Origin of the sequence: Ligilactobacillus animalis, assembly GCF_009933595.1 — a bacterium.
GTDB lineage: Bacteria > Bacillota > Bacilli > Lactobacillales > Lactobacillaceae > Ligilactobacillus > Ligilactobacillus animalis.
Window position 1 is genome coordinate 1,806,029 of record NZ_CP047141.1, and the last position, 57,671, is coordinate 1,863,699.

Genomic DNA, 57,671 nt, shown 5'->3' on the forward strand with positions numbered 1-57,671 from the left:
ATCGTCTTTACGCCAGCTTGATGAGCTACTTCAAAGGCTTTGATCGTACTTGCCAAATCGCTTTCAAATTGGGCGATCACAAAATCACTTTCTTTGATCAAGTCCGCATGTTCAACTACATGTTCTGGTGTGATCTTGCCATTTGCCCCAGCATGGATCATAATACTGTTTTCGCCTTTTTCATCCACAACGATATAGGCTTGTCCAGTTGCGACCTTATCCAATTCAGCGATCCCATCTAATTGGATCTCTTCGTAACCCAAAAGTTCACGCATCGTCTTACCAGCATCATCATTACCAACAGCCCCGATAAAAGCCGTCTTGGCACCAGAACGTTTAGCCGCTACAGCTTGATTTGCACCTTTACCGCCACCAGCTGAAAATACTTCGGAGGCATGGATCGTCTCACCTGGTTTAGCCATCTCTTTCACTCTGATCGTTCGGTCTAAATTGATACTTCCAATCACTGTTACTTTATTCATTGTACCCACCTCGTGTCTTTCTAGCAAATTAATTTTGGTAACTTGTAGTACTTATTAAAACGTTTTAATTACTGCACCTAGAATATAACACACTTTTGAAAGCGTTTCAAATTTTAACTTTGACTGAGCCCCGGATCGCTAATTCAACCGGCAAGATCCGCTTAACATACGGGCTAGTCGGATCCGCTAGCCGTTTTACCATTAAATCAGCTGCTTGTTTGCCCAATTCATAGATCGGCTGGGCAACAGTCGTCAAAGCGGGCGTAACATAGCGACACATCTCAACATCATCGTAGCCGATCACACTGAGGTCATCTGGAACACTTTTATCATTTTGTCTCATACCTAAATAGATCCCAAACGCCAATTCATCACTAAGCGCAAAAACCGCCTCGATCTTTTGGTCTAATAACTCAGCGACAACTGCTTGGCCCCCGTTTTTGGAAAGCTCTGTCTTGAGCTGGAGTGCTTGAGGAAATTCAACTAGAAATCCCTGGAGCCGATGCATAATGTTGACCGTTGCTAAATCAGGTACAACTACAGCAACCTTTGTATGACCCATCTTTTTTAGATACTGTGCCGCCAATAAACCACCATTGAAATCATCGGTCGCGACCTCATCACTGCGTTCGACGGTCGTTTTTTGATCTAGCACAATGACTGGACGCTTTTTGATCTGTAAAATCTCTTTTAATACTTCATCTGAGATCGAAGGGCTAGCAATGATAAAGCCATCGACCCCTCTTTGGGCTAGTTCGAGCAAGGCTTTTTCTTCCTTAGCTCCATTAAAGCCCCCATTGCATAGCATTGAAATATAACCCGAGTGTAACAGCTCTTCTTCGATGCCTTTGACTAAAGTACTGAAAAATGAGTTAGTTATCTCCGGCACGAGGATCCCGATCGTTTTACTCTGTTTACCGACCATTTGGCGTGCCAAATGATCTGCTTCATAACCTAATTCATCTCGAGCTGCTTGAACTTTTTGAACTGTCAGTGGATCAAACTTCATCGCTTTACCATTTAAAATCTGTGAAACCGTTGCGATCGAGACACCAGCGCGTTTGGCAACTTCACGGATCGTCACTTTTTTAGCACACATCTATCCATCCCCCATAAATATAAGTGCGAATGTAGGACACAAAAAAACAGCCCGTACTCAGTAAATAATACTCGGAAACATCATCTTGGAGGTTCACCTGTTGCTCCTAAGATATCATCAAGAAACTGAGTACGTGGCTGTTAAATTACTATAAGGAGTAATCTTCCCCACATCCTTTATCTGTTTTTGATCCTGTTCGCTTTCCAGAAGCACTCAACAAGATCCTCTTTACTAATTGCAATTAGTGGCGTTTGCCTAAAGAGACTACAACATTTTTTGGTTTTAAACTCAACTTGTTGGTTCCATCACCCTCCAACCTAATTATAGGAACAGTGACTAACATTTGGACGCCCTAATTGTGGGAATCTTTAGACCCCTCACTTATTTTATAACATAAAGCCAAACTTTTAGCAAGCGCTAATATTTATAATCAAATTAAAAATTTCGAATATAATTGACAATCTACCAAAACCATGTTATTCTAAAGTTTCTATTATACGGTGCGATATTTACTGTGGAAGGTAAATATCATTAAAAGAGCTGGGAGATATCTCCCAGCTCTTTTTTTGCATCCTGTGATCGTAGTCGTGCTTCTCAAACTTGCGATGCCGTTATTTCTACGGAGCTACCCGCATTTTTCCGCACTGTGATATAAAAAAGACAAGTGCGCTATCACTCGCACTTGCCTGGGTTGAGGATATACATCGTAATATAAAGAGCGAATCTCTACATCACACAATGCATTTTTGAAACTTACTACGTGTAGCATACTTAAAGGAGTTCTACTCCTCACTGCACATTATACCCTAGTTTAAACCATGATTAAAAACGATTTGCCTTTTCTAATTTCGATACATTTTTAGCTCCAAAAATAGGTCGTTATATTTTTCCAAATACTTAGGACCTAGGTCTTCGTAGATCTCCATCTGTTTGATCCGAGCAGCACTTGGATAAAATTCCTTATTGGAAGTGATCGCTTTTGGCAAATATTTCAATGCCGCTTTATTTGGAGTGGAATAACCGATGTATTCCGTGTTTTGCGCCGCATTTTTAGGATCTAACATGAAATTGATAAATTCATAGGCGCCCTGCTTATTTTTAGCTGTCTTGGGGATCACCAAATTATCAAACCACAGATTAGTCCCACCTTCTGGGATCACATAATGCAAATGACTATTTTTTTCCATCATGTCAGCCGCTTCCCCCGAAAAGGTCACCGCTACACTGCTCTCTTCATTTGCCATGTATGTCTTGATCTCATCGGAAACGATTGCTTTGGCATTAGGTGTCAAAGCCTTGAGCTTATTGTAGGCTCGATCAAGATCAGCATCATTTTTACTGTTGAGCGATCTTCCCATGCTAGCCAGACCGATCCCCATAAATTCACGCGCCCCATCAATGAACATGATCTTGTTTTTCAACTGTGGATCCCAGAGATCATTCCATGTCTTGAACTGTGAAGCTTGATAGAATTTATCATTATAAATGATCCCTAAAGTTCCCCAAAAATACGGTACTGAATACTCATTATGCTGATCAAAGGCGAGATCCATAAACTGAGGATCGATATTTTTTAAATTCGGTAACTTACTGTGATCGAGTTTCAACAAAAGATGCTCTTTTTTCATCTTCTGGATCATATAGTCACTTGGAACCGCGATATCATACGAAGTCCCGCCTTGTTTGATCTTCGTCAACATCGCTTCATTTGAATCAAACGTCTCATAATTGACCTTATAACCCGTCTGCTTTTCAAATTTGGTGATCAATTTAGGATCGATGTAGTCGCCCCAGTTATAAATGTTCAAAACTTTAGCATCTGACATACCGGTCGAGCGTTCGAGCCAAACCGTCCCTAAAAAGAGCAAGCCAATGATCAAGAGGATCCCGATCAAAAGTGAACGTAATTTTTTCATCGCAAGAGCCCCCGTTTCTTTTTCTTGGAGCGTGGTTGGTTATCCTTACTGATGTAGTAATAACCGACTACCAATACAAGTGCAAATAAGAAGACTAGCGTACTTAGGGCATTGATCTCTAAACTGACACCGCGCCGCGCCCGCGAATAGATCTCGACTGAAAGGGTGGTAAACCCATTTCCTGTCACAAAAAAAGTGACCGCAAAATCATCGAGCGAATAGGTAAATGCCATAAAATACCCGGCGATGATCCCTGGTGAAAGATACGGCAAGATGATATCTTTTAGGATCTGGCGGTTATTGGCCCCAAGATCATAGCCAGCCGTGATCATCGAGTCATTCATCTCTTGAAGTTTTGGCAAGATCATCAAGACTACGATCGGGATACTAAAGCTGACATGCGCCAAAAGTACCGTCCAAAAACCGAGCGAAAAGCCACTAAAGATCGAGCCTAACGTGATAAATAAGATCAAAAAGCTAGCCCCGATCGTTACGTCGGGCGAAACGATCAAGATATTGTTCAACGATAATAATGTATTGCGGTGACGTCGTTTTCTCAAATAATAGATAAATAACGCCCCAAAAGTCCCGATCACCGTAGCGATCAACGCCGACAAAAACGCCAATAAGAAGGTATTTAGCAAGATGATCACCAGCCGTGTATCGGAAAACAACTCACTAAAATGGCGCAACGAAAAGCCGGTAAAATCATTCATCGTATCGCCTGCGTTAAAAGAATACCAGACCAAATAAAAGATCGGCAAATATAAAAAGATAAAGACTAAGACCAAATACAGATCTGCCCATTTAGATCTAGTTTGTTGCATCATTTGCCACCTGCTTTCTTTTCACCAGTAAAGAGCATCACGATCACCATTGCAATGATCAAAACGACCCCGATCGTTGCCCCTTTGCCCCAGTTTTGTGTCACCATGAAATGCTCTTCGATCGCCGTCCCCAGGGTGATCACGCGATTTCCCCCGATCAAACGCGTCAACATGAAGAGCGAAAGTGACGGGATAAAGACCGCTTGGACCCCACTTTTGACCCCATTTAACGATAATGGAAAGACCACTTTAAAAAATGTCTGCGTCGAACTGGCCCCAAGATCTTTGCTAGCGGCAATAAATGACGGTGGCAATTCCTCCAGGGCGTTGAAAAGCGGGATGATCATAAAGGGCAACTGGATATAGACTGCCACGATCAAAAAGCTAAAATCGGTGAACAGTAATTGCTTGGGTAAGATCCCAAAAAAGCCTAAAAAGCTGTTCAAACCACCATGAACGCCGAAGATCCCGATGAAGGCATACGCTTTTAACAATAAATTGATCCATGTCGGTAAAATGATCAACAACAACCACAGATCTTTATGCTTTAATTTTGTCAAAAAATACGCCGTTGGATAACTGATCAAAAGTGTGATCAAGGTGATCAAAAAAGCATACCAGACCGAATTGAACGTCATCAATAGATACTTGCCCGAACCAAAATACTCTGCGTAATTAGCTAAAGTAAAATGTCCACTTTGATCAAAAAAAGAATATCCGATCACCAAAACAACTGGTGCTAGAACAAAAAAGAGCAACCAGAGAAAATATGGGACTGCTAATAAAGTATTATACTTTTTCATATTGTCCCCCTTAATCGTCGTAACTTTCTAAACGTGCATCAAATTCTGCTTCTGTTTCATTGAAACGCATAACATGGATATCTTCGGGATCAAAGTACAAGCCGATCTCACTGTCGACTTGAGCTTTTTTGGTCGAATGCACGATCCATTCATTGCCCATCTCATCATGACAGACGATCTCATAATGGACCCCGCGGAATAATTGGGTATCGACCTTGACCTTTAATTTACCCGCTTGGACCGTGGTCAACTCGAGATCTTCAGGTCGCAAAACGACTTCGACTGGTTCGTTTGGACGCATCCCCTCATCCACACATTCAAATTCTTTGCCGGCAAATTTTACAAGACAATCCTGGATCATCACCCCATCGACAATGTTACTTTCACCGATAAAATCAGCTACATAGTGATTGATCGGCTCATCGTAAATATCGACCGGACTACCACTTTGCACGATATTTCCGTTATTTAAAACAAAGATCTCGTCACTCATCGCCAAAGCTTCTTCTTGGTCATGGGTCACGAAAATAAAGGTGATCCCCAGACGTTGTTGTAACTCGCGCAATTCATATTGCATGTTTAGCCGCAATTTATGGTCTAAAGCTGATAAAGGTTCATCTAGCAATAAGATCTTAGGTTCATTGACGATCGCCCGGGCAATAGCAACACGTTGCCGTTGTCCCCCAGACATCTCGCTGATCCCACGCTTTTCATAACCGGCTAACTGTACTAAGCGCAAGGCTTCTTTGACTTTAGTTTCAATTTCTGCTTTCGGTGTCTTTTTGATCTTCAATCCAAAAGCGATATTATCAAAAACATTCATATGCGGAAAGAGCGCATAATCTTGAAAAACGGTATTAACTTGACGTTTATTCGCAGGAATATCGTTGATCCGCTTTCCCTCAAAGTAAATATCACCTGCAGTCGGCTCTGAAAAACCTGCGATCATCCGTAAGATCGTCGTTTTACCACAACCAGATGGCCCTAAAAGTGTATAGAATTTGCCCTCTTCGATATCAAAGCTGACTTTTTTCAACACTGGGACATCGTCATCGTAGCTTTTAACGACATTTTTAAAAGAAATAATTGGTTCTTTCATAATTTGCCACCCCTTTACCAAAATAGAAACTAATCTCCATTATACTAAACATTTCCCGCTTTTAAAAAGACCCATAGTCAAAACTATGAGTCTATGATTTATTTTTTAGCTGCGATCACATACGGTACGGCTAAAAAGCAGATCGCTCCTAGCATATTTCCTAACGAGACCCAAAACAGATTATACAGCCACGCTCCGACTGTGATCACTTGCCCAGCTGGTTCGATAAGTGCTGCCGTCAGTAAAGTCATATTGGCCACACTATGCTCAAAACCAGTCGTAAAAAAGGCCAATAAACACCAAAAGACCATGATCAATTTAGCAGCATCATTTTTTGTCTGAAAACTCGACCATAGCGCTAAACAGACGAGGATATTACACAAGATCCCCCGCATGAGCAAGGCTACTGGACCAGCCGTCATCTTGACCACAGCAGTCGCAGTAAGTGCTTTGGCCACCCCGTCAACTTGCAAACCGGTCGCATTATATAGAATTCCCAATAAGATCGCTCCACAAGCATTACCTAACCAGCAGATCACCCATAGATAGCTTGCCTGAAACCACGTATTTTGCTTAGCCAAAGCTCCAACTGCTAAAACAAAATTATTGCCAGTAAACAACTCGCCCCCAGCGATGATCACTAAGCTAAGTGCCACGCCAAAAACTGTCCCCATCAACAACTTAGCGCTTGGAGCACCTTGCAACTGTCCACTGACGGTAAAGGCTAATAAGATCCCAAAACCGATATACATTCCCGCTAACATGGATAATAAAAAATACCCCAGCGGATTTTGACGCAAAAAAGCTAACTTCTTACTCGCAGCCCCTTGAACTGCTTTGATCTGTTCTGTATACATATGCGTTCTCTCCTTTTTGGTATTCACGGGCCCCGCGCCCAATTTTAATTATATCGGAATCAGCCACAAAATACGTACTCAAAACTACGGCAAGTGCTAAAATAAGAGATAGTTAATTTTTTATCTGGAAGTGGTCTTATCAATAATTATGAAATCATCAAACAAAAATACGCCCAATCGCTTTTGATCGGGCTGACTTTAGCATTTTGTGGTGGCTATATCGATGCCTATACCTATGTCTTGCGGGAACATTCGCTGGTCGCGGGGCAGACCGGTAACATCGTCTTCTTAGCCGTCGATATTGCCAGCAAGGGACTTGCGATCACGGAAACGCGCTTTTTTACCTTTATCTTCTTTATTTTAGGGATCTTTGTCATCAGCTTCCTCGCTAAAAAACTAGACTCTCCCTACGTCAAACCTTTATCATTGCTCCCCTGTATCTTGGCTTGTCTATTGATTGGTTTCTTGCCCGTCAGTACCCCCGACTATCTAGTCGTGCCACCACTGGCCTTTGGGATCGGGATCCAAACGACTTCATTTAGCAAGATCGAGGGCATCCCCTACAACAACTCCTTTTCCACGGGAAATATCAAAAAAGGCATGATCGCTTGGAACGGATTTTTCTTCTCTCACAGTTTAGCTGATAAGCATGCAGCTAAATTATATTTAGCGATCACCCTTGCTTTTGCACTCGGTGCTCTGTGTTCAGCTGAGTTGGAAAAACTTTGGGGGATCCATACGATCTGGGCGATCACTGTGATTTTGAGTGCAGTGATGCTGCGGTACCTTTATTTATTGCGACATGAAAAATAACCCGGGACAACTCTACAGATTTCCGCGCCAAAAAATAAGATGATCCGTGTGCTACAGATCATCTTATTTTTTTGACTTTTTTTCAGTCTCATTCTTTAATTATAATTTACCAACTAGATCTAAGCCTGGTTCCAACACATCATCGCCTGGTTGCCAGCTAGCTGGGCAGACCTTATCGCCATGTGCGCGTACAAAGGAGGCTGCTTGAAGCGTTCTGAAGATCTCAGAGGCGTTCCGGCCGATCCCCATGTTGTTGATCGTATATGATTGGATCACACCATCTGGATCAACGATGAAGGCAGCACGGTATGTTTGACCGAGTTCCTCATTCAATACATCAAATGCTTTAGATAATTTACCAGCTGGATCAGCTAACATCGGATATTCGATCTTACCGATACCATCAGAAGCTTCAGCCCATGCTTTATGCACAAACTCAGTATCTTCGGAAACAGAGTAGATCTCTGCTCCAGCTGCCTTGAATTGGGAATATTTAGCTTGTAAATCTTCTAATTCAGTTGGGCAGACAAAGGAGAAGTCAGCTGGATAAAAGAAGAACACGCTCCATTTACCCAAAACGTCTTTTTTGGTGACATCCTTTAATTCGCCCTGCTGATATGCCTTAACTGAAAAATCTTGAATCTCTTGCCCAATGTAATTCATCTAAGAACGCCTCACTTTTTATTTTTCTTTGGTACAACTCTTAGTATAGTCTAGTAAATCTATTTGTCAATCTTTATATAATGGGGTTAATAAAGGTTTTTTAGAATTTTTTTAAACTAAATTTTTTACTGTAAACTAGCTGCTACTAGAACTAAAGTTTCTAAATTATCAGCCTTAAATTCGTAGACCACATTATCTTTATTCCAAGTAAGCGATTGGGTCAAAAAGCCTGCTTTGTTGGAAGCTTCCAAGCGACCACTCCCACGTTGTGATGGTGCTGGTAAACGATAGCGTTCCAAAAGGGTAACGGCCTTGCGGGCAGCTGTTGCTGGATCTTCACCGGCAAATGGGCTTCCATGCATGGTAAAGGACCAGTTTCCTTCATTCCAATGCAAGTAGCGTTGCCCGGCACCGCTATTGACGGTAGCTTGCAAGCCGTAACCTAAGCTGATCTTAGGTAAATTCCCTTGTGAAGCATCATTTTGATACTCGATCTGGCTAACTGCTTCATCGGTCGAAGCATAAGTTTTCTTTGTCAAAGTAGCGTATGGTGATTTATCTTTTAAGCTTTCATCGTTGACTGGTTTAGCATCATTTTCGAGATAATAGTTAGCAGTATAGTTATTTAGATCGCCACTATAAGAGACGCTAACTTTTTTATGACTATCTTCTTTGCCGGATAGTGTCGCTACAAGGGCAGTATCTCCCAAATTTTGGCGCATCGAGATCGCACCTTGTTGCATCAATTCGTTATTAGAAAGTTTATTAGCCGCTGCTTGACTTTCATCGGTCGCACTACTTTCGGTGTTTGAGCTCTGTTCTTGGCTACTGCTTTGTTCAGAACTTTGACTTTCTTTATCTTTATCCTGACTAGTCGAGTTTTGCTTTTGGCTACTGCTCTTTTTAGTCGTTTGAGAGGTGCTTTGTTCTTTAGCATTGGTTTTTGATTCATTATTACTGGAGCACCCCGCCAAAACGACCGTACAGAGTAACGCCAAGGTCACTTTTGAAAATTTATTCATGATCTCATCCTCCGTTATATTCAATTTGTTCAATTATTTCTACCTTAAGGATACATTATTTAGGAGAAAGATACCAAATTTTGAATACAGTGTGTAATACGACTATAACACAATGCGCAGCACGACCACGAACAGTACGCAAAAAAAGACCAGAAAATAACTTCTGGTCTTTCATCACTAACGGCTCAACATCAACATGTTGTAAAGCATACCATCTTTTAATTTATCCACGTCTGCGCCTAAAACTTTGGCGATCTCATAAGCATAAGCCCAAGCTGTGGCTGGTCCGCGACTGGTGATCAAATGATTCTTTTCATCTACGACAACTAAAGCTTCGTCAAAGTTACCGTTTTTGACTTCATCTGCGATCCCAGCTTCCATTCCTGGATATAACGTATATTGGCTATCATCCAACAAGCCATAGCGTGCAAAAGCGATCGGCGCAGCACACATCGCTGCATTCCACTTACCAGCTTTTTTACGTTCGACCATGAACTGACGCAATGTCTCGTTGTCCCGCAAGGCTTCTGAACCGGGCAAGCCACCTGGGAAGATCACGATATCATAGTCCAATAAACTTTCATCCATGACCTTATCACAAGTCAACACGATATTATGGTCACCATTGACGATCTTATCGAATAAACCGACCATATCACATTTGATCCCGGCACGCCGTAAAACGTCAACGCTTGACAGTGCTTCAACTTCTTCACAACCAGGTGCGATCATCACTGCTGCTGTTTTTGTCATTATAAAGCCCCCTAAAATATTTACTAACTCTATTCTAATCCAAAATTTCGTTAAGGGCTAATTTTTGGCCTAAAAACATGTTAAAATTGTAAACAACCTAAATTTATCAAGGAGGTCCATCTAGTGTTAGCTACAGCCTTCATTTTGATTTTTGCAGCTATTTTTAGTTTGATCGTATCAAAATATATTCCCAAAATTTCACCTAACTATGTGAGTATCTTTGTGGGGATCTTATGTGGCCTGATACCACCTGTCAGTCAACACGTTGCCACATTCAATGCCGAAGTTTTCATGATCTTATTAGTCGCACCCTTGCTCTTTTATGAAGGACAAGCTACTGCTTTTAGTTTTGTGCGTCACCATCTAAAAGTCATCGTGGGGATCACCGTTATCATGGTGGCCTTAAGTACCTTGCTTGCTGGGTTTTCGTTGCACTATTTCCTGGGTTTATCGTTGCCTTTGGCCTTTGTTATGGCAGCGATCAGCACTCCGACCGATGCGACCGCGACCGCTTCTGTTTCGGAAGGACTTGAATTACCCAAAAAGACCAACTCCCTTTTAAAACTCGAATCGCTATTTAACGATGCTTCTGGGCTAGTCTTACTGCAAGCAACTGCTGTCTGGCTCGTGTTAGATGAATTGAGTATCCAGCATATCATGACCGACTTTTTCGTTTCGGCTATTGGTGGTGTTCTGGTCGGCTTTATCATCTCAATGTTATTAATGTATTTTAGACAACACATTTTGCGTGTTTTCATCAATACCGTTTCGATCCAAACGCTGATCTATCTGGTCACCCCGTTTATGATCTATATCATCGCTGAGGAACTTCATCTCTCTGGGATCATCGCCGTTGTTGTCTCAGGTCTGTTGCATAACAGCGAGGAACGCGTCGCCTTATTTGCTGATGCGCGCCAAAACTTTACTGCCCGGGAATTCCAGCGAGTCTTCGCTGATCTATTGAATAGTTTGGTTTTTGTCGTCTTTGGGATCACCTCGACCAAGATCATGCTTGAACAATTCAGCTGGTTGAATATTTCGCTCTGGGGCTTGAGTGGTTTGATCTTGTATCTCGTCAATCTACTCGTCCGCTACTGTTATGCACGTTTCAAATTAAAGGAAAATAATTTAGATGCATGGCTGTTTGCGATCGGCGGTGTTCATGGGGCGGTTACACTAGCCTTAGTTTTCACACTACCTGGTCTGGGAGTTGCCAGCGAACACTTTAATCTGATCTTGATGTCCGAATTGACTTTGATCATTTTAAGCATGCTAGTTCCAACGATCGTCTTACGCTTCATCTTACCTAAAGAACCCAATCGCGCTGAAACTTTAGCCAAACTTGACCAAGTTCGCTCAGAAATGGTCCAAGCCGGGATCACTGAAGTTCACAAAATGAAGTTACCGACACCGATAACAAAACTCGTGATCGCCTATTTAAAAGACCAATCCCGCGAATCGACCTTGAAAGAATTTACCAAGCGTTGGCATCGGATCACTCGATTACCAAAGATCCGTAATTCACGTTTTCAACATATGCAGGTCAGGATCTTCCAGCGCTGTTTCTTTGCCGAACGCGCCTATATTCGCCAAGCGATCCACGAAGGCAAGCTCACCTTTGAAGAAGCCTACTTTATCTATGAAGAACTTCTCTTAGCTGAAGCCTTACTGATCGATCCATATAACGAAGAAGAATAGAATAAATGCCACCTAGAGGATCAATTACTCTAGGTGGCTTTTTATACTCCCTTCACTTTGGCAGGTTGACATCCCCACTAAGTTGGCATATCATAAATTTTTATAGATAAAGAACTAGAGGTATTATTATGTCAACACTTTTAGTCATCCAAGCATACGCCAAAGATAAAAGTACGCATTTGGATCGGCTTAACCAACATTTTATTACAAGTTATTAGCAAGCTCACCCCAAAGATCGGATCATTTTTCACGATCTTATCAATGGTGGTACACCTACGCTAAACTCACAAATGTTAATGGCCTTGCGGAAAAAGGAACATCAAAAGCCACTATCAGCGTTTGAACAAAAATTGCTTTGCGAGCATGATGAATGGCTTAATAATTTTATGCTTGCTGATAAATATCTTTTCGTCGCTCCGATCCAACAACGGTTCTTACCCGCGGAGCTCAAACAATACTTAGATCTGATCGTAGCAACATTGAGCGAGCTGGCACCACACAAAAAAGCCTTGCATCTCCAAGCAACAGATCGGACCTATCATCCCAGAACACTCAAGTATTTTTGGGACACATATAAACACAAACATAACCTGGTAAATAAATATCTCCAAAAGCTTTTGGCCTTCCACGGGTTAAAGGATTTTACCACACTACATATTGAAGGTTTAACAAATTGTTGCACCAGCTGCGATCTTTCGTTAAAGCATTGCCAAAAACAACTAACTAAGATCGCGAACGTTTTTTGATCACAGTGCGGAAGAATGCGGGAAGCTCCGTAAAAATAACGGCACCCCAACTTTGAGGCGCTTTTTGCCTCGGAGTTGGGGTGCCGTTATTTTCTAGGAGTTGCATTCTGGAGCACGACTATATCACAGTGCGCAGAAAAGCGGGTCTCACCACGATACAAATACGTAGTGAGGCCCGCTTTATTTATTGTCGGTCTATTAAAATAATTGTTTGCCACCTTCGACAAATAAGAAAATACCGTAAGCAACAACAATGATCCCGCTGATCAAATTGATCCACAACAGCAGTTTATCTGGGATCTTGTGACGAAAGACATTAAATGCCGTTGTCATCCCCATATCCCAAATAAAGGAAGCACTGACGACTCCGATGATGAAAAAGATACTTTCAGCAAAGGTCAAAGTCCCGCGACTAGCCCCCAACATCATCGTCCCATCGATCAAAGCTTGCGGATTAGCCCAACTGACTACAAAAGCGGTCGTGATCGCTTGTTTTAAGCTGATCTTGTTATCATCACTCGTCAAAGCACGTTGGTTAGCGGCCCGGATGATCCCCCAGCCGATATAAGCCGTCAAGAGACCACCGGCTAACATGATAAATAATTTCAACGTATGATTATGGGTGATCAAAGCCCCGATACCATAGAAAGCCGCTAAACAAAAGAGCGCATCAAAGACCCAAACTAAAAAAGTATACAGCCAAGCTCGACTCAATTTATATGATAAGCCGTTGTTGAACACATACACATTTTGCATCCCTATCGGTGCCACGAAGGCAAAACCGATCAATAAACCTTGCCAATAAGCCAAATTACTCTCCCCATTCTCTAAAATACTCTTATTTGAATCATAACATAGATTTTAGTCGAGAGGACAAAAAAGAAGCCAGAGTTTCCCCCTGACCTCTAAAATTATTTACTTATTTAGCAGCTTCCCATGTCTTTTCAAAAAGGGCATAGGAGAAATCTGCTGTCGTTGGAACGACTACATCTGCTTGAGCTAATTCAGTCTCATCTCCTACGGCCACCGCTGTCATTTTCGCAGCTTTGATCGCAGCTACACCCGAAACAGCATCTTCAACTCCAACGCAATCCTTTGGTTCAAGCTCAACTGCTTTGGCACCAGCTAAGAAGATGTCGGGTGCTGGTTTGCCGTTAGCGACTTTACTTGGATCAGCGATCGCATCAAACTCGTCCAATAAGCCTAACTTTTCTAAGATCGCCGGCGCATTCTTGGAAGCTGAAGCAATTGATAATTTAACACCATGATCTTTTAATTCACCGATCAAACGGGTGATCCCTGGCAAAATATCTTCTTTTGTCAAAGTTTCGATCGCTTGCAAGTAATAGCCATTTTTCTTTTCGGCCATCGCCAAGATCTCTTCTTCAGTATAGTTATCACGTAAACCACCAAATTCCAAGATCTTGATCAAAGAATCAGTCCGACTGATCCCTTTTAATTCAGCTTCAAATTCAGCAGGCAAAACTAGTCCTAATTGTTCTTTTGCTAGTTGGCTCCAAGCTTCAAAGTGAAACTTCGCTGTATCGGTGATCACACCGTCTAAATCAAAAATTGCACCTTTCATTAGTTTCCTCCTATTTTACTGTTAATTCTGTTTCTTCGCCATTTAACTTGATCTTCAAAGGTTCACCCTTCAACAATTCGATCTTAGAACCTGTCTTATCGACTTCGATGCTCAATAAACGGCCGCGGAAGTTGATCCGGAACTTGTAGCCGTCCCATTCCTTAGGTAAGAATGGTGCAAATTCAAGTTCACCATCGATCACACGCATCCCTGCAAAGCCTTGAACGATCGCTAACCATGAACCAGTCATTGAAGTGATGTGCAAGCCATCTTCAGTATCGTTGTTATAGTTATCCAAGTCTAAGCGTGCTGTCCGTGAATACATTTCAAAAGCTTTATCTTCTTTGTGAAGGTCAGCAGCTAAAACAGAGTGGATCGATGGAGAAAGACTTGATTCATGCACGGTCAATGGTTCGTAGAAATCAAAGTTCTTTTCTTTTTGTTCTGGCGTGAAGTCTTCTACAAAGTAATAGATCCCTTGTAAAACATCAGCTTGTTTGATATATGGTGACCGCAAGATCTTATCCCATGACCAGTTTTGGTTCAATGGTAATTGTCCTTCTGGAAGATCTTTAACTGGTGTCAGATCTTTGTCTAAGAAGGTATCATGTTGAACGAAGATCCCGAGTTCTTGATCTTCAGGCAAGTACATGTTATCCGCAATTTCATGCCATTTTTGACGTTCTGCTTCGCCAAGATCGAGTTGAGCTAATTTTTCAGCTGAAACTTTATCAGCGATCTCATTTGCATAGTTCAAGCACCATTTAGCCAACATGTTGGTGTACCAGTTGTTATTGACATTGTTTTCGTATTCGTTTGGTCCCGTTACGCCGTGGATCATGTATTGACCCTTGCGCTTGGAGTAATGCACACGATCAGCCCAGAAGCGTGCGATCCCGACTAAGACATCAAAGCCGTTGTGGGTCGCATATTCTTCATCGCCGGTGTAACGAGTATAGTTGTAGATCGCATAGGCAATCGTTCCGTTACGGTGGATCTCTTCAAATGTGATCTCCCATTCGTTGTGGCATTCGATCCCATTGAAAGTCACCATTGGATACAATGCACCCTTCAAACCTTGTTGTTGTGCATTGTGGTAAGCCCCTGCTAATTGATCATAGCGATACTTGAGCAAGTTCTTTGTCACCGATTCGTCAGCTAAAGCTAAATACAATGGAACTGCGAAAGCTTCTGTATCCCAGTATGTGGCACCACCATATTTTTCACCGGTGAAACCTTTTGGCCCGATGTTTAAGCGGGCATCATCACCGTAGTAAGTTGAGAAGAGTTGGAACAAGTTGAAACGAATACCTTGTTGTGATTCAGCATTACCTGAGATCTCAACATCAGCTTTCTCCCAACGCTTAGCCCAACCAGCTGCTTGTTCTGTTTTCAATTCTTCAAATGATTTTTCAGCTTGTTTTTGGCTCAAAGTTTGCGTAGCTTGTGTTAAAGCTTCTTGTGTATCGTAATCACGTGAAGTTACCACGATCACGCGTTTTTCAAAGGCTACTGTTTGACCAGCCGCAACTTGGCCTGCAAAGATATTGACTACGCTCTTTTCAGTCGTTTCAGCTGCCATTGGTCGTAGATCTGTTACGTGGTCAGCTAACATTTCAGTTGTAAACTGTGGTGTACCAAAGTTATTTGGGATCGTTTGTGCCGTTAAAGACATATGTGTTTCAGCTACATTTTGTGCCAAAACATTCCAGAATTTTTCATCATAGTTTGCATCTTCATTAAAAACATCCGCATCAATGTATGATTTGATCTCAACGTTTGCTTCAGTATCGTTTAAGTTTTCAACCGTGATCTTGGAAGCGTATAGTTCTTTTTGTGCTACACTGACGAAACGTTCAAAGTTCAAACGGAATTTTTGACCGTCTTTTTCAACGATAAAGCTCCGGTTCAAGATCCCTTTCTCCATGTCGAGTGCAAGTTCAAAGTCTGAAAATTCATCCTTAGCCAAGTCAACAGAAGAGCCGTTCAACTTGATGTCAACTTTAGTGAAGTCGACCGCATTGATAACTTTACCAAAATATTCAGGATAACCGTTCTTCCACCAACCAACACGTGTCTTATCTGGATACCAAACGCCCCCAAGATAAATACCTTTATGTGTATCGCCGGAATATGTTTCTTCAAACATCCCACGCATACCCATGTATTCGTTTCCAATACTTGTCATACTTTCTTGGAGTCGTTTTTCTTCGGGTTTAAATTCATGTGTGACTACTTTCCATGGATCGATTTCAAAAATTCTTTTCATTACACTGACCACCTTTTAAAAATATAATTTAAACGTTTTCATTTTACATATTGATTATAAATGCAATCGGTTGCATTTGCAAGTAAAAAAAATCTCTTTTTCTGAGATTTTTAGATTTTGGTCGAAGCTCGTTCCACGATCTTATGTGGTACGACTACATGATCGGTCTCCAGCTTTAAATTGTCATTTTCCTTAGTGCTGATCGCTAACGCCGCAGCTTCGGAACCTAAAAAGCGTGGAAAGATCTCAACTGAAGTCAAGGCTGGGCGTGCCGTTTTAGCCAGCAATGAGTTATTAAAGCCCAACAAAGCAAGTTCAGATCGCTCGACCTCACAAATATCACAGAGGTGCTGGATCTCAAGCGCCAATATGTCATCACACGCTACGACCCCGACTTTACCACTACTTTTAGCCATTATCTTACTAAAAGCTTGGGCATTTTGCATTTCAGCAGCCGGAACTGTACTCAAACACAGCGGTGATTCAGCTAGACCAACTTCAGCTAAAGCTGCTAAATACCCCTTATACCGTGCATTTTGTACTTTTTCAGCTAAATTAGTGTGGGCATAGACGACTTGGGCAATTCCTTTGTCCAGCAAGAATTTAGTTGCATCATATCCCGCTTTGAAATTATCATTGTCTACATAACACGTTGTCTCTTTATCGGTATATGGTGAACCGATCACAACATAGTGGATCTTTGAATGTTGCTTGATACATTCCAGCACCGGATCATTGGCTTGGGAATAGACAAATACGAAGCGCGTAATATTTCCGCGCTTGATCATCGTTTCGATATTTTTGATCAGTTCTTCAGTCGTTTGACCAGACGCAACCGAGACTAACTGATCGTGCGCATTGCAGATCGAAGCTAAGCCTTGGATGATCTGGATAAAAAACGGATTGTCCCCCACAGCTTCTTCGCGGGCTGGCAAAATGACCCCGATCGTATTTGAGGTTTGATTAGCTAAATTTTGAGCAGCAAAATTAGGCGAATAATCCAGCTCTCTCATCGCCTGGCGCACCTTATCCTTGGTCTCTTCGCTGATCAACGGACTATCATGCATCGCGCGTGAAGCCGTTGACGGCGAAACACCAGCTCTTTTAGCGACATCTTTTATCGTTGCCATCTGAGCACCACCTTCCATAAAAACGTTTGCATAAATCTAAGTATATACCGTCAAAATATCTTTATGCAAGCATTCATCAAAAAATTATGCTATACTTTGAAAAAATTTAGTCGAGGTACTAGCCGATGAATGCAACTGAAATGTGGCACGCCTTTTGTGCCGGTGATCCAACGCTTGCCAATGCCCCTCATGAAGCTTGGGCTTTTGGCTGTGAACCTGATCTTTTAGCCAAACTTGTTTTGCGCGGGCAAAAAACAGCTACTACATCTTCTTATCCCTTATATGCGCTAGAAAATGAGCCCCTTCCTCAAGTCGGTGAATATAATATCATCTTAGATGGCAACGACAAGGCGATCTGCATCACCAAAACGACCAAAGTCTACCGCACATTATTTAAAAACGTTTCCGCACGCCATGCTTATTTAGAGGGCGAAGGCGATCGGAGCCTAGCCTATTGGCGTAAAGTCCATCAAGCTTTCTTCACTGATGAATTAGCCGAAGTAAAGCTGGACTTTACGCCTGAACTCGAAGTCGTCTGTGAAGAATTTGAAGTTGTTTTTAGCTAAATAAACCGACCTGACCAGCCAGATACTAGTCAGATCGGTTTATTTAGTATTGTGTGTTATTTACGCATGATCCGCAAAGCGTTCAAAACTGCGATCAAAGTGACCCCAACATCCGCAAACACAGCTTCCCACATCGTTACGTCACCAAAGGCACCTAAGATCAAAAAGACAAATTTAATTCCTAAAGCTAGGCAGATATTTTGCCAAACAATTTTTTTAGTCCAACGCGCAATATTTAAAACACGTAAGATCGCCGCTGGATCATCACGCATCAAAACAACATCCGCTGCTTCGATCGCCGCATCAGAGCCTAAAGCTCCCATAGCGATCCCAACATCAGCACTCGCCAAAACAGGGGTATCATTTAGCCCATCACCGACAAAGCCGACTTTGCTAGTTTGAGCTTGTTGTAACTTTTCAACTTCAGTCAACTTATCTTGCGGTAAAAGTTCTGCTTTGACCGTGTCGATCGCCAATTTAGACGCGATCGCATCCGCTGTTTTTTGCCGATCCCCCGTCAGCATCACCGTCTTGATCCCTTGTTTTTTGAGTTCTTTTAGCGTTGTTGCGGAAGTTTGTTTGAGCGTATCAGCGATCTCTAAGCAGCCCAAATATTTGCCAGCATAAGCAACATAGACTAGTGTACCCGTAGTTGTTGTTGGTAATTCTGCCAACGCGATCCCGTGTTCATTCAACAGAGCTTTTTTACCGACCAATAATTCTTGGTCAGCAAAAACAGCCTTGATCCCTTGACCGACCACTTCTTTTACAGTTGCTAATTTTTCGGTCGGTAATTTTCCTGGGAAATACTCCACGATCGAACGCGCGATCGGATGCGGTGAATGCATCTCGGCGATCGCTGCCAATTCAACTAATTCAGCTTCTTTGATACCTGCATTAGGATAGACATTTTCGACCCGGAATTTGCCTTCTGTTAAAGTCCCAGTCTTGTCAAACACTAAAGCCTGGATCTGCGTCAATAATTCTAAGTAGTTGCTCCCTTTGACCAAAACACCAACCTTAGATGAGGCACCGATCCCGGCAAAAAAGCCCAAAGGGATCGAAATGACTAACGCACATGGGCATGAGATCACTAAAAAGATCAATGCCCGATAGAACCATTCGTTAAATGGTTGGCCAAAAAATAGCGGTGGAATGATCGCCAATAATAACGCAGCTCCGACCACGATCGGTGTGTAGACTTGCGCAAATTTGGTGATGAATTTTTCCGTTGGCGCCTTCTTTTGACTTGCATTTTCAACTAATTCCAAGATCTTAGCGACCGTTGATTCACCATACGGCTTGGTCACTTGAACTTCGAGAACACTGTCTAACACGATCGCACCGCTCAAGATCTGGGTTCCAGCTTCGACCAAGCGCGGTTCAGATTCACCCGTCAACGCAGCCGTATCTAAATATGCACTTCCACTAATAACTTTACCATCCAAAGGTACACGTTCGCCTGGTTTGATCTTGATCACTTCACCAAGTTGGACTTGTGCGGGCGCGATCTTAGTTACACTGCCATCTTCGGCGACTAAATTAGCATATTCTGGACGAATATCTAACAATTGTGTGATCGAAGCGCGTGAACGCTCAACTGCAATATCTTCAAAGAGTTCACCTAAAGCATAAAATAACATCACGGCGACCGCTTCGGGATATTGTTTGACAGCAAAAGCTCCAACTGTTGCGATCATCATCAAAAAATTCTCATCGAACCATTTACCTTGAAAGATATGCTCGATCGCTTCTTTGATCACACCAAACCCGATGATCAGATAAGCCACTAGGTAAATAGCAAATTCCAGTCCAGTACTTAAATTTGGCAAATGTGCCACTAAAAATAGCAAAATTGTAATTACGATCTGAATAATTTTATTTTTGTTTGCGGAAATGATCTCCCTCATTATTCTCACCTCTAAATTTATGAATATATGTTCATATTTTCAATTAAAGTGTAGCATTTTTAATTTCACCATGCAACTATTTGAATTACTTTGACTTTTAAGCAAAAATAATGTAGCTTAAAAGTTAAATATTACTTGTGTCCTGTCTGGCCGCCTTGACCTGAGAGGACTTTTTTTATAAATAGTATAGGAGGATTTTATGGACAGTAAGAAATTAACTTTCAGACATTATCTAATGATCGGCTCTTTGATCTTTGGGATGTTATTTGGGGCTGGCAACCTGATCTTTCCCGTTCATTTAGGCCAAATGGCTGGGGGCCACTGGCTAAGCGCTGCAGTTGGCTTTTTAGCCTCAGGTGTTTTACTACCAGTTTTAGGTCTACTATCGATCAGTATCACGCAATCACGTGGCATTTATGAATTAGCGCGTCCAGTCGGGCACAGCTATGCGTTACTCTTTATGATCTTGATCTACGCTACGATCGGACCATTTTTTGCGACCCCTAGAACGGCGACCGTTCCCTTTACGATCGGATTTGCACCACATATTCCACAAAATCAGCAATCATTAGGCCTATTGATCTATTCAGCGATCTTCTTTTTATTGGTATACTTTCTATCTAGTCGAGAAAGTAAGATCACCGCTTTGATCGGTAAGGTGCTCAACCCTATCTTTTTAGTAATGTTATTTGTGATCTTTTTACTAGCTTTTATCAGCCCGCTCAGTTCAGCTGCGAGTGCACCGATCACTAAGGAATATTTGACGGGCGCCTTGACCTCGGGGCTTCTCCAGGGCTACAACACGATGGATGCTTTGGCTTCGATCGCTTTTGGGATCACTGTCGTTACGGCCGTTCGCCAATTTGGTCTGAAGGATAAAAAAGATATCGCTTTGGCAACTGCTAAAGGTGGTTCACTTGGGATCCTTTCGATCGGGATCATCTATATTGCCTTGATCTTATTAGGAGCGCAAAGTGTCTCGACTTTTGGCTTGGCAGAAAACGGTGGGATCACTTTAACGCAGATCTCTCATCACTATATGGGCGTTTTTGGTGATGCATTGTTGGCGACTTTGACGACGATCACCTGTTTATCGACTTCAATGGGGCTTGCGATCGCCTGTTCCCAAGCCTTCCATCAACTATTCAGTCGTTTTTCATATAAAGCGATCTTACTGGTCTATTGCTTGCTATCATTTGCGATCGCTAACCTCGGACTTGATGCGATCATCGCTTGGTCATTACCAGTCTTGATGTTTTTATACCCGTTAGCGATCACTTTGATCTTATTAGGTGTTTGTTCACCATTGTTCAACAATTACGCTTTGGTCTACAAAACTACGACATTTCTGACTTTGATCCCTGCTTTCTTTGACATGTTGAATGTTTTGCCAGCTGGGCTAAAAGAAACTGTGCTAGTCCAAACACTGCTCAAGTTTGCTCAAACTTATTTCCCATTCTTTGAGCTCGGCTTTGGGTGGGTCTGCTTTAGTTTGTTAGGCCTAGTCATCGGTCTGATCGGATATTTCATGCGTAAAAAGTAAAATATAAATAATAAAAGGGTCTATCATGATGTAAAGTCATCATGGTAGACCCTCTTTGTATCCCGCTTATTTTAACAGTCCATGTTCGACTAAATATTTATGGGCGACTACACTGGCCTTTTGATGCTTAACACTGACTTCATAGTTCATTTCTTGCATCTCTTTAGTCGTAATTTTGCCAGCTAATTTTTCTAAACTTTGTACGATTTTAGGATTATCGTTGGCAAATTTTTCATTCATCAACGGTGCTCCTTGATACGGTGGGAAAAAGTTCTTATCGTCTTCTAGCACCACTAGATCATATTGGCGCACTTGCGGGTCAGTCGTATATCCATCGACCAAATTGACCTTCTTTTGCGCGATCGCTTGATAGCGTAGGGCGGGCTCCATGACCGAGATCTTGCCAAAATCTAAATTATAGGCTTGCTTTAAGCCCAAATAACCATCTTCTTGATTGGAAAAATCGGGATCAAAGCCGGCATGGACCTTATCATTGACCCGTGCCAGATCACTTAATTTAGTCACATTGTATTTTTGCGAAAATTCCTTAGTCACTGCTAGATCATAACCATTTTGATACGCCATCGGTTTTAAATAGCGCAGATCATACTGCTTTAATAATTGCTTTTGCGCTAGCGTATAGGTCTTTTTTGGATCACCAGGTGTCTTTTGATCGTAATCGACCAACGCCTCTAAGACTGTCCCAGTAAATTCAGGATAGATATCAACTTGCCCCTTTTGCAGTGCTTTGAACAGAAATGTCGTTCCACCAAAGTTAGGTTTTAATGTCACTTCGGCTTTAGGATCAGCTTGGGTTATCAATTCCTTATACATATTCATCAAGATCTCGGGTTCACTGCCAAGTTTGCCGGCGATCACGACTTTAACGGGCTTGGGCTGTAAAGTTTCGTATACTTTTACCCCACCAACGCCTGCTCCCAAAAGAGCTAAGAGCGCCAAAGTTGCATAGATCCGACGAGAATTTTTGCCGATAAATTTTAAAAGACCACTACAGATAAAGGCTAAAGCTGCCGACAAGATGCCCCCGATCAGCAGATAATCATTGTTATTTTGCTGGATCCCCAGCATGATATAACTTCCTAGGCCACCAGCACCGATAAAAGCAGCTAAAGTTGCCGTACCGATGACCATGACTAAGGCGATCCTGATCCCCGATAAGATCAACGGTAAAGCTAACGGAAATTCGAGCCGTTGCAGTTGTTTCCAGCGTGAAAGCCCAAATGCTTGAGCAGCCTCTTTTAAATTGGGATCGACATTTTTCAGCCCTGCATACGTATTTTGATAGATCGGCATGATCGCATATAACGTCAAAGCGATCACAGCTGGGAGCGTTCCAATGCCAACTAATGGGATCAAGAACCCTAATAACGCTAAACTGGGGATCGTTTGGATGATCCCAGCTACCTGCAAACCAGCCTCACCCCAAAATGGTCGATCACGCAAACTGATCGCTAAAGGGACTGCGATCAAAATAGCGATCACTAATGAAATAAGTGAGATCGTCAAATGCTGCCCCAGTGCCTGTAAGATCTCAGTGCGTTGCACACTGAGCGTTTCAAATAATTTTGCCATTAGCTCCGTCCCCCTTGTTCTGCTAGATAAGCCAGGAGCGCTTGATAGGTGATCTGATAAGTCTGGGCTTGATACGTGAATTGCAACTCAGGCGTTTTTTGCAGTTGGATCAATAAGTCATCAAAACTCTCGAGCTCGATCGCATATTTAGCATCTGCGATCTTAGTCGGATACGTAGTTTGTAATAAATATTCCAAGTTCCAAAAGTGAGGGCATTCAGGATCAAAGAAGTCCTTTACAAATTCATTGGCAGGATGTTGCATGATCTGCGTAGGTGTGCCGACTTGTTGTGAATGTCCCGCATGGATAACAGCGATCCGATCACCCAAACGCAAAGCTTCTTGCATATCGTGTGTCACAAAAACGATCGTCGGCTTTAATTTTTGGTGCAGATCTAAGATCAGATCCTGCGACTGGCGCCTCAACACAGGGTCTAAGGCACTAAATGATTCATCCATCAAAACTAAGTCTGGCTTAGTGGCTAAAGCTCTGACGATCGCCACGCGTTGCTTTTGGCCACCTGAAAGTTCAGCTGGCTTACGTTTGGCAAATACTTTAGGATCAAGTTCGACCGCTCGCAACAATTCATGTGCTCGCGCCCGGCGTTTTTCCTTGCCTACTCCGAGTTGTTCGAGTTGGATCGTGATATTATCTTCCAGTGTCAAATTTGGGAATAAACTGCTATCTTGTAACACATATCCAGTATTTAGGCGTAATTTTTGCTTATCATACTCTTTGATCTTCTTGTCATTTAGATAAATATTGCCTTGAGTGGGGATCGTCAGTTGATTTAACATCCGTAAGAGCGTTGTTTTACCACTACCACTGGGACCCACTAGCACAAAAAATTCCCCAGCATCTATCTCAAGATCGATATGCTCTAAGATCGTGTTCTCACCATATTTCATCCCTACATCTTGATAATGGATCATCGCTTTCACCTCGTACTTTCATATCATCTAGTCTGACGGAAAGTAAGCAAAAATACAATTGATACGCTCAAATCAATATTTCCCCGGAAATAAAAAGATCCCACTTTCGAGACAAAAACGGTCTCAAAAGTGGGATACATGATTTTTACGGAGTTACCCGCTTTTCTGCGCACTGTGTTCGTTAATCCAGCACCATTTGGTTTGTATATAGATCGTAATAGAAACCTTTTTGGGCGATCAACTCTGCATGACTGCCCTGCTCGATCACATTACCGTCGCGTAGAACTGCGATCTTATCGGCATTGACGATCGTCTTTAAGCGGTGCGCGATCACAAAGCTCGTGCGTCCAGCTAGGACTGCATCCATTGCTTGTTGGATCTTTTCTTCCGTCACCGTATCAACGTTAGATGTCGCTTCGTCTAAGATCAAGAAATCAGGGTCAGACAGTAAAGTCCGCGCAATACTTACCAATTGCTTTTGCCCCGTTGAAAAGATCGACTGCTCATCACTGACTTTAGTTGCATATCCATCGGGCAAACTAACGACGAAATCGTGGATCTGTGCTTGTTTAGCCGCGGCGATCATCTCTTCATCACTAGCATCTGGTTTGCCGTATTTGATATTATCGGCGATCGTTCCGGTAAAGAGCAACGAATCTTGCAATACGATCCCAACTTTTGAACGCAATGACTTGAGTGTAAGGTCGCGTACATCCACTCCATCAAAAGTCACCGACCCAGAATCAACGTCATAAAAGCGATTGAAAAGATTCATCGTCGTCGTCTTACCTGATCCCGTTGGTCCAACTAAGGCTAGCATCTGACCTTTATCTACTGACAGATCGATCCCATGCAAGATCTCTTTACCTTCATCATAGCTAAAATGCACATCATTTAAAGCTACTTTTGAACGTAAGCCCTCCTGCTTTTTACCGTCCAAAACTAGATCCTCTTCTGCTTGGGCTTCGACTTTAGCCAAACGTCTCGCACCGGTCAATGCCAGCTGAATCATCGAGTAGATCGAGGTCAATTGTGTCAGTGGTTGGAAATAGGTTTGCGAATATTGCACAAACATCACGATCAAGCCTAGACCAGTCGCTGTATTCATCGAGTCCGCCACGATCAACCAGATCCCCCCAACGATCACGATCGCTAGGTTCAATAATGACAGACCTTGCATCAAAGGAAACAAGAGACCGGAATAGAATTGACCTTTAAACATCGTATCTTTAACACGCTGGTTATATTTTTTAAACTCAGCGATCGATTCTTGTTGGAGACCGTTGCTCAAAATGACCTGTTCACCGTTGATCTGTTCATTGACATAACCGTTTAGATTTGAGATCTCATCTTGTTGGGCATCTAAATATTTCCGGGCCTTTGACATGATAACTAGAGCGATCACTAGCACAAATGGTGTCGAGGCTACAGTGATCAAAGCTAGTTTGACGTTGATCGAAAACATCACGATCAATGTTCCGATATAAAGTGCCCCCTGAGAAACGATCTCAAAGACCGCATTGTTCAAAGCGTTGAAGATATTATCGATATCTGACGTAAATAACGATAAGATCTTCCCGTCTTGATGCGTATCAAAATAACGGATCTTCATACGTTGCAATTTAGCAAATAAGTTTTTGCGCATGCCATTGGTTGCGTCCGCATTAAACTTAGACATGATCATCCAAGCAATGAATTGAGCTAACACATTCAATAAGAAGTACAGTGCCATCAATTTCAATGCCGTATAAAAAGCAGCCATTGAGGCACTCGCACGTGTCACTGGGTCAGCTAATTGAGCGACATACTTAGTCAAAGCCGTGACCGCATTTCCCATGTAGATCGGTGCGATCACTTGGAAAAAGGTCGCTAGTAAAGTCAAAACGATCATAATTGTCACAGCTAGCCAATATTGCTTCAAATACTTCCAAAAGTAGCCACAGGCAATTTTAAAATCCTTCATTTACAGCTCCCCTTCCTCGATCTTATCTTTAGCACGTTGCGTCTCATAGATCTCACGGTAGACCTGTGAATTCGCTAATAACTCCTGATGCGATCCCAATGCTACGATCTGACCTTGATCTAAGACCATGATCCGATCAGCATCCATCACGGAGAAGATCTTTTCTGCGATCACAAAGGTCGTCGTCTGCGTCAATTCTTTTTCTAGCGCTTCTTTGACTCGTTTTTCCGACTTAGCATCTAGAGCCGAGGTCGAATCATCCAAGATCAAAACTTTTGGCTTACCGACGACCCCACGCGTGATCGACAAACGCTGCTTTTGCCCACCAGAGAAGTTCGCCGAACGCTCTTCAACGGGATGTTCATATTGATCATCATAGCGCTCCACAAACTCAGCTGCCTGTGAGATCCGGGCTGCCCATCTAAAATCTTTAGTGGTAGCATTCCGATCACCTTGGCGCAAGTTATCTGAGATCTTACCTGAGAAGAGTAAGGCTTTTTGTAAGACTAGTGATACCGCCTTACGCAATGAACCTTCATTTACCTCACGCAGATCGACCCCACCAACTTTAACGACCCCAGAAGTCGGATCGTATAAACGAGTCATCAACTGAGCTAAGGTCGATTTCCCTGAGCCAGTGGCCCCGATGACCCCGATCGATTCACCTGGAGCAACTTTAAAACTGATATTTTTGAGCGTTTCATTTTCAGCCCCAGGATAAGCAAATGAGACATTATCAAATTCAACAGTCCCATCAAGCTCTACTTCTGGTGCATTTGGATCAAATGTTAAATCTGGTTTTGTATCTAAAACTTCCTTTATTCGGCCCAAAGAAACAAAACCACGCGCATACATCGCCATCGTCATCCCACCAAAGGCTAATGTAAATAACATCTGCATCAGATACCCGATATATGAAGTGATCGCTGCCAGTTCACCCGGGTTATTTTCTACATTTATCCCAACTAAATAAACGACTGCCGTGATTCCCACATTGCAGACTAAGAAAAAGGCTGGCAATAAACAGGAGAACACATAACCGATCTTGATATTTAGATCATTCATCTCATCTGAAACTTCACCAAAACGTTCTTCTTCGTTTTCTTGTTGGTTAAAAGATTTGATCACTCGAATACCTTGCATCGCTTCCTTAGCGATCGTATTACTGCGATCTAATTTCTTTTGGAAACGATCAAACATCTTACCTAATTGCGGGAAAGTCAGCCCGATGACTAAAGCAACGGCTAAAAACATCACGACTTGTAGCCACCAAAAACGTGGAATAGTGACAATCCCCAACACAAAAGCCCCGATGATCATGATCGGCATCCGTAAAACTTGCATAAAGGTCGTCATCACAACATTTAGCACTTGATTCATATCGTTGATCAAACGGACGACTAGGGTACTAGCCGAAAATTTTTCAATATTGCTCAAAGAAAATGTTTGGATCTTACGGTATGTCTCCTCCCGCAGATCACTGGTAACGCCTTGAGCGACCCGAGCGGCAAAATAAACATTCAAGATCCCAGCGATCACCCCGATCACCGCTAAAGCGATCAAGATCATCCCGTAATTGAACATTGCCTGGCGATCATTTTTTAATAAATTATCTAAGATAAATTGTAGGATACGCGGTTGCAATAGAGATGCACCTGCAGCCACAATGATCGAAATGACCGCACCAATGATCGCACCCAAATAGTTTTTCAAGTGTGGTTTTAAGATCTCCATATTCCCCTCCATAATGATAAATTTATTAAGACATTTTTGCTTCGTATGTACAAGTCTAGCGGAATTTTAATTTTTATTCAACCACTCAATTTAAAAATAGTTTTGCTATAATAGTTAGGAAATCTATTAACTCTAGCAAGACACAAGGTGAATATTATGATGGATAATGATTTAAATCTCCCTTCAAAGGAGGAAACAGAAGCCAGTGTACAGATCTTCAAAGCATTTGGCAATGAGACTCGCTATAAGATCTTGTATTTATTATTTGAAAAACAACTTACAGTAAATGAGATCACCGAGGCGATCGGTATGACGCAATCAGCGGTCTCACATCAATTAAAGATCTTGCGCCAAACGGGACTAGTTTCCAGCAAGCGTGACGGGCAACACGTCTACTACACGCTAGCCGACAACCACATCATCACGATCTTCAAGCAAGTAGAAGAACACATCAACGAAGACTAATCACAGTGCGGAGGATTGCGCTCAGCTCCGTAGAAATAACTGCACCCCAACTCCGAGGCAAAAAACACCTCAAAGTTGGGGTGTTGCTATTTTCTAGAGGCTGCATTCTGGAGCACGACTATGAACAGGCTATGCAACAAGGGATCCACTGTGATACATATTTTTGTATCACAGTGGATCCCTTGTCATATCTCATATTCTTATGTAGCTTATCTTACGCGCATGTAGAGCTTATCTACTGGGGCACGGTTACCATCGTGTCCAAATTGCGCTAATTTATTTTCAGGTGAATTATTCCAAGCCAAATAGTCTTGTTCATCTTCCCAGACATTCAACAAGAGGAATTGGAAATCCTTTTTCAAAGAGATCAACACTTTAGAAGCCTTCAACCCAAGGGGACGCGCAGCTTTGTTGTTCCAAGAATCAACAACTGCATTGAAAACTTTTTGTTGATCAGTATCTAAAGTCACATACCGCAATTCTAGTAGGCCGTCCCAATCCGTTTCACCGATCTCTTTTAAGACGCGATAATTCAAACCAGATTCAAACACTGTATGTTCACCGGAAATATCAACGAGCAAATATCCATCTTTATTGGCTAATGCACGATAAAGTAAAAAATTCCGGTCAGCGTAACGGTCTGAGATCGTCGTCAACATTTTTTCTGGTCCTAAGGCCAAATTAATTTCATTTAATGGCATAATTCATCCTTCTTTCAGCAGACTTACTTTATTAGTATATCACTAGGACTATTCTAAACCTATTAGCTAAAAACTGCTAATTATTTCTTTGGATAACCCACAAAATGTAACTTACCACTGATGTATTCGCCTAAAAAGACCTCTGTACTGCTCTTAAAGCCGTTCTTTTGCAATTGCTCATCAAGCCAGGCTTCATCCCGTGAGATCATTTCTAAAATATCGTAATTGATGATCCCATCACTGATCAAGGGGTAGCGAATACTTTCATCATCACCGTATTCGAGCACTGTCAATTGGCCATTTTGTTCCAAAACGGCCCGTTTGACCCGCGCTAACTCATAGATCCCGTTGACCCGCAATCTAAACATCAATTCATCGGCCGTCACCCCGCGTTTTAAACAAGTTTCCACGTCGAGCTTGCCATTTTTGACTAAGATCGCTGGGCGTCCATCGATCATCACCTTGGCTAAGCGATTATGATTTTTTAAAAATTGCAAGACCATCACCACTAAAGTCCAAATGATGAGCACCATCAAAAACTGTAGCACCGTAATATCTTGATTATAAATGATCCCCCCGATGATCCCACCAAGTACGTAATTTTGTACTTGATCGAGTGCTGTCACTGGGGCTAAATTTCGTTTACCAACAATATTTATCTGTAAGATGATACATAACATCCCTAAAATAAATTTGCCAATTATCGGTCCATAAAATTCCACGTTAAAATCCCCCTATTGGATCGTAATATCTTTATTGATCAAATGCGTCCGGGCCAACTTATAACTGTTACGATCGACACTTAATTCGACCCGATAGTACTTATCTTTGACTTTCACGATGATCCCATCCGCAAGACTACGACTGTTGACAGCCACGTCTTTTGTACTGACACCTTCTTCACGTGCAACCGAACGTAAAAATGGTTGGACCTGTGAAGTCGTTAATGTTTGCGTACGGTGTTGCTCATAGTTACTGTAGCCTAAGCCAAACAAGAAAAGCATCACCAGTAACATAATGATACTGATATCGCGGTATTTAGTATCTAAACGATTGCGTGAATACATCAAAACTGCAAACAATAATATAACTAAACCGATCGCAGCTAAGGTATAGATCACCAACTGATTTACCTCACGTTGATTTTGAAGATATTGTAAGGTATAAAATGTCATTTTCATTACCTCAGTCATTTTTTTATTTTTATGATACCGAGGAATTGTCTAAAATACTATACCTATTTTTTTGAATAAAAAATTAAAAATAGAAAAAAACTTCGCTGATCTATCCGACCAGCGAAGCTCTATTACTTAACATTATTTTTCTTTAAATTCGCCTTCGATCACACTATCATCTTCTGAATGGTGTGAATCTTTACGACCATTACTTGGTGCATCAGGTATAACTAAAGCGGCAATGAAGTAGATCAATAAACCAAGGACAATATTTCCCGGGAAAATGATCAAGATCGCACCAATGATCCGGGTGATCGCTTTATCCCAGCCAAAGTATTCTGCGACACCACCAAAGACACCTGAAACTACTTTATCATTTGATTTTGTTAATTCTTTTTTTGTTTTTGCCATCGCAACTTCATCCTTTCAATTAATTGATTTACTTTACCGTATTTTCGCCGGTTTGATTATCTAAAGTCAAGACATCAGCTTGATCTGCATTTTCTTCTAGTGTACCACCATTTGTCTGTTGTTGGTCATGTAATGTATTTTTACCATGTTTGTTGGTCAAACGGTAACCTTGTACTGTTACATTGCCGACACGGATCGCACCATTTGTGTTTTTGATCTCATATTTACCCTTGACTGTGATCGTATCGGCATCAAGATCTGGACTTGGCTCGGTGTCATCAACATCTTCGCTATCACTTTCATCATCGCTATACTCATAACCGTATTCGATGTCAGCTAATTGTGTACTCCCACCATTCAAGACTAGCCCGTCTTTATAGTAGACTCTGCCTCGACCTTCTGTCTTGACTTTGATATTATTTAGTTCACCACCTGAAACCACTAGGTCTAGATCAGCCTCTGCAGTAAATTCTAATTTACCATTGTTGAGCTTAGAGTTGATGATCTGACCAGCGTCAATACCAGTATCAACGTCTGTTCTTTCTGCCGTCACTTCATTTAATTCAAGTTTTTTAGTGTGATTTAAGTCAAGCTCTAGCATTCCAACATTTAGTTTTTCCAAGTCGAGGTTATTATAGATACCTTCAACTTTTAACGTGCTCAATTTTACATTTTCGGGTACCGTAATGACTAATTTGCTATCGACCTTTGTGTGATGATCCGTAAAATCAAAGCTCACTGTACCAGATATATTACGCCCCCGAATGATCTTCAATGTTCCATTTTGATAACTGATCTTTGGTTCAAAGCGTGAACTTCCACTGTAAGAAACGCTATAATCAGAGCCTTGTCTGATATCAAGATCGACCGGCGCAAAATAACCCGACCCATTTTCGATCTCGATCCGATCAAATTCTTTTTTAGCATACGTCTTTTGAATATCTCTATCTTTTTTAACGACTTGGACCTTTAAGCCATCGAATTCGACTGCCTTAACGCCGTGGAACACAGCGCCCACAATTGCGATCACGGCACCGATAGCTAAGATCAACCAACCAAATTTAAATGTCTTCTTCATGGTCACTGCCTCCTTTTTCTTTGCGTTTCTTACTCAAGTTATCATAGAGATACTTGGAGAAGTTGGCGATCCCTTGCAAGATCAAGCGGATCAACCAATAGACTAGCGGGATAACGACTAAAAGCCCCCCTAAGGCTAACAGCCCTAAGCCTAGATAAAAGAGCCCGACTGCCCAACTGCTAAATAGCATTGCGACCCCGATATAGATCAAGAGCCCCATTACAACTACACCGGCGCATAAGAGCACGCCAGCGCCAAAAACTAACCCTGCCAGTAAGACTAAGATCCCGATCAACACTGCGATCATGATCCCACCAAAACCTAAGAGGAATGGTGAAGCTAATAAAGCTAGTAAGATCAACCAGATCATCTTCACATTTGACTGTGGGGTCGCCGTGCGTTGATACTTGACTTCTTCATCGGTCGTCTTGATCGAATAATCAGCTAAGACTTTCCGACTCAATTGCCGTGGTGTGCCTAACCGTTCTTCGATCTGACTGCGGGTCTCTAACCCTGCATCATCGATAAATTCTGAATAAAACATAATGGCATCGGCACGTTCTTCTGGCGTTAAAGGTTGTAAGTATTCTTCTAATTCAGCCAGATATTTTTCCCTATTCATGTTGCCCCTCCTCATCTTGTGCATTTTGCTTGCGCTTATCCGCTGCGGCAAAGACAGCATCTAAACTTTCCTTATAATCATTCCACATTTTTTTGATACGTTGTAAATGGTTTTCCCCGCTCTCAGTGATCTTGTAGTAACGACGATTGCGTCCTTGATAAGGCGCATCGTATGTGGTCACATATTCTGCCTTTTGTAAGCGACGTAAGACCGGATACATCGTTGATTCTGAGATCGAGATCGCTTGCTGCATATCTTGTGTCAGCGCATATCCATAGTAATCTTGACTTTCTAACAAGGCTAAGACCAAACCATCTAATAGATCAGCTGTTACTTTGATTTCCATGCGGTTTTTCCCACCTTTCTTTTTTCTCTGTTATATCTTAACTTCACTAATATTATATGATGTATAATATATAGAGTCAACTAATATTGTAAAATAAATTAAATTTGATATAAAAAGCCCTAAGTAGGCTATAAAACCGCTTAGGACTAGGCTTTTATTTGATTTTTTGATTGATCTTTTTTATCTCTAACCATGTGGAAAGATAATTTCCAAGGTAAATAATGAGATAAATTCCCGTATACATCAGTAAAAAGCTAGCGATCCACAAAATACTATGAGGAAACCAGCCCGCCAGATAAGCTAACGGGAAAAAGCAGATCAATGTCACAAGATAATGAAGGAGCGACATCTTGAGCAAACTCCACTGTTCTTGTTTGAAGATCGATCCGGAAAAATAAAAAACATTTCCCATTAGAGCCCACAAAATGATCGAGCTTGCCATCGCTCTAACTGGGGTCGTAAATAGTTCCATAAACGTTGGCGTTGAGGGCATATATTCTCCCTGCCCCAAAATACTGGAAAAGATGACGGATAAGATCACCCCGATCGCGATCCCCAGGCAACTAGCATTAATTATCTTTTTAAATATTTTCATCTTAGATCCCTAGCCTTTCTTTGAGATTTTTGACACAACGTCTAGCCACAAAGGTCGTAGTACCATTTTTTAGTTTTAAAGCGATCGTTCCTTGCACAGTCAATTCCAAATGATCTAAATAATTCAAGTTAACAAATTCACTGCGACTAATCTTAACAAAATCCGGGGATAAAAGTTCAGCCACTTCATACAATTTCTTCTTTATCTGATAGCTACCGTGCTCGGTGATAGCATAGACCTTACCAGCTTGGCTATTTAAGGAAATGATCTGAGCTAAGGCTAACGGCTTAACGATCTGATCAGCATAGCCCCAAATTTGTTCATCATGCTCAAGTAGTTGGATGACTTGTTGTAACTTGGCCGTCAATTCATGCACATGAAATTCGGCCCATTCTTCGGGTAATTTAGGGTCGATCTCAAATTTACTTTTCATTTTGGCTTTCCCCCTTCCTTTAGCTAAATTCTAGCAAATATTAGGCTGATTTTCGCTAAAGACGCCTAAATGGTCGGTAATGATAGGCAAACGGTCTGAAAGTTAGCTCAAGCGGGCAAAATACGCATCCAAGCTATGTAGCTGAAACGTGTTCGACAGCACAACTCCTAGCAGATAACAGAAGATCCCCCATGATGCAAAAATACGCATCTGAGTTATATAGTGGAAACGTGTTCGACAATGCAACGCCTAGTAAATAACACGGAGAGCCCCACAATGCAAAATACGCATTATGGGGCTCTCCGTGTTATTCATACGGCGCTGGCCGCATTGTCTCACACTCTTAAAATCTTATTTGAACATAGGTCACTACGGCCGCAAAAACTGCTGTTGCTATCAAAACAAAGCCTTTGCCCATGAGCTTTCCTAATTTTTCTTGAGCGATCATCTCATTGACCGGTTTTTCAAAGCCTACTCCGACCCACCAGGTCAATAAGACTACTGCTAATTTTCTAAACCAAGCCAGATCACCTAATAATAATGTTATCAACACCATTGCTACCACAGTAATAGCTGTGACTGGATATTGTTTTAATTTTTCTACCATTACGATTCCTTCTATTCATGTAATTCGAGGGGCAAGCCGTAGGGATCAAAGAAAAAGGTCATCAACTTACCATCAAAGTCATCACGCCGCAACGGCTCACATTTGACGCCTAACGCCAACAAACGCTTCCTTTCCGCTGCAACATCGTCACATTTGAAAGCCAAATGACGCAAACCCCTTGCCTCTCCAGTAGCTCCACTGACACGTTTTGGTGCATTGGGCCTGATGAATAACTCCAATACTAGCCCATCTTTAGCTACATTCAACAAAATATCATCTTTTTCGGGACGAACATGCTCAGATACGATCTTAAAGCCTAATTTGTCGACATAAAAATCAACTGCTTGCGCTCGATCACTACAAATGATCGCAATATGATGGACAAACATTACCCTTCACCAAATTCCAAATGACTGCCATTTTCATCGACAACACCGTATATCTTTTTACCTTCACATTGCCCTAGATCTAACTGTCCGTAGAGTTTTTCTTCATCCGTGATCTCCACGCCATGCATATTGGCTGCCATAAATTTGCGGATGATCGCCATTTCTTTTTCACGCAATTCAGATTTTTCTACGGCTTTGGCTAAAGTATAACCCTCATCGATAAAAACTTTGATCGAACCGACTTTGTACAACATTTCCCAGCTATACTTACGCACTGAATTCTTCTCATCAGCTAGCGACTTGATATAACCACGCTCTTCCCAATAGCGCAATTGCCGCCCTGTGACCCCTGTGATCTTACACATATCACCGATCCCGATCCGAATGTCATGGATAAAGTGGGGTTTGTGCATCTTATGCTTCGTCTCTTTCAAGTTTCTTCCCCCTCGCAAATAATTTTCCTACTTTAGATTTTATATTGTTTAGGCGATTTGTCAACTATCTTGACAAAGTTGGTAAATAAGGTTTATAGTAGGCAACGCACATAAATTGAAAATAATATCTAAAATAATAAAGGAGTGAACTTGTTTGAATAATGCTACACATCCGACCGACATCAATGGCAATAGTTATAATCGTAATCTATTGGTCTTAGTTTTAATGGTCGGTTCTTTTTGTACTTTTTTGAATAGTACCTTGATGAACACTGCTTTTCCTGCGATCATGAAGGATTTTTCGATCTCAACGGCAACCGTTCAATGGTTAACGACTGGTTTTATGATGGTCAATGGGGTCATGATCCCGATCTCAGCTTGGTTGATCAACCGCTTCAGCTCAAAAACAATGTATCTCTGGGCGATGTTGACCTTTTTACTAGGGACAGTCGTTTCCTTTACCGCCCAAAATTTTGGAGTCCTTCTCGCCGGTCGTTTGATCCAAGGTATCGGGGTCGGCGTTTCAATGCCGTTACTTCAAACGATCATGCTCTCGATCTTTCCCCCGGAAAAACGTGGAGCTGCTATGGGGACGGTCGGACTTGTGATCGGGCTTGCACCAGCTTTAGGGCCAACACTTTCTGGGTGGATCGTCGATAACTGGACTTGGCGTGAATTATTCGGCATGATCATTCCGATCGTGATCGCCGTTATCATCTTAGCCTTCTTCTTTATGAAAAGCGTGGTGCCTAACACCCATCAAAAGATCGACGTCATTTCGATCATCACCTCAACGATCGGGTTTGGAGCATTATTATATGGCTTTTCTAAAGCTGGTAACGACGGCTGGAGCGATTTCTACGTCCTCGTCTATCTAGCTGTCGGGGCGATTTTTGTTGTTCTCTTTTGTTGGCGCCAATTAAAAATGGACGAACCTTTCTTGGACATCACAGTTTTCAAATATGGTGAATTTAGCCTGGCTGCGATCTTAAGTGGGGTGGCTAACTTGGCTTTAGTTGGTTCAGAAATGGTGATCCCACTTTACATCCAAAATATTCGCGGCGAATCCGCCTTTCATTCTGGCTTGATCTTATTACCCGGAGCTCTAGCAATGGGGATCATGTCACCGATCACGGGACGCTTATTTGACCGTTACGGAGCTAAATTCATGGCGCTTGCCGGGATGACGATGTTGACTTTAGGCTCGATCCCATTTCTTTTCATCACTAAAGAGACTTCGATCATGTTGATCATCGTCTTTTATGCGATCCGGATGTTTGGGATCTCCGCAACAATGATGCCCGTCACGACTTCAGGGATGAATGTCTTACCGTTCAATAAGATCTCTCACGGGACGGCGGTCAACAATACTTTCCGCCAAGTCTTAAGCTCGATCGGGACTGCGATCTTGATCTCCGTTTTGAGCTCGGTCACCAAAAACTCAATGCCAGCCCACAGTGTTTTGGTCCAAACACCGCTCAAATATGCTGACCTCGCTACTGGGGCTGTTTTGAATGGTTATCATGCTGCATTCTTTATTTCGATCCTCTTTGCAGCTGTCGCATTGTTCTTTGCTTTCTTCTTAAAGAAGGGCAATAATGCACCTAAAGTCACGATCACTAAAAAGGGGGCTAAGTAAATGAGTATCATTATTTTAGTTTTAGCCACGATCAGTTTCTTTTGTTTTACAGTCCTACCTACCCTTAAGCATCGCGTTTTATATGCTTTACTGTCATTGGCGATCATGGTGCTCTGTACCGGTGCGATCGTGTTAAATGATTCCTATAATTGGGGGATGAAAGTTCAAACGGTCACCAAAAAACAAAAACTCGTTTCTTCAGTCCCCGATCACCTCGATGTATTGCTGTACCAACCACTTGGTACTAAGTCAGAAAGAGTTTATCTCTACCACAATTCTTCTGATGAGAAGAAATTGCGCCAAACGCCAACGACTGATACGACTACCAAATACTCGCAAACTGGCAAAACTCCGCAATTAGTCGTAACTGAAGAGCGTTATGTCTACCAAAATGGCCTTTCCGAGCTTTTCTTTGGCATTTTAGACAATAATGATCGTCTCAAACATCGAACTTATGAATTCAAATTGACTGATAATTGGTTTGTTTTGAGCACTAAACAAGCTAAACAGCTTAAAAAATTACTCGAAGAACATGACACCGAGCTCAAGGAAAATATTTCCCAGGTAATTCAACAAGAATTAGCGCAGAAATTGCAACAAAACCCAACGATGTCTAGCACCGAACGGGAGAATGTGCTCAAAGAGTTACAAGAGCAAGCAACTCAACAGTTAGTCAAAAAATTGATCACTCAAGTTCAAACAAGTGATTCTTAAACTAAATTTAAGGCATATTTATAAACAAATTTAAGCAACTAGCGTATAGTTAAGACAGTATCAAGTTAAGATACCATCCAGAAAGGAACATCTATATGGATAAAAAGACTGATATTGTCTCTGCACAAGTTGTAGACGTAAAATCAAACAAGATCACCTTAAAAACTGAAGATGATGAAGTCATTGAAGTTGCCCGCCCTGACAGCGTGGCACATGACATGCTCTTCATCCAAACAATGAAAGACATCTTAAAGAGTGGGATCTGGATCCCTGTAAATAAAAAACTCAAACAACTTTTACGTTACGACTGGTTTGAAACCCCGGTCGAACAATACTCATTTTAATATAAAAAAGCATGCCAAAATTGTTTTGGCATGCTTTTTTGTGTAACTATGCAATTCTTACGTACTGTGCTCATAGTCGTGCTCCAGAATGCAACTCCTAGGAAATAAGCGCATTCTTGCGCACTGTGTTAGTTTACAAATTCCAATCTGATCCTGATCAAGAGAACAAAAAGTGTCAGTAAGATGACCAGCGTAAAGGAAATTACCAGCGCACCTTGATCTCTTGTCGGCTTCTGGAGAAACTTCTGTTGACTGAAACGTTGGTAAAAATAGATCAGTAACGCCCCTACAAAGTTTAAACTCAAGAGTTGTTGTACCAAAGCTAGACTCAAAAATAGTGGACTATCCGTGGCTGAGATCTTCCATAAATCCGCCGCTAACAATAAGTTGAGACCTGCAATGATCGTTACTAGAGCTAAACTAGGCATTGCTTGTAAAGTCGCTGGCAGACTTTTGCCAAGGTCAAGTGCGACCAAATATAGATATCCAAATAAGATCACACTTGAACCGATCCAGTAGCCTAATAAGATCTTCTTGTATACAGCTGGTCTTGCCAGTACTTGTTTCAACATTTTTCTCACCTATCTTTACTCATTTTTTCGGTCAACTTTCGAAAAAGATAATCAACAACGACTGATAATGTGACTAACGACCCGACCTTTTTTTCTTTGATAACGGAAAATGGCGTCACATAGTAATGTAAAGCAAAATTCGAATGACTCGCAAAGGTGTTCTCGCCTGCTCGGGTCATACTTACAAGGGGGACATTTTTTAGCGTCCACATGAAGATGTTTTCCTTGATATTTTCCGTCTCTCCACTAAGCGAGGCCAACAAAACTACATCTTGCGGCGTGATCATCTTCATCGCCATATCAAGCTCTGTCTTATTGGGGATCGTGATCGCCCGTTTACCTAGTTGCAACAGATTTTTAGCAAATTCATCTAAGATTCGCCGTTGCGAAAAACCCGTGCCGTAACAATAGATCGTTTGGGCCTCTTTGAGCTGGGCTGTCAGATCATCCCATTCGATATGTTCCAAGCCTTTGATCGTCTTAATGATATCTGAGACCTGGAGATCGGCAAACATCTCCGTAGCTGGCTTAGCCTCTTTAGTGCTCGTCTTTAAAAAGTATTTGAATTCTGAAAAACCAGTAAAGCCTAATTTCCTGACTAGGCGCAAAACTGTCGATTTAGAGGTATATGTGGCAGTTGCTAATTCAGTAATACTTATCTGTTGGATCTTTGGTCTGTTATCCAGCACATAACGCAAGATTGTCTTATCAAGATCTCCTAAGGCCTTTTGATGTTTTGTGATCAATTCTTCCAGTGTCATGTGCGTCCCCCTACTTTGTTTAACTATGCTAAATTATAGCATATTTCGCACAATCAACTAAAGCGATTACACTATTTGAGTTCTGGCCAAAAATCACGGTTGACTTCGATCAGATCATCCAAGATCTGTTTAGCGACACGCGCATTTGGAATGATCTTGGATAAAGTGAGGGCTTGCCATAATTTTTGATAGGAGTGTTCTTCCCAAGCTTCAACAACGAGCTTTTCGACTGCAACTTGTTGTTCCATCAAGCCCTTTTGGAAACGAGGGATCTGGCCTTGAACTAATGGCTCAGGTCCGTTTTTACCTACGATACATGGAACTTCGACCATCGCGGTTGGTTCAAAGTTACTCAAAGCACCGTTATTTTCCACGATCAACAGCATGCGTTCATGCGTATTGTAGGCGATCGCCCGTGCTAGATCCACGATATAGCTGGCATGTTCATCAACTTCTAAACTGGTATCTTTAGCTGTTCCGGCTTGTGCGATCTTTTCACATTCGCCAAAGACGTGTTTTTCACACCCATTCATAACTTCATTTGCCCGAGTATATTCTGGATCGGCATGCTCAACTTCATCTTGTGAATAGAGATAGTATTTGAGATACGTATTTGGTAAGGTATCTGGATCGACTGCATAGACTTCACGGGCTTTAGCAAAGGTGTGCATCCAACTTGGATCAGTATGTTGTGATTCATGTTCACCTAATTCTTCTTTGAGTGAATAGCCGTATTTAGCTACGTGCTCTTTGATCTGTGGCATCAAGTCGTTGCCAGCATGATCTCTGATATCAGTCCACCAGCCAAAGTGATTTAAGCCGTAGTAGCGCACTTCCATCTCTTTGCGTGACTTGAGCCCGATCGCATGCGCCATCCGTTCTTCGATCCCGACCGGCATGTCACAAATGTTGATGATCTTAGAGTTAGGCCGTAACTTGCGTGTTGCTTCATCCACGATCGCTGCTGGGTTGGAATAGTTCAACATCCATGCATCTGGTGAATATTGTTCCATGTAGTCGATCAACTCTAAGACGCCCCCGATCGAACGCATCCCGTAAGCGATCCTCCCTGGTCCACAGGTCTCTTGCCCGATGACCCCATATTTAAGTGGGATCTTTTCATCTTTTTCACGCATCGCATATAGTCCGACACGAATATGAGCCATGACAAAATCTACGTCAGTAAAGGCTGTCTCTGGATCAGTTGTTGCAACAAAATCGATCTCGGGTGCCTTTTCTTTTAAAATGATCTCGCAAGCATCTGCGATCACTTTTTGACGCGATTCGAGATTATCATAAAACTTGATCTGACGGATCGGAAATTTATCTAAGTTCTCCAATAACATCAAGACGATCCCTGGAGTAAAGGTACTCCCACCACCAGCAATTACAACTGAAAACTTCTTATCCATGTTAAATTCCTCCTCTAATCACCAATGTTCATTAATTCTTCAAATTGTTCTCTGACTTAGGGCACATCTAAGCCCACGATCACTTGTAAAGCATTGCCATTTCGCACGACACCATGTGCGCCACCGGCTCTAAAGGCAGCATCATCTTCGACCAAAGCTGGATCTTTGACGGTCAAACGTAAGCGTGTCGCACAGTTGTTGACTTTTTCGATATTGTCACGTCCACCGACTGCTTCCAAATAGATCGCTGCTTGTTCCCGATAACGATTTGCTGGAGCCGCCTTTTCATCACTTTTACCCGCTTTTTTATCTTTGTAATCTTGCTTGGAGTAAAGCTTGATGTCAGCTTCCTTGTCGATATCGCGCCCTGGTGTCATAATGTTGAATTTTACGATCAAGAATTTGAAAACAACAAACCAGATAAATGTGAAACATAGTCCGATCACGATATGGATGAGCACCGTACCGGCATGATTTGAAAAGACTGGGATCCAGTTTCTCGTCAACAGATTGATCAAGCCCCCGCCCATATCACCAACAACACCAAATGTGTATAGTGTTGCTGCCAAAGTTGCAGCTAAAACAGCATGAACTGCAAACAATGGTGGTGATAGGAATAAGAACGTAAATTCTAATGGTTCAGTGATCCCGGACAAGACGGCTGTCAAGGTTACAGGGATCAACATGGAGAGCACTTTTTTACGATTCTCTGGCCGCGCTGTGAAGTAAAAGACTAACGCGATCCCTGGTGCCCCAAAGACTTTAGAGTTACCATGAAGAGCAAAACCACCTTCTGGGAACAGCGTCTTAAGCGGTTGGGTCGAACGTGAGAATTCGTTTAAGTGAGCAAACCAGTATTGTGTGATCCCACCTTCAACGACCGCGGGACCAAAGACAAATGGGGTATAAACAAAGTGATGCAAGCCTGTTGGGATCAAGATCCGTTCTAAGAAGGTGTAGATCCAGACTCCGACTACGCCTGAAGTAGCTAAGATCGCTTGTAATGAGCTGATCCCAAATTGGATCTTAGGCCAGATATAGCAGGTCAATAAGGCGATCGGTAACATTGCAAAAAATCCTAAAACAACAACATAAGATGATCCTTGGAAGATCCCTAAGAAATCAGGTAATTTCTTTTCAAAATAGCGATTGTGCAAGTAGACCACGATCGCTGAGATAAAGATCGCACCGATGATCCCAGTATCTAACGTCTTGATCCCGGCGATCAGCTTCAATCCACTTTCGCCACCAGCTGCTTGTTTGAAATTAACGCCAAAACTTGAGCCAAATAATTGCAACATTGTGCTGATGAAATAATTAAAGGTCAAATATGTGACTACGGCTTCCATTACCGCCCGCGCATTAGCCGTTTTAGCTTGACCCTATCGGTAGACCGATCACAAACAAGAGCTCCATGTTGTTAAAAACAGTCCAAGAACCATTTTCAACGATCTTCCAAAAGTTATACCAGATCGTGCCTTCTTTAGCTAGATCACCGACTAAAACTGGATTCGTCGCTACGATCGCGATCGAGACCATGATCCCGGCAAACGAGAAAAGCAAGACTGGCGTAAACATTGCGCCCCCAAAGCGCTGGATCTTCTCCATCATAAACCTTCACTACCTTTCCTAAAAAACTTTAGCTTTTCTTACCAAACTAAGCATACCATTTTAATGTATCCGTTTTCATCATTTTCTAGTAAAGTGGCATTTCCTTTCCTCTAGTGGGATAAAGTGTCAACTTGTGGGAATTTTCCCAAAAAAATATCCGCTAAGCAGATATCTGCCTAGCGGATATAACGCTACTAGAATTTAGTTTTTTCCACCAACAACTTGTTGTTATCTTCTAATTTCTTAGCGATGTCTTGGATAAATTTGACGGCATTTTTATACTCGTCACTGGACATATCGACTGAACCAAAGAAACCAGTGACACGGCCCTTGATCTGATCTTCCAATTCAAGTGCTTTGTCAGTCAAAGTGATATAAACTTTGCGTCCATCAGCCTTTGTCTTCGTACGAGTTACCCAGCCTTCTTTTTCCATGCGCTTCAATAAAGGTGTCAATGTACCTGTATCGAGTTTCAAACGTAGACCTAGATCACGAATGATCATCTTTTCTTTACTTTCCCATAAAACTAATAACGTGATGTATTGTGCATAGGTCAAGTTATACTTCTTCAAGGCTTCAGTATAGAAACGATTATAAAAGCGTTGTGCTGTGTAGATCGAAAAGCACAATTCATCTTCCAAATGGTTGGGTTTATGCTCAAACATAGTCAAAATCCTCTCTTAGTTCTTCCCTGTATTTTTGGCATACGCCGGCTCAACAACGACGAAGCGTCGCGGTTCATTACCGCTCGAATAGGTTTTGACCTCGGTATTTCTAGCCAAAGCAGCGTGGATGATCTTTCTTTCAAACGAAGGCATTGGATCCAACCGTTGCCGCCGGTCTTGGCGAATTGCATCCCGTGCAACTTTTCGTGCTAAAAACTGGAGTGTTTCTTTGCGTCGCGCCCGGTAATCAGCCGCATCTAAGATGACTTGGACCTTCCTTTTGCTCTTCCTATCCAAGAAATCCTGGGCTAACAACTGTAACGCATTGAGCGTTTTTCCGTGGCGCCCGATCAAGCTACCTTCCTGCTCGGTTTCAAAATTATAGGTCACGACCCGTTTTTCCACCACCACATCTATCGTTGTCTTGATCCCCATCTTCTGTGTGACATCTGCCAAATAGTAACCTAATTCGTGCAGATATTTCTCCCAGTCTTCAACCTTTTGTTTTGCAACAGCCACTTTTTTAGCGTGTGGTCGTCCAGCATTTTTATGTGTTGTTTCTTCCTTAACAACGAGTTCCACCTCAGCTGGTTTCTTGCCAAACCCTAAAAAGCCTTTTCTTCCTTCGCTGATAACTTTTACTTCGACCTGCGCTTTAGTCTTATGCAATTCCTCTAAGCCAGATCTAATTGCATCTTGTGTTGTCTTGCCCCAAAATTTCACATCGTTTCCCCCTAAATAAAGCAATAAACTACATTTTTCAAAAAAGTGATCAACAAAAATAGCAGACTAACTCGTCCGCAACTCATTTAGTAGTATAGCATACTTATATTGTGTTTCACACAAATATTAGACGTGAAAATGCTTTTATTCAAAAAAGATTAATTTTCTTTGATTTGTAAGCACTCGAAAAGTGGACATTTACTTAATTATGGTATAATCGAGGCGTGTAGTACACAATAATTCAATAAAGGATAGGTGGGAATTTATGAGTTTGATGAACACATACACACTTGCAAATGGCGTTAAGATTCCAGTTTTGGGCTTTGGTACCTGGCAAACTCCAGCCGGTAAAACAGCAACAGATTCTGTTTTAGCCGCATTGGATGCCGGGTTTACCCATATTGATACAGCTGAAATGTACGGCAACGAAAAAAGTATCGGTCAAGCCGTCAAAGCAAGCGGAATCGCTCGTAATGACCTTTTTATCACAAGCAAATTGGATAATCAGGCTCATACTTACGAACTGGCTACTCAAGCCCTTGATCGTTCTTTATCCGACCTTGAGACCGACTATTTGGACTTATTTTTGATCCATTGGCCTAATCCAAAGGCCTTTCGTGACCAAGACTGGAAAAAACATCTCCAAGAAACTTGGCGTGCTTTAGAAGATGCCTATAAAGCTGGCAAAGTCAGAGCTATCGGCGTTTCAAACTTCAAGCCAAAGCACCTTGAGATCTTGGCTGAGACACAAACGATCCAGCCGATGGTCGACCAGATCCGAATCTGCCCAGGTGACGTCGATCGACCGACCATTGATTACTGTCAACAGCACGATATTTTATTGGAAGCTTACAGTCCATTTGGAACCGGTCAGATTTTTAATGACGAAACACTAAAAGCTCTAGCAGAAACAAAGGGCCAATCTGTCGCTCAGATCTGCTTACGCTGGTCGTTACAACACGGCTATTTGCCACTACCAAAATCCGTCCATCCGGCTCGGATCAAAGAAAATACTGAAGTCTTTGATTTTGAATTGACCGAAAGCGAAATGCAACAGATCGATGCCTTACAGGGCGTTGCGGGCTTTGCAACTGACCCTGATACGGCCGATTTTTAAAGATCCTAAGGGGGAATTTTCGATGGGGAAAAAAACAACTGTCAATGAGGCTTTGCTAAAAGATGATCTCTACCAAGCCGTCAATGGTGAATGGCTCAAGACCGCCGTGATCCCAGCAGATAAGGCAACTACTGGGGGCTTTGCCGACTTGGCCGATAATATCGAAGAAACGTTGATGTCTGATTTTGGCAAGATGTTGACAGGCCAAGTTCGACCACAGACTAAAGAAATGGCAGAATTTGTGAAATTCTACCGCCTTGCATCTGATTTTGAAGCTCGTAACAAGGCTGGCTTTGTTCCAGCTAAAAAGTATCTAGATAAGATCTTAGCCTTAAAAGATCTAAAAGCTTGGCAAGATGCTTTACCGGATCTGTTCCTTGAGAGCTATGATGCACCGTTTGAACTCTATGTTTCACCGGATATGAAAGATACTAAACATTACGCGCTCCATGCTGATGTGCCATCTTTATTTTTACCCGATAAGACCTACTATGAACCTGGCAATGAACAAGCGAAAACATTGCTTCAGATCTTAGAACAGATGCTGACTGAACTCTTCAAGTTAGCTGGTTATGATGAAGAATTTAGCCAAAAGACGATCAAACAAGCTTTGGCTTACGACAAAAAGCTGGCTCCTTTCCAAAAGGACAGCACTGAACGCGCCGATTACGTCAAATCCTACAACAAGTACACTTTCCAAGATTTCGTAGCGTTGAGCGAACATGTTGATCTCGCTAAAGTCGTGACGGCTTTACTTGGAAAAGCACCTGAACAAGTGATCGTCAGCGAACCTAAATACTATGCAGCCTTAAATGAATTAGTCAACGAACAAAACTTTGAGAGCATGCGGAGCTGGTTATTTGTCAAAACACTGCTCGATCTGACTGGGTTATTGAGCGATGAGATCCGGGTTTTAGGTGGCACCTATAACCGGGCGCTCTCTGGTTCAAAAGAGGCGATGAAACCGCAAAAAGCTGCCTTTTACTTAGCTACGAACCAATACAGTCAAGTAGTCGGGCTCTATTATGCCCATAAATACTTCGGTGCTCAAGCTAAAGCCGATGTGCACCACATGGTCGAAAAGATGATCGCCGTCTATAAGAAACGACTGGAAGAAAATGAATGGTTAAGCGATGAAACGCGTAAAAAAGCGATCGTCAAATTAGATGCACTCGGGATCAATGTCGGCTATCCCGATGAACTCGATCCCCTTTACTCCAAGTTTATCGTCAATGATGACTTAAACTTAGTTGATAACGTGACGAATTTCACCAAGATCGCAACTAAGCATCATTTTGAACGGATCGATGAAGAGGTCGACCGCACACGTTGGGAGATGCCCGCACACATGGTCAACGCTTACTATCATCCTTCATTTAACATCATTGTCTTCCCAGCAGCGATCTTACAAGCGCCATTTTACAGCCTTGAACAATCTTCAAGTGCCAATTATGGCGGGATCGGTGCCGTTATCGCCCATGAGATCTCTCATGCGTTTGATAACAACGGGGCTCAATTTGACGAACACGGGAACTTAGCTAATTGGTGGACTAAAGAAGATCTAGCCCACTTCCAAAAATTAGCCGAAAAAATGATCGCACAATTTGACGGCTTAGAATTGCCCGCTGGAAAAGTCAACGGCAAGCTCGTCGTTTCCGAAAACATTGCGGATGCAGGTGGGTTGAGCTGTGCGCTTGAAGCCGCCAAAAGTGAACCGGATGCTGATCTGCGTGAATTCTTCATCAACTGGGCTCGGATCTGGGGGATGAAGTCTGCACCAGAACGGGAAAAACTCCTGTTAGCGATCGATGTTCATGCCCCCCATGTCTTACGGGCAAATATCCAGCCGCGTAACTTAGACGACTTCTACCAAGTCTTTGACGTTCGACCAGGCGATGGGATGTATCTAGCACCCGACAAACGGATCGCTATTTGGTAATAAACACAATGATCAATAACAAGAGCCACCACGGAATATCGTGGTGGCTCTTTCTTGTTCCCAAAACATTTTATTTCATTAGAAATTGATGTTATTATAATAGAAAAATTAAAAAGGGACTGAGCTAAATGCGGATCGTTAGTATATGCTTTAGATGGTCATGTTATTTGTTGTTTGGTGCGCTCGCTTTGGTAGCGCTCTTGATGTATCTTGATGCACTCGTTTTTTACCCCAGCTTTGCATATCATTTTGAGTTCTATCAGCTTTATTTCGTGATCACTTTATTATTACTGCCATTTTTTCGTCTCAGACATCCACGCCTGTTCATCAGTGATGATCAATTTGTCTCTTTACGACAAAAGGCTTTAGATCAACACCACCAAGACGTCGCTTCCCATTATTGCGGTGGCCGCTGGGATTCAAGTGGCGTGCGGGTCAATCCCTTTGAGTACACCTCACCTTATACCCAATCCTATGATGGCGCCACCGGCTTAGCTTACAGTTTAGCCAAGAGCTTTTTTATGAGCCTACTTTTCTTGCTGTTTGCTCCGCTCTTTTATCTTGGTATCTTGATCTATCAAAAAATACACTAAAATACACAGAGAGACCCACCGCGATAATACGCAGTGGGTCTCTGCTGATCAGTGGAATGAACTCTTTGGATCTAAAACCATGGCTTCAGCTAATGCAACTTCATTATACAAATCATATAGGTCGGTCGAATCAACTTCCCCTTCCTCCAGTAATCCTGCCAAATACTCACGTTCAATATAAAATGACCATAACAAGGCTTGTTGCTCTAAGGAACGTTCGACCTTGTTAAAGGCTGGACGGCGTGAAACGTAGAACCACTGTTGCCAAAATTGCCGCAAGCTGGTCTCTGAATTTTGGTCACGCAGATCATAGATCACACTTTGCCTGACCTTTTCTGGCAGATACATCTGTTCAACTTCACTGATCGCTCGATTGACCATCTCTTGGCGATACTTTTTCTTTTCGCCTGTATCATGCTCTTCTTTTGGCAAAATAAACCAGAAAACGATGCTTGGAACTAACATACTCAAAATGATCATTACTGATTCAGACATGATGACCAGGTTGAATTGATTTGAACTTAGTCCCAAACTTGCAGCCATAAAGACAAGCGCTAAAGTAACGGCCCCATGAACACCACCTAACGAAAAGATCAAAGCGCTATGGTGACCACGTTTCATGATCAGTAAAACGTAGAGGTACCGAACAAGCAAATTCATGGCATACAAGACGATCCCAGCTGTGATCCAGATCCATGATGAGAAGGTCACATCTTCGTCCATAATGATCCGGACAAAGTTTAAGCCTAAGATCAAAAAGACGGCATTATTCAATAATTCTTGCACTAAGGAAAAAATATTATTTCCCAAATAGAATTGATGCATATCACTGAAACGACTCCGCTGCGCTTCACTGTTATGCAATAAGCCAGCACATACAACGGCAATGATCCCTGATACATGGATCTCTTCAGCTAAGACATAAATGATAAATGGTAATGCAACAGCTAACATGATCTGGGCATTGACTGCATTATCAAAAGGCAAGCGGATCAAGGCTTGGCGGAAGAAGATCGCAATAAAAGCAATAATAGCACCAAACAGTGCACCACCGATCGCTGCAAATAAGAAGTTTATGATCGTGGACCCATAATCGATCTCTCCGCGCAATAAGAACAGCACCGTCGCATTCAATAAGATGATCCCAGAAGCATCATTGAACAAGGCTTCCATCTTTAGCATGTTTTTTTCACCCTTAGGAAGCTGTAGCCCTTCCGAAACAGATTCCGTCGCCGTCGCATCAGTTGGGGTACTGATCGCTGCCATCACTAATGCTAGCGACAAGCCGATCCCCGTGATATACGAGAGTGCAAAACCCGTTACGACTGTACTTATGACTACTAAAACAACTACGATCCCCAAGATAGTTTTGAGTTTGTGCCCCACACGATTGAGATTCATCGCCTGTCCCTCAAAAAATAGCAATGGCGCAATGATCGTGATCATAAAGACCTCAGGCTCAAACTCGGGGATCATATTGTTGAAAAAGGGGATGCTAGCAATTATCGCGCCAACGGCCATACTGACATAATTTTCCGAGATCTTTGGAAAAAACTGCGCTAAAATACTAGCTGCTATCGATGCAAAAATCAATAGTAGCCACCCACTTAATTCGTGCATAAAAATCCCTCCAGTTTTTCTTTCATCATATCAGAAAAACCGAACAAATTACCACTTTCACGCTCTTATCTTAGGTGCTCTTCGGGTCAAGACTAAACCAAGACCCGTTCCAACTATCCCTTGTACTAAATTAGTCGCTATGCCTAAGATCCCGGCACTCCAGCCGTACAACAAACTATCGGCGATAAAATATCCCCCAACTAAAACGACGATCGCTCCGCCACAGACCAGTATTTGCTCTTTTAAGGACTTAGTTTGAGCGGTTCCAACAAGTGCGCCTTGTGTGCCATGGATCACCAATGAAAAGAGTATGTACTGCGGATAACCGCTGAATAGATCGAGCAAAAAGCCACTCAAGCCCCCAACTAGAGCACCACTGCGCACGCCAAAGACAAGCCCAGCAAGAACGATCCCCGCATCACATAAATTGATATTTCCATGCGTAAATGCTACCGGGATCAAAAATATACGTGCCACAGCTACATTTAAAGCCGTTATCAAAGCTAATGTCACGATTTGTCTAGTCTTCATGTGATATCCCCTTCGCTAATTGTGGCAATAACTCGCCCAGATAGATCCCATAACTACGATCAACATTTTGGTCAGCAGTCTGGATCAAAGCTTGTTGCGTCAACCCCGTGGCTTGCTTTATCGCCTGTTCAAACGGAACTTTTTGCCGTAAAAATGAGGCTAAGAGCGCTGCAAAAACATCACCACTCCCATAGAAGTGGCCTGTTACTTTCGGTAAGACACAGGTTTTTAACTGGCCATCCTCCAGCCAAATACACCCCTTTTGGCCATCCAACTCAACTCCAGTGATGACCGCCCGACCTCCTGGACGTAAAAGCCGTTCTACCTCGTGGGCTAATTTAGCTAGATCAGGATCGTTTTGCATTTGGCCTGTTAAAAATTTTGCTTCGGTCAAATTTGGAGTCGCAAAATCAGCTACTTGTAACAACTTTTTTTGCAAAGCTAAATGCCGTTCATCTAAATTAGGGTAGAATTTCCCTTCATCAGCAAAAACTGGGTCGATCACAACTAGATCTAACTCGGCCTGTTTTAAATATTGGTATAGTGCTTCGCCAGTAGCCAAATTATCGATATAACCGACCAATGCTGCCGTGATCTTAACATTTTGTGCTTGCCAATGTGCAAAAGTCTCTTTGACAAAGGAGTAGCAATCACTGACTGCTGGGATGCCAAAGCCTTCACTTTGAGTCGATAATAGGCTCGTAGGCAAGATAGCTAACGGGATCTTTTGTACTTGTAAGATCGGGATCGCCACTGCCAATGAGAGATTCCCGATCGCTGAAAGGTCTTGGGCCACAAGCATCTTTTCATCAAATTTTATCCGCATCAATTCTCCCCCCTGAAATGTCAGTCTTAATTACTTAACTATAGCTTTTTTTTAGTATATTTCAAGTTTCTTGCTGTTGTAACCGTTTTCTTAATCGACAAAAAATGGTATACTTAGTTAGAAGTTAAAGTTGGTTTTAATTTATGAGGGGGTTTTTTTATGACAAAAGTAGCATTGATCACCGGGGGTGCCCAAGGAATTGGACAAGCGATCGCCCGCCGTTTAGCTGATGATGGCTTTGCTGTAGCCGTTGCCGATCGCAATTTAGAAGCAGCTAAACAACAGCCTTTGATCTAACGACTGCTGGTAAAAGCGCAGTTGCGATCGAAGTTGACGTTGCCGATAAGGATAGTGTCTTCCAAGCTGTGCAAAAAGCATACAATGCATTTGGCGGGTTTGATGTGATCGTTAATAACGCTGGCGTGGGTCCGACCACTCCGATCGAAACGATTACGCCTGAACAATTTGATCAAGTATACCATATCAACGTTGCTGGTGTTATTTGGGGTATCCAAGCCGCAGTTGAACAGTTTAGAAAGAAAAAACGCGTTGGTAAAGAAATCGTTGGTAAGATCATCAACGCCACCTCTCAATCTGGTGTCGTAGGTAACCCTAATCTCTTGTTATACAGTGGAACCAAATTTGCCGTTCGCGGGATCACCCAAGTAGCTGCACGTGACCTTGCTAAAGAAGGGATCACGGTAACTGCTTTTGCCCCTGGGATCGTAAAACCCCCAATGATGTACGATATTGCCCACCGTGTCGGCCAAAATGCTGGCAAAGATGATGAATGGGGCATGCAAACTTTCGCTAAAGATATTGCATTAGAAAAACTCTCCGAACCAGAAGATGTAGCAGCTGCTGTTTCATTTTTGGCTGGGCCAGATTCCGATTATGTCACTGGTCAAACCTTGATCGTTGATGGCGGTATGCAATTCCACTAAAATTTTGCTATAGTTGACTAAGCAAAGTCATGGCTTTGCTTAGTCTTTTTTTGTGAAATGAGGTTTCTTCCCATGTGGGGTACATTTTTTAATGTTGGTATGATTTTTTTAGGTAGCGCAGTCGGTTCGATCTTTAAAAAAGGGCTCGGTGACAGTTATCATCAGATCGTCATGCAAGCTTTAGGGCTTTGCGCCTTAATGATCGGACTCAACAGTACTTTGACTAATATGCAAAAAAGCCAGCTACCCGTATTGTTCATTGTCAGCCTTGTTACCGGTGGCGTTATCGGACAAGCACTCAAACTCGAAGACCGTTTTGAGCAACTCACCACTCACTTGGGAGGAAGTCGCGCTAGTAGTGGACTTTCAACGGGGATCTTATTGTTTTGCGTCGGCTCCCTTTCGATCCTCGGGCCTTTTGAGGCTGCTTTAAATCATAACTATACATATCTTTTGACAAATGGATTATTAGATGGGATCACCTCGATCATCTTAGCTTCAGCATACGGCTGGGTGATCGCTTTATGTGGGGTCGTGTTGCTTATCTGGCAAGGAAGTCTATATCTCTGTGCTCTCTTTTTTGCCTCAGCTATCTCCCCTGCACTCATGGCCGAAGTTTCGATCGTTGGTGGGATCTTGATCTTTGTCGCAGGCTTAAACATTCTCAAGCTTACCAAGATCAGCGTTTTGAATCTCTTACCAAGTTTATTGATCCCACCACTTGTTTTATTATTTTGGCACTAAAAAAGTCCCTAGGAAAAAATTTTTCCCTAGGGACTTTTTTATTTCGATAACTTGCGCTATTTTCTATTATTTAGTGAAAGCAATATTCTCCCATAAATTGTAACTTTTTTTATCATCCAACGAAACATTGGCTAACTTTTTCGAGAAAACAAAAGTATTGTAGCGGAAATTCATTGGAACGATATAAGCTTCCTTATTCATGTAATCTTGCCACTTATGGAATTGTTTAAGCTGATATTTTTCGTTAAATGCTGCTTTAGAGCTCAATGATTTGATCAACTCTGTATTTTCTTTCGTGACAAAATGTCCTAAGTTATATGGGTCATTAGGCATATAGCTACCAGCAACACCAGTCGTTGGGGCATTAGTTACAGACCAAGCACTTAGCCAAACATCCCAGCCTTTGCCATCTTTAGTCAATTGTTCAACATACGAATTAAATTCTTGGAGACGATTATCCTTTAATTCAACTTTGACCCCAATTTTTTCCATTGTTCAAAATACACATCGATAGCTGTTCGGTCGTTCATTGGACCTGATCCCATTGGCGCTAACAACTTCAATGTGAATTTTTTCCCATTTGGTAAAGTCCGATAACCGTCCTTTTGCATACGGAAACCAGCTTTGTCCAATAATTTATTAGCTTTTTTTAGATCTAATGTATAACCTTTTGCTTTATGATTATTGTATTTTCCAAATACGTCCGGAACGATCGTATTAGCCCGATAAGCAAGACCGTAGCTAAACTTCTTATCAAATTGATCGGTGTTAAGCGCATAGCCCATTGCTTGGCGTAAAGCTCGATTTTGAACTGGTGTCTTACGATCCATCACACTTTCACCTTTATCATTGACACGTCCGACCTTAAAACCGAGATAGGAATAATACTTTGCTTTTTCGCCTAAAACAACATATTGCGATAATTTTCGCACTTTATTATAGGTACTGCCATTTTCATATAGTAAGACGTCAAACTTATTAGCTCGCATTGCTGCAGCAGACTTAGATGGAGAGACCATTTCAACATCTACCTTACTTACATTAGGCTTTTTACCCCCGTAATATTTATTAGGGACCCATTCGATCGATTCACCCCGAACCATATTTTTGATCTTAAATGGCCCATAAAATAGCGGATGCTCTTGTAACTTATCACTTGAAGCTAATTTATCAAACAGAACATCTTTTAGATAGTGGTATGGCATTGCTGTCGAAAGAATGTACCCTGCATGCGGGAATTTGATCTCGGGCTCCAATTCCTTAAAATGGATCACCAAAGTCTTTTTATCTTTGATCTCTAGACCAGAGATCTTGTCGGCTTTACCATCATGATATTCTTTAATACCTTCAATAGTTTGCAACTGTCCATTATAATCAGCTGAACCGGTAGCACGATTAGCTGCAACTTCATAGGTATATTCTAGATCCTTGGCTTCCAAAGGTTGCCCATCAGACCAACCTGCATTTTTCTTCAACTTAACTGTTGCTTCCTTTTTACCATAATCGATAGAAACATTAGCCAAACCACCTTTGGCATACGTGTAATCATCGTTTACTCTGAACAAACTAATTTCGCCAAATTGCGCTACCTCACTTGTAGGAGCATCCGAGCGTAAAACATCAGCAAATACACCTTTGAATACCCCATTCTCAGAAACACCAACGCGTAAGGTCCCATCTTTAACTGGCTTTTTGTGATTGTCGTATTCAATTGGAAGCTTAGCCGCTTGAACACTATTAACGACCGTCCCTGACATCAATAATGTTGTCGCCAGCGCTAAAACACTTTTTACTGCCCACTTTTTCTCCATCTGTTTATCCCCTTTTTATCTTTTGATCATTCTTTTAAAAATACGTACTTCTTTTCAGTTGATACTTCGGCTGCAAAATGATGCCCCAGTTCATCAAAGCCTTTGAGTTGTTCTAAAGTTTTTACTTGATGTTGTGCTAAGTAACGTACAAATTGTCCCCGTGCTTGTTTCGCATGTGTAGCTTTTTGAACATATTTTTGGCGCTTTTGGTCAAATTCTTTGAATTCAACAGTGATAAAGATATCCGCTGGCGTCAAATAACGTTCGATCGCTTTTGCATACTCTTTGGAAGCTAAATTGATCACTGGCTCTTTAGTCTCATAAAGTGCCGTGTATAGATCAGCGCCCCAAAAGTTATACAGATCACGATACTGTGAATCCAGCAATTTAGACCCCATCTCCAGGCGATATTGAATAATGCCATCAAATGGTGCTAAGATCCCATACAATCCCGAAAGGATCCGCAAATTTTGCGCTAGATATTCTACAGCTTCCACTTCTAATAAGTCTGGTGCCATCGAACTATACTGTAAGCCCACATAAGAAAACAAAGCTGGCGTTAGATTTTGGTCGAGCTTTGAATCCTTTAAACGTTGATAGTTCAACTGTGCTAACTTATCGCTACAGTGCCAGATCTCTTTTAGTTGTGGATAGGACAATTGTTGTAGCCACTCAAAAAGTTCTTGTGTCTTTGACATATACTGAGGTCGGCTTTGAACTTCAAAGTCACTCGTAGCATCTTGCATCTTTTTAGCGGGTGAAATAATTATTTTCATGTTTCTCATTCCAATCGTTTTACCCAAATTTTAGCATATTTGTTCCACGTGAAACACGAAACACAGCCCCGCTTTATTTAGTCAATGCTACTTGATCCCAGAGATTATATTTAACATCCGTGGCATCAGCTGAAATATTTTTCACATTCTTACCAACTGTTTCTAGATCATATTGGTAATATAACGGAACAACATACGCTTCTTTTTGCATATATTGTTGCCATTTATGCATTTGTTGGATCCGATATTTGGTATTGAATGCTTTTTGTGAATTCATCTGAGCAACCAATTTATCATTTTCCTTAGATGTAAAATGACCATAATTTAACTCTGATGTTGGCGCAGAGATGTAACTTGGATAGCTAGTTGGTTCCGGTGGCAAACTCCAAACACCGGTCCAAAGGTCAAAATTGTGTTTTTTATTACTTGATAACACATCTAGATAGTTGTTATACTCAAGCGCTTTGCCACTATATAATTTGACATTTAGTCCTACCTTTTTCCATAGTTGGATATAGTTAGCTCGAGCTGCCACATTACTCTCGCTTCCCTTTTGGTCTAACATGGTCAACACCAATTTTTTACCATTAGGTTGTGTTCTGTACCCGTCTTTACCTCGCTTAAATCCAGCCTTGTCTAACAGTTCATTTGCCTTCTTTAAATTAAAGTTATACGCTTTGACACTTTTATCATGATACGTACCATAATTTGGCGAGATCAGCGTATTAGCATGTTTTGTCACTCCATGACCAAACTTTTTAGTTACGGCCTCTACATTCATTGCATAAGCCATAGCTTGACGAAGTGCACGATTACTTATCGGTAAAGATTTATCCATCACACTTTTTCCATCTTTATCGGCATGACCCACTTTAAAGCCAAGATAGGTGATCCCCGTTCCTAAACTCCCCAAAGTTACCAATTTCTTATCATCTTTTATCTTGTTGTATGTTGCACTTGATGTATTTAAAAGAACATCATACTTCCCTGATTTCATAGCTGTTGCAGCTTGAGAAAGGGGTACGATCTCGGTTATGATCTTAGCTAATTTAGGTTTAGGACCACCGTAATACTTATTTGAGACCCATTCGATCGATTCACCTTGAACAATTTTCTTTATTGCATATGGTCCGAAAAACAATGGGTGTTTTCTGACCTTATCGCTTGAAACTAATTTATCGAATGGAACATCTTTTAGGTAATGATACGGATAGGCCACATTCGCTACATAGCCAGAGCCAGCATATTCAGCCGCTGGTGTTAATTCTTTAAAATGGATCAATAAATGTTTACTATCCTTTTCTTCCAAACCTGTGATCTTATCAGCTTTACCTTCGTGATATTCCTTCACACCCTCGATATTTTCTAACATCTCATTGTAATAAGGAGAATTACTATCTTTATTAGCTTGGATCTCGTAAGCATAGGCTGCATCACGGGAGGTCACTGGCTCACCATCTGACCAGCGGGCTTTCTTAGTGATCGAGATCAAAGCAGTATTGTTTTTTCGATCAAACTTAACATTGCCAAAGCCTCCAGCAACATACTTACCATCGTTATCATAGCCAAATAAACTAGCGGAACCAGGTGCAGCCATAACACTTGTTTTCCCGTCACTGTCCAGTTCATCGATGAAGATACCTTTAAATGGCTCATCGCTGGCATACCCTACACGCAAGGTCGCATTCTTGAGAGCTTTTTTATGATTCACATATTCATCTGGGAAACTAACTGCTTTAGCTGTTAAAGGCTGTACACTAGAAACAGTCATTAAACTTACTGCCGTTACTACAGCCAAGCGCTGCAAAAATTTTTTATTTTTCAATTTATACTCCCCTTTATTTTGTTAAACAAACATTGTCCCACACTGTCAATTGCGTACTATCATCGACCGTCATTCCTTTGACATTTTTACCTACTGCTGTCAGATCATAGCTATATGAAAGTGGAACGACATAGGCTTCTTTGCGCATATATTCTTGCCACTTGTGCATCTGCTCGATCCGATATTTAGGGTTAAATGCTTTTTCTGAATTCAACGACTTCAATAGTTTTGTGTTTTCTTTAGTTACAAAATGCCCGTGGTTGAACGAAGACTTTGGACTGTAAGCTGCAGTCGCTGCAGTTGATGGCTCTTGACCCAATGACCAGTTACCAAACCAAATATCAAACTTATGTGAATTACTATGAAGCAGATCTTCATATGTATTAAATTCCAAAGGACGATCATTTACTAACTCAACTCTGACCCCGATCTTTTTCCAAAGTTGCATATAATTAGCTCGGATCTCATCATTTCCACGTCCACTTGCTTGATCTAACAAATGTAATGTCAATTCTTTACCATTTGGCTGAGTCCGATAACCATCTTTTCCTCGTTTGAAACCAGCTCGATCAAGCAATTGATCAGCTTTCTTCAAATTTTGATAATACGGCTTGATCTTATTGTCATGATATGCACCATAAGCTGGCGAGACCATTGAATTGGCCCATTTTTGCAGACCAGCACCATATTCTTTGACGATCTGTTGCGTATTCATCGCATAAGCCAAAGCAAGACGTAAAGAGCGGTTATTCGTAACTAGCTTTTTGTCTAACACGCTTGTACCATTCGCACCCTTATCCCCGACACGAAAGCCCATGTATTGCAAGCCATATGCCATCGTCCCTAGTGTCACATATTGATCGACCTTGCTCGTCTTAGCATAAGTAGCCCGTGATTCATGCAAGATGACATCATACTTATGCGAACGCATAGCTTCTGCGATCTGTGCTACTGGTACAACTTCTTCGACCACTTTGTCTAACTTAGGCTTCTTACCACCGTAATATTTATTTGGGACCCACTCGATCGCTTCACCTTGAACGACTTTTTTGATCGTATATGGTCCAAAGAACAATGGGTGTTTGCGTACCTTATCACTTTGTGCCATCTTAGACATCGGCACATCTTTTAAGTAGTGATAGGGTTGAGCATCATTGTACAGATAACCTGAATCAACATACTCCATCGCTGGTGTCATCTTCTTATAGTGGATCAAAAGGTGCTTGCTATCTTTGATCTGCAGAC

Annotated in this window: 57 protein-coding genes and 2 pseudogenes (2 of these 59 running past the window's edge); 14 read left to right on the top strand and 45 right to left on the bottom strand. The window is 41.9% G+C overall.

Features of this window, described 5'->3' with window-relative positions; all coding sequences use genetic code 11:
* From rbsK to GSR62_RS08930, 7 genes are all read right to left on the bottom strand, one after another.
* Positions 1 to 482, bottom strand: partial view of a ribokinase gene (gene rbsK / locus GSR62_RS08900; RefSeq protein WP_035447159.1) — the 5' portion only. It extends 424 nt beyond the left edge of the window; 482 of the gene's 906 nt are visible here — the first part of the coding sequence; its start codon is at positions 480 to 482; its stop codon lies beyond the left edge, outside the window.
* 106 nt (positions 483 to 588) lie between these two features.
* A complete protein-coding gene (gene rbsR / locus GSR62_RS08905) occupies positions 589 to 1,581 on the bottom strand; it encodes a ribose utilization transcriptional repressor RbsR (RefSeq protein WP_010689903.1) in 993 nt (330 codons plus the stop codon).
* A gap of 842 nt (positions 1,582 to 2,423) precedes the next feature.
* The gene (locus tag GSR62_RS08910; protein WP_010689904.1) at positions 2,424 to 3,497 is read right to left on the bottom strand and encodes an ABC transporter substrate-binding protein; all 1,074 of its coding nucleotides are present in this window, start codon (positions 3,495 to 3,497) and stop codon (positions 2,424 to 2,426) included.
* Positions 3,494 to 4,324 (bottom strand): ABC transporter permease, encoded by an 831-nt coding sequence (locus GSR62_RS08915; protein ID WP_010689906.1) that lies wholly within the window; start codon positions 4,322 to 4,324, stop codon positions 3,494 to 3,496. The genes GSR62_RS08910 and GSR62_RS08915 overlap by 4 nt, the downstream gene beginning before the upstream one ends.
* The gene (locus GSR62_RS08920) at positions 4,324 to 5,127 is read right to left on the bottom strand and encodes an ABC transporter permease (protein ID WP_010689911.1); all 804 of its coding nucleotides are present in this window, start codon (positions 5,125 to 5,127) and stop codon (positions 4,324 to 4,326) included. Before GSR62_RS08920 ends, GSR62_RS08915 begins: the two co-directional genes overlap by 1 nt.
* 10 nt (positions 5,128 to 5,137) lie before the next feature.
* Positions 5,138 to 6,226: an ABC transporter ATP-binding protein gene (locus tag GSR62_RS08925; protein ID WP_010689914.1), complete on the bottom strand. Its 1,089-nt coding sequence runs from the start codon at positions 6,224 to 6,226 to the stop codon at positions 5,138 to 5,140.
* Positions 6,227 to 6,324: 98 nt separating this feature from the next.
* Positions 6,325 to 7,083 carry a formate/nitrite transporter family protein gene (locus GSR62_RS08930; RefSeq protein ID WP_066024247.1) on the bottom strand — a complete coding sequence of 253 codons (759 nt, stop codon included), beginning with the start codon at positions 7,081 to 7,083 and terminating at the stop codon, positions 6,325 to 6,327.
* 183 nt (positions 7,084 to 7,266) lie between these two features.
* Between GSR62_RS08930 and GSR62_RS08935 the strand changes: the two genes are divergently transcribed.
* Entirely contained in the window at positions 7,267 to 7,896 is a 630-nt protein-coding gene (locus tag GSR62_RS08935; RefSeq protein ID WP_083213909.1) for a YoaK family protein, read from the top strand.
* A 99-nt stretch (positions 7,897 to 7,995) separates the two neighbouring features.
* Here the strand turns inward: GSR62_RS08935 and GSR62_RS08940 are convergent, their stop codons facing one another.
* The 3 genes from GSR62_RS08940 to GSR62_RS08950 all read right to left on the bottom strand — a co-directional run bounded on the left by GSR62_RS08940 (position 7,996) and on the right by GSR62_RS08950 (position 10,334).
* Positions 7,996 to 8,559, bottom strand: coding sequence for a redoxin domain-containing protein (locus GSR62_RS08940; protein WP_066024249.1), 564 nt, complete (start codon positions 8,557 to 8,559; stop codon positions 7,996 to 7,998).
* A 125-nt stretch (positions 8,560 to 8,684) separates the two neighbouring features.
* Positions 8,685 to 9,581 (bottom strand): hypothetical protein, encoded by an 897-nt coding sequence (locus GSR62_RS08945; protein WP_066024250.1) that lies wholly within the window; start codon positions 9,579 to 9,581, stop codon positions 8,685 to 8,687.
* 177 nt (positions 9,582 to 9,758) lie between these two features.
* Complete coding sequence (locus GSR62_RS08950; RefSeq protein ID WP_035447149.1) at positions 9,759 to 10,334, bottom strand: DJ-1 family glyoxalase III; 576 nt, start codon at positions 10,332 to 10,334, stop codon at positions 9,759 to 9,761.
* A 123-nt stretch (positions 10,335 to 10,457) separates the two neighbouring features.
* Between GSR62_RS08950 and GSR62_RS08955 the strand changes: the two genes are divergently transcribed.
* Positions 10,458 to 12,032 (top strand): cation:proton antiporter, encoded by a 1,575-nt coding sequence (locus GSR62_RS08955; RefSeq protein ID WP_161517667.1) that lies wholly within the window; start codon positions 10,458 to 10,460, stop codon positions 12,030 to 12,032.
* Between the two features lie 257 nt (positions 12,033 to 12,289).
* On the top strand, positions 12,290 to 12,778 hold the full coding sequence (locus GSR62_RS08960; protein WP_238333336.1) for an NAD(P)H-dependent oxidoreductase: 489 nt from the start codon (positions 12,290 to 12,292) through the stop codon (positions 12,776 to 12,778).
* A 198-nt stretch (positions 12,779 to 12,976) separates the two neighbouring features.
* Here GSR62_RS08960 and GSR62_RS08965 read toward each other — a convergent pair whose 3' ends face one another.
* The 4 genes from GSR62_RS08965 to GSR62_RS08980 all read right to left on the bottom strand — a co-directional run bounded on the left by GSR62_RS08965 (position 12,977) and on the right by GSR62_RS08980 (position 17,762).
* On the bottom strand, positions 12,977 to 13,588 hold the full coding sequence (locus GSR62_RS08965) for a LysE/ArgO family amino acid transporter (RefSeq protein ID WP_010689928.1): 612 nt from the start codon (positions 13,586 to 13,588) through the stop codon (positions 12,977 to 12,979).
* Positions 13,589 to 13,697: 109 nt separating this feature from the next.
* Entirely contained in the window at positions 13,698 to 14,363 is a 666-nt protein-coding gene (pgmB, locus tag GSR62_RS08970) for a beta-phosphoglucomutase (protein ID WP_010689930.1), read from the bottom strand.
* Positions 14,364 to 14,373: 10 nt separating this feature from the next.
* Complete coding sequence (locus GSR62_RS08975; RefSeq protein WP_066024253.1) at positions 14,374 to 16,632, bottom strand: glycoside hydrolase family 65 protein; 2,259 nt, start codon at positions 16,630 to 16,632, stop codon at positions 14,374 to 14,376.
* A gap of 110 nt (positions 16,633 to 16,742) precedes the next feature.
* Positions 16,743 to 17,762 (bottom strand): LacI family DNA-binding transcriptional regulator, encoded by a 1,020-nt coding sequence (locus GSR62_RS08980; protein WP_010689934.1) that lies wholly within the window; start codon positions 17,760 to 17,762, stop codon positions 16,743 to 16,745.
* A 125-nt stretch (positions 17,763 to 17,887) separates the two neighbouring features.
* Between GSR62_RS08980 and GSR62_RS08985 the strand changes: the two genes are divergently transcribed.
* A complete protein-coding gene (locus tag GSR62_RS08985; RefSeq protein ID WP_005922728.1) occupies positions 17,888 to 18,328 on the top strand; it encodes an ASCH domain-containing protein in 441 nt (146 codons plus the stop codon).
* Positions 18,329 to 18,384: 56 nt separating this feature from the next.
* Here the strand turns inward: GSR62_RS08985 and GSR62_RS08990 are convergent, their stop codons facing one another.
* Positions 18,385 to 20,238: a heavy metal translocating P-type ATPase gene (locus GSR62_RS08990; RefSeq protein ID WP_066024254.1), complete on the bottom strand. Its 1,854-nt coding sequence runs from the start codon at positions 20,236 to 20,238 to the stop codon at positions 18,385 to 18,387.
* Between the two features lie 199 nt (positions 20,239 to 20,437).
* On the opposite strand from GSR62_RS08990, the gene brnQ reads away from it, so the two are divergent.
* Positions 20,438 to 21,781, top strand: coding sequence for a branched-chain amino acid transport system II carrier protein (gene brnQ, locus GSR62_RS08995; RefSeq protein WP_066024255.1), 1,344 nt, complete (start codon positions 20,438 to 20,440; stop codon positions 21,779 to 21,781).
* Positions 21,782 to 21,847: 66 nt separating this feature from the next.
* Here brnQ and GSR62_RS09000 read toward each other — a convergent pair whose 3' ends face one another.
* From GSR62_RS09000 to GSR62_RS09015, 4 genes are all read right to left on the bottom strand, one after another.
* Positions 21,848 to 23,374, bottom strand: coding sequence for an ABC transporter permease/substrate-binding protein (locus GSR62_RS09000; RefSeq protein ID WP_066024256.1), 1,527 nt, complete (start codon positions 23,372 to 23,374; stop codon positions 21,848 to 21,850).
* Positions 23,374 to 24,306 carry an ATP-binding cassette domain-containing protein gene (locus GSR62_RS09005; protein WP_010689940.1) on the bottom strand — a complete coding sequence of 311 codons (933 nt, stop codon included), beginning with the start codon at positions 24,304 to 24,306 and terminating at the stop codon, positions 23,374 to 23,376. The genes GSR62_RS09000 and GSR62_RS09005 overlap by 1 nt, the downstream gene beginning before the upstream one ends.
* A 181-nt stretch (positions 24,307 to 24,487) precedes the next feature.
* Positions 24,488 to 26,269 (bottom strand): ABC transporter ATP-binding protein, encoded by a 1,782-nt coding sequence (locus GSR62_RS09010; protein WP_066024257.1) that lies wholly within the window; start codon positions 26,267 to 26,269, stop codon positions 24,488 to 24,490.
* A complete protein-coding gene (locus tag GSR62_RS09015) occupies positions 26,270 to 28,003 on the bottom strand; it encodes an ABC transporter ATP-binding protein (RefSeq protein ID WP_035447126.1) in 1,734 nt (577 codons plus the stop codon).
* Positions 28,004 to 28,159: 156 nt separating this feature from the next.
* On the opposite strand from GSR62_RS09015, the gene GSR62_RS09020 reads away from it, so the two are divergent.
* Positions 28,160 to 28,468 (top strand): ArsR/SmtB family transcription factor, encoded by a 309-nt coding sequence (locus GSR62_RS09020; protein WP_035447123.1) that lies wholly within the window; start codon positions 28,160 to 28,162, stop codon positions 28,466 to 28,468.
* A gap of 209 nt (positions 28,469 to 28,677) precedes the next feature.
* Here GSR62_RS09020 and GSR62_RS09025 read toward each other — a convergent pair whose 3' ends face one another.
* The 12 genes from GSR62_RS09025 to GSR62_RS09080 all read right to left on the bottom strand — a co-directional run bounded on the left by GSR62_RS09025 (position 28,678) and on the right by GSR62_RS09080 (position 35,259).
* A complete protein-coding gene (locus tag GSR62_RS09025; protein ID WP_010689944.1) occupies positions 28,678 to 29,169 on the bottom strand; it encodes an antibiotic biosynthesis monooxygenase in 492 nt (163 codons plus the stop codon).
* 80 nt (positions 29,170 to 29,249) lie between these two features.
* Positions 29,250 to 29,891, bottom strand: a complete 642-nt coding sequence (locus GSR62_RS09030; protein WP_010689945.1) for a DUF421 domain-containing protein — start codon at positions 29,889 to 29,891, stop codon at positions 29,250 to 29,252.
* Positions 29,892 to 29,903: 12 nt separating this feature from the next.
* Positions 29,904 to 30,344, bottom strand: coding sequence for a DUF3290 domain-containing protein (locus GSR62_RS09035; RefSeq protein WP_010689946.1), 441 nt, complete (start codon positions 30,342 to 30,344; stop codon positions 29,904 to 29,906).
* 141 nt (positions 30,345 to 30,485) lie between these two features.
* Positions 30,486 to 30,755: a PspC domain-containing protein gene (locus tag GSR62_RS09040; protein ID WP_035447119.1), complete on the bottom strand. Its 270-nt coding sequence runs from the start codon at positions 30,753 to 30,755 to the stop codon at positions 30,486 to 30,488.
* Positions 30,756 to 30,783: 28 nt separating this feature from the next.
* Entirely contained in the window at positions 30,784 to 31,833 is a 1,050-nt protein-coding gene (locus GSR62_RS09045; protein WP_066024258.1) for a DUF4097 family beta strand repeat-containing protein, read from the bottom strand.
* Entirely contained in the window at positions 31,817 to 32,455 is a 639-nt protein-coding gene (locus tag GSR62_RS09050; protein WP_010689953.1) for a DUF1700 domain-containing protein, read from the bottom strand. The genes GSR62_RS09045 and GSR62_RS09050 overlap by 17 nt, the downstream gene beginning before the upstream one ends.
* A complete protein-coding gene (locus GSR62_RS09055; protein WP_010689954.1) occupies positions 32,448 to 32,801 on the bottom strand; it encodes a PadR family transcriptional regulator in 354 nt (117 codons plus the stop codon). Before GSR62_RS09055 ends, GSR62_RS09050 begins: the two co-directional genes overlap by 8 nt.
* 154 nt (positions 32,802 to 32,955) lie before the next feature.
* Positions 32,956 to 33,396, bottom strand: coding sequence for a DUF3021 domain-containing protein (locus GSR62_RS09060; RefSeq protein WP_066024259.1), 441 nt, complete (start codon positions 33,394 to 33,396; stop codon positions 32,956 to 32,958).
* 1 nt (position 33,397) lies between these two features.
* On the bottom strand, positions 33,398 to 33,829 hold the full coding sequence (locus tag GSR62_RS09065) for a LytTR family DNA-binding domain-containing protein (RefSeq protein ID WP_035447114.1): 432 nt from the start codon (positions 33,827 to 33,829) through the stop codon (positions 33,398 to 33,400).
* 343 nt (positions 33,830 to 34,172) lie between these two features.
* Positions 34,173 to 34,436: a hypothetical protein gene (locus GSR62_RS09070; protein WP_035447111.1), complete on the bottom strand. Its 264-nt coding sequence runs from the start codon at positions 34,434 to 34,436 to the stop codon at positions 34,173 to 34,175.
* Positions 34,437 to 34,447: 11 nt separating this feature from the next.
* Complete coding sequence (gloA2, locus tag GSR62_RS09075) at positions 34,448 to 34,825, bottom strand: SMU1112c/YaeR family gloxylase I-like metalloprotein (protein ID WP_010689962.1); 378 nt, start codon at positions 34,823 to 34,825, stop codon at positions 34,448 to 34,450.
* Positions 34,825 to 35,259: a MerR family transcriptional regulator gene (locus tag GSR62_RS09080; protein ID WP_010689963.1), complete on the bottom strand. Its 435-nt coding sequence runs from the start codon at positions 35,257 to 35,259 to the stop codon at positions 34,825 to 34,827. The genes gloA2 and GSR62_RS09080 overlap by 1 nt, the downstream gene beginning before the upstream one ends.
* Positions 35,260 to 35,413: 154 nt before the next feature.
* Between GSR62_RS09080 and GSR62_RS09085 the strand changes: the two genes are divergently transcribed.
* The 3 genes from GSR62_RS09085 (at position 35,414) to GSR62_RS09095 (ending at position 37,956) form a co-directional block, all read left to right on the top strand.
* Positions 35,414 to 36,898 (top strand): MDR family MFS transporter, encoded by a 1,485-nt coding sequence (locus GSR62_RS09085; RefSeq protein WP_010689964.1) that lies wholly within the window; start codon positions 35,414 to 35,416, stop codon positions 36,896 to 36,898.
* Positions 36,899 to 37,612, top strand: coding sequence for a DUF4811 domain-containing protein (locus GSR62_RS09090; RefSeq protein ID WP_035447108.1), 714 nt, complete (start codon positions 36,899 to 36,901; stop codon positions 37,610 to 37,612).
* Between the two features lie 95 nt (positions 37,613 to 37,707).
* Complete coding sequence (locus tag GSR62_RS09095) at positions 37,708 to 37,956, top strand: hypothetical protein (protein ID WP_010689967.1); 249 nt, start codon at positions 37,708 to 37,710, stop codon at positions 37,954 to 37,956.
* 128 nt (positions 37,957 to 38,084) lie between these two features.
* Here the strand turns inward: GSR62_RS09095 and GSR62_RS09100 are convergent, their stop codons facing one another.
* The 6 genes and pseudogenes from GSR62_RS09100 to jag form a co-directional block, all read right to left on the bottom strand.
* The gene (locus GSR62_RS09100; RefSeq protein ID WP_066024260.1) at positions 38,085 to 38,528 is read right to left on the bottom strand and encodes a hypothetical protein; all 444 of its coding nucleotides are present in this window, start codon (positions 38,526 to 38,528) and stop codon (positions 38,085 to 38,087) included.
* A 5-nt stretch (positions 38,529 to 38,533) separates the two neighbouring features.
* A complete protein-coding gene (locus GSR62_RS09105; RefSeq protein ID WP_066024261.1) occupies positions 38,534 to 39,289 on the bottom strand; it encodes a MurR/RpiR family transcriptional regulator in 756 nt (251 codons plus the stop codon).
* 71 nt (positions 39,290 to 39,360) lie between these two features.
* A complete protein-coding gene (locus GSR62_RS09110; protein WP_066024262.1) occupies positions 39,361 to 40,701 on the bottom strand; it encodes a 6-phospho-alpha-glucosidase in 1,341 nt (446 codons plus the stop codon).
* A gap of 56 nt (positions 40,702 to 40,757) precedes the next feature.
* Positions 40,758 to 42,312, bottom strand: a pseudogene (locus GSR62_RS09115) (alpha-glucoside-specific PTS transporter subunit IIBC).
* Between the two features lie 194 nt (positions 42,313 to 42,506).
* Positions 42,507 to 42,977 carry a MarR family winged helix-turn-helix transcriptional regulator gene (locus GSR62_RS09120; RefSeq protein WP_010689977.1) on the bottom strand — a complete coding sequence of 157 codons (471 nt, stop codon included), beginning with the start codon at positions 42,975 to 42,977 and terminating at the stop codon, positions 42,507 to 42,509.
* Positions 42,978 to 42,992: 15 nt separating this feature from the next.
* Positions 42,993 to 43,700, bottom strand: a complete 708-nt coding sequence (jag, locus tag GSR62_RS09125; protein WP_010689978.1) for an RNA-binding cell elongation regulator Jag/EloR — start codon at positions 43,698 to 43,700, stop codon at positions 42,993 to 42,995.
* Positions 43,701 to 43,965: 265 nt separating this feature from the next.
* Between jag and GSR62_RS09130 the strand changes: the two genes are divergently transcribed.
* From GSR62_RS09130 to GSR62_RS09140, 3 genes are all read left to right on the top strand, one after another.
* A complete protein-coding gene (locus tag GSR62_RS09130; protein WP_010689979.1) occupies positions 43,966 to 44,817 on the top strand; it encodes an aldo/keto reductase in 852 nt (283 codons plus the stop codon).
* 22 nt (positions 44,818 to 44,839) lie between these two features.
* The gene (locus GSR62_RS09135) at positions 44,840 to 46,756 is read left to right on the top strand and encodes a M13 family metallopeptidase (RefSeq protein WP_066024263.1); all 1,917 of its coding nucleotides are present in this window, start codon (positions 44,840 to 44,842) and stop codon (positions 46,754 to 46,756) included.
* A 128-nt stretch (positions 46,757 to 46,884) separates the two neighbouring features.
* Positions 46,885 to 47,349, top strand: a complete 465-nt coding sequence (locus GSR62_RS09140; protein ID WP_066024264.1) for a hypothetical protein — start codon at positions 46,885 to 46,887, stop codon at positions 47,347 to 47,349.
* A gap of 48 nt (positions 47,350 to 47,397) precedes the next feature.
* On the opposite strand, the gene GSR62_RS09145 is transcribed toward GSR62_RS09140, so the two are convergent.
* Genes GSR62_RS09145 through GSR62_RS09155 form a run of 3 tightly spaced genes read right to left on the bottom strand, consistent with a single transcriptional unit; the run spans position 47,398 to position 50,326 of the window.
* Complete coding sequence (locus GSR62_RS09145; RefSeq protein ID WP_066024265.1) at positions 47,398 to 48,969, bottom strand: cation:proton antiporter; 1,572 nt, start codon at positions 48,967 to 48,969, stop codon at positions 47,398 to 47,400.
* Positions 48,970 to 49,026: 57 nt separating this feature from the next.
* Complete coding sequence (locus GSR62_RS09150) at positions 49,027 to 49,500, bottom strand: ECF transporter S component (RefSeq protein ID WP_035447096.1); 474 nt, start codon at positions 49,498 to 49,500, stop codon at positions 49,027 to 49,029.
* Positions 49,490 to 50,326: a PfkB family carbohydrate kinase gene (locus tag GSR62_RS09155; protein ID WP_035447093.1), complete on the bottom strand. Its 837-nt coding sequence runs from the start codon at positions 50,324 to 50,326 to the stop codon at positions 49,490 to 49,492. The genes GSR62_RS09150 and GSR62_RS09155 overlap by 11 nt, the downstream gene beginning before the upstream one ends.
* A gap of 159 nt (positions 50,327 to 50,485) precedes the next feature.
* Between GSR62_RS09155 and GSR62_RS09160 the strand changes: the two are divergent.
* Together GSR62_RS09160 and GSR62_RS09165 are read left to right on the top strand one after the other, a co-directional pair.
* Positions 50,486 to 51,270: pseudogene (locus GSR62_RS09160) on the top strand ((S)-acetoin forming diacetyl reductase).
* Between the two features lie 72 nt (positions 51,271 to 51,342).
* Positions 51,343 to 52,014 (top strand): DUF554 domain-containing protein, encoded by a 672-nt coding sequence (locus GSR62_RS09165; RefSeq protein ID WP_010689988.1) that lies wholly within the window; start codon positions 51,343 to 51,345, stop codon positions 52,012 to 52,014.
* 66 nt (positions 52,015 to 52,080) lie between these two features.
* Here GSR62_RS09165 and GSR62_RS09585 read toward each other — a convergent pair whose 3' ends face one another.
* The 5 genes from GSR62_RS09585 to GSR62_RS09185 form a co-directional block, all read right to left on the bottom strand.
* Positions 52,081 to 52,506: a periplasmic substrate-binding domain-containing protein gene (locus GSR62_RS09585; protein ID WP_225362248.1), complete on the bottom strand. Its 426-nt coding sequence runs from the start codon at positions 52,504 to 52,506 to the stop codon at positions 52,081 to 52,083.
* On the bottom strand, positions 52,476 to 53,825 hold the full coding sequence (locus GSR62_RS09170) for an ABC transporter substrate-binding protein (RefSeq protein WP_225362249.1): 1,350 nt from the start codon (positions 53,823 to 53,825) through the stop codon (positions 52,476 to 52,478). The genes GSR62_RS09585 and GSR62_RS09170 overlap by 31 nt, the downstream gene beginning before the upstream one ends.
* Positions 53,826 to 53,851: 26 nt before the next feature.
* The gene (yaaA, locus tag GSR62_RS09175) at positions 53,852 to 54,601 is read right to left on the bottom strand and encodes a peroxide stress protein YaaA (protein WP_066024266.1); all 750 of its coding nucleotides are present in this window, start codon (positions 54,599 to 54,601) and stop codon (positions 53,852 to 53,854) included.
* Positions 54,602 to 54,674: 73 nt separating this feature from the next.
* Positions 54,675 to 56,426 (bottom strand): ABC transporter substrate-binding protein, encoded by a 1,752-nt coding sequence (locus GSR62_RS09180; protein WP_225362250.1) that lies wholly within the window; start codon positions 56,424 to 56,426, stop codon positions 54,675 to 54,677.
* Positions 56,427 to 56,439: 13 nt separating this feature from the next.
* Positions 56,440 to 57,671, bottom strand: partial view of an ABC transporter substrate-binding protein gene (locus GSR62_RS09185; RefSeq protein WP_066024267.1) — the 3' portion only. 517 nt of this gene lie beyond the right edge of the window; only the last 1,232 of its 1,749 coding nucleotides appear in the window; the start codon falls outside the window, past its right edge; the stop codon is at positions 56,440 to 56,442.

Excerpts from the sequence above, each read along its gene's own strand:
- rbsR (WP_010689903.1), bottom strand. The coding sequence starts at position 1,581 with ATGTGTGCTAAAAAAGTGACGATCCGTGAAGTTGCCAAACGCGCTGGT.
- GSR62_RS08910 (WP_010689904.1), bottom strand. The coding sequence starts at position 3,497 with ATGAAAAAATTACGTTCACTTTTGATCGGGATCCTCTTGATCATTGGC.
- GSR62_RS08915 (WP_010689906.1), bottom strand. The coding sequence starts at position 4,324 with ATGCAACAAACTAGATCTAAATGGGCAGATCTGTATTTGGTCTTAGTC.
- GSR62_RS08920 (WP_010689911.1), bottom strand. The coding sequence starts at position 5,127 with ATGAAAAAGTATAATACTTTATTAGCAGTCCCATATTTTCTCTGGTTG.
- GSR62_RS08925 (WP_010689914.1), bottom strand. The coding sequence starts at position 6,226 with ATGAAAGAACCAATTATTTCTTTTAAAAATGTCGTTAAAAGCTACGAT.
- GSR62_RS08930 (WP_066024247.1), bottom strand. The coding sequence starts at position 7,083 with ATGTATACAGAACAGATCAAAGCAGTTCAAGGGGCTGCGAGTAAGAAG.
- GSR62_RS08940 (WP_066024249.1), bottom strand. The coding sequence starts at position 8,559 with ATGAATTACATTGGGCAAGAGATTCAAGATTTTTCAGTTAAGGCATAT.
- GSR62_RS08945 (WP_066024250.1), bottom strand. The coding sequence starts at position 9,581 with ATGAATAAATTTTCAAAAGTGACCTTGGCGTTACTCTGTACGGTCGTT.
- GSR62_RS08950 (WP_035447149.1), bottom strand. The coding sequence starts at position 10,334 with ATGACAAAAACAGCAGCAGTGATGATCGCACCTGGTTGTGAAGAAGTT.
- pgmB (WP_010689930.1), bottom strand. The coding sequence starts at position 14,363 with ATGAAAGGTGCAATTTTTGATTTAGACGGTGTGATCACCGATACAGCG.
- GSR62_RS08975 (WP_066024253.1), bottom strand. The coding sequence starts at position 16,632 with ATGAAAAGAATTTTTGAAATCGATCCATGGAAAGTAGTCACACATGAA.
- GSR62_RS08980 (WP_010689934.1), bottom strand. The coding sequence starts at position 17,762 with ATGGCAACGATAAAAGATGTCGCTAAAAGAGCTGGTGTTTCGCCGTCA.
- GSR62_RS08985 (WP_005922728.1), top strand. The coding sequence starts at position 17,888 with ATGAATGCAACTGAAATGTGGCACGCCTTTTGTGCCGGTGATCCAACG.
- GSR62_RS08990 (WP_066024254.1), bottom strand. The coding sequence starts at position 20,238 with ATGAGGGAGATCATTTCCGCAAACAAAAATAAAATTATTCAGATCGTA.
- brnQ (WP_066024255.1), top strand. The coding sequence starts at position 20,438 with ATGGACAGTAAGAAATTAACTTTCAGACATTATCTAATGATCGGCTCT.
- GSR62_RS09000 (WP_066024256.1), bottom strand. The coding sequence starts at position 23,374 with ATGGCAAAATTATTTGAAACGCTCAGTGTGCAACGCACTGAGATCTTA.
- GSR62_RS09005 (WP_010689940.1), bottom strand. The coding sequence starts at position 24,306 with ATGATCCATTATCAAGATGTAGGGATGAAATATGGTGAGAACACGATC.
- GSR62_RS09010 (WP_066024257.1), bottom strand. The coding sequence starts at position 26,269 with ATGAAGGATTTTAAAATTGCCTGTGGCTACTTTTGGAAGTATTTGAAG.
- GSR62_RS09015 (WP_035447126.1), bottom strand. The coding sequence starts at position 28,003 with ATGGAGATCTTAAAACCACACTTGAAAAACTATTTGGGTGCGATCATT.
- GSR62_RS09020 (WP_035447123.1), top strand. The coding sequence starts at position 28,160 with ATGATGGATAATGATTTAAATCTCCCTTCAAAGGAGGAAACAGAAGCC.
- GSR62_RS09025 (WP_010689944.1), bottom strand. The coding sequence starts at position 29,169 with ATGCCATTAAATGAAATTAATTTGGCCTTAGGACCAGAAAAAATGTTG.
- GSR62_RS09035 (WP_010689946.1), bottom strand. The coding sequence starts at position 30,344 with ATGACATTTTATACCTTACAATATCTTCAAAATCAACGTGAGGTAAAT.
- GSR62_RS09040 (WP_035447119.1), bottom strand. The coding sequence starts at position 30,755 with ATGGCAAAAACAAAAAAAGAATTAACAAAATCAAATGATAAAGTAGTT.
- GSR62_RS09045 (WP_066024258.1), bottom strand. The coding sequence starts at position 31,833 with ATGAAGAAGACATTTAAATTTGGTTGGTTGATCTTAGCTATCGGTGCC.
- GSR62_RS09050 (WP_010689953.1), bottom strand. The coding sequence starts at position 32,455 with ATGAATAGGGAAAAATATCTGGCTGAATTAGAAGAATACTTACAACCT.
- GSR62_RS09055 (WP_010689954.1), bottom strand. The coding sequence starts at position 32,801 with ATGGAAATCAAAGTAACAGCTGATCTATTAGATGGTTTGGTCTTAGCC.
- GSR62_RS09060 (WP_066024259.1), bottom strand. The coding sequence starts at position 33,396 with ATGAAAATATTTAAAAAGATAATTAATGCTAGTTGCCTGGGGATCGCG.
- GSR62_RS09065 (WP_035447114.1), bottom strand. The coding sequence starts at position 33,829 with ATGAAAAGTAAATTTGAGATCGACCCTAAATTACCCGAAGAATGGGCC.
- GSR62_RS09070 (WP_035447111.1), bottom strand. The coding sequence starts at position 34,436 with ATGGTAGAAAAATTAAAACAATATCCAGTCACAGCTATTACTGTGGTA.
- gloA2 (WP_010689962.1), bottom strand. The coding sequence starts at position 34,825 with ATGTTTGTCCATCATATTGCGATCATTTGTAGTGATCGAGCGCAAGCA.
- GSR62_RS09090 (WP_035447108.1), top strand. The coding sequence starts at position 36,899 with ATGAGTATCATTATTTTAGTTTTAGCCACGATCAGTTTCTTTTGTTTT.
- GSR62_RS09095 (WP_010689967.1), top strand. The coding sequence starts at position 37,708 with ATGGATAAAAAGACTGATATTGTCTCTGCACAAGTTGTAGACGTAAAA.
- GSR62_RS09100 (WP_066024260.1), bottom strand. The coding sequence starts at position 38,528 with ATGTTGAAACAAGTACTGGCAAGACCAGCTGTATACAAGAAGATCTTA.
- GSR62_RS09105 (WP_066024261.1), bottom strand. The coding sequence starts at position 39,289 with ATGACACTGGAAGAATTGATCACAAAACATCAAAAGGCCTTAGGAGAT.
- GSR62_RS09110 (WP_066024262.1), bottom strand. The coding sequence starts at position 40,701 with ATGGATAAGAAGTTTTCAGTTGTAATTGCTGGTGGTGGGAGTACCTTT.
- GSR62_RS09120 (WP_010689977.1), bottom strand. The coding sequence starts at position 42,977 with ATGTTTGAGCATAAACCCAACCATTTGGAAGATGAATTGTGCTTTTCG.
- GSR62_RS09130 (WP_010689979.1), top strand. The coding sequence starts at position 43,966 with ATGAGTTTGATGAACACATACACACTTGCAAATGGCGTTAAGATTCCA.
- GSR62_RS09135 (WP_066024263.1), top strand. The coding sequence starts at position 44,840 with ATGGGGAAAAAAACAACTGTCAATGAGGCTTTGCTAAAAGATGATCTC.
- GSR62_RS09140 (WP_066024264.1), top strand. The coding sequence starts at position 46,885 with ATGCGGATCGTTAGTATATGCTTTAGATGGTCATGTTATTTGTTGTTT.
- GSR62_RS09145 (WP_066024265.1), bottom strand. The coding sequence starts at position 48,969 with ATGCACGAATTAAGTGGGTGGCTACTATTGATTTTTGCATCGATAGCA.
- GSR62_RS09150 (WP_035447096.1), bottom strand. The coding sequence starts at position 49,500 with ATGAAGACTAGACAAATCGTGACATTAGCTTTGATAACGGCTTTAAAT.
- GSR62_RS09155 (WP_035447093.1), bottom strand. The coding sequence starts at position 50,326 with ATGCGGATAAAATTTGATGAAAAGATGCTTGTGGCCCAAGACCTTTCA.
- GSR62_RS09165 (WP_010689988.1), top strand. The coding sequence starts at position 51,343 with ATGTGGGGTACATTTTTTAATGTTGGTATGATTTTTTTAGGTAGCGCA.
- GSR62_RS09585 (WP_225362248.1), bottom strand. The coding sequence starts at position 52,506 with ATGGAAAAAATTGGGGTCAAAGTTGAATTAAAGGATAATCGTCTCCAA.
- GSR62_RS09170 (WP_225362249.1), bottom strand. The coding sequence starts at position 53,825 with ATGGAGAAAAAGTGGGCAGTAAAAAGTGTTTTAGCGCTGGCGACAACA.
- yaaA (WP_066024266.1), bottom strand. The coding sequence starts at position 54,601 with ATGAAAATAATTATTTCACCCGCTAAAAAGATGCAAGATGCTACGAGT.